Genomic DNA, 50,810 nt, shown 5'->3' on the forward strand with positions numbered 1-50,810 from the left:
CGACGACGCCATCATGACTGAGCACGGCATCAAGCCGATCGACCTGGTGGCCGTTAACCTCTACCCGTTCGAAGCCACCATCAACAAGCCAGGCTGCGACCTGCCGACCGCCATCGAAAACATCGATATCGGCGGCCCGACCATGGTTCGCTCGGCAGCAAAAAACCACAAAGACGTGGCCATCGTGGTTAACGCCAGCGACTACGCCCAGGTGCTCGAAAGCCTGAAAGCCGGCGGCCTGACTTACGCCCAGCGTTTCGACCTGATGCTCAAGGCGTTCGAACACACCGCCGCCTACGACGGCATGATCGCCAACTACATGGGCACCGTGAACCAGGCGGCTGAGACCCTCAGCACAGAAGGCCGCAGCCAGTTCCCGCGCACCTTCAACAGCCAGTTCATCAAGGCCCAGGAAATGCGTTACGGCGAGAACCCGCACCAGAGCGCGGCGTTCTACGTGGAAGCCAAGCCGGCCGAAGTCGGCATCGCTACTGCGACCCAGCTGCAAGGCAAAGAGCTGTCCTACAACAACGTGGCCGACACCGACGCCGCGCTGGAATGTGTGAAGAGCTTCGTCAAGCCGGCCTGCGTGATCGTCAAGCATGCCAACCCATGTGGCGTGGCCGTAAGCCCGGACGCTGAAGGCGGCATTCGCCAGGCGTACGAACTGGCCTACGCCACCGACACCGAGTCCGCGTTCGGCGGCATCATCGCCTTCAACCGCGAGCTGGATGCACAAACCGCCAAGGCTATCGTCGAGCGTCAGTTCGTCGAAGTGATCATCGCCCCTTCCGTGAGCATCGAGGCCCGCGCCATTGTTGCCGCCAAAGCCAACGTGCGCCTGCTGGCCTGCGGTGAGTGGTCGGCTGACCGCGCCGCTGCCTGGGACTACAAGCGCGTCAACGGCGGCTTGCTGGTACAGAGCCGCGACATCGGCATGATCGGCAACGAACACCTGAAGGTTGTGACCAAACGCGCGCCAACCGAGCAGGAAATCAACGACCTGATCTTCGCCTGGAAAGTCGCCAAATACGTTAAATCCAACGCCATCGTCTACGCCAAGAACCGCCAGACCATCGGTGTCGGCGCCGGCCAGATGAGCCGTGTGAACTCGGCACGTATCGCCGCGATCAAGGCTGAGCACGCCGGTTTGCAGGTAGTCGGTTCGGTAATGGCTTCCGATGCATTCTTCCCGTTCCGTGATGGCCTGGACAATGCCGCGAAAGCCGGTGTGACCGCCGTGATCCAGCCAGGCGGTTCGATGCGTGATGCAGAAGTGATTGCCGCTGCTGATGAAGCCGGCATTGCCATGGTTTTCACCGGCATGCGCCACTTCCGCCACTGATCCAACATTGCCTGGTGGGCACTGGCTTCTGTGGGAGCTGGCTTGCCTGCGATAGCATCACCTCGGGTCATCTGATACACCGAGGCGCCAGCATCGCAGGCAAGCCAGCTCCCACAGAAAAGCAGCCCACAGTGCTCCCAAGAATTTTGCGTCATCCGAGGTTTTTGAAATGAATGTTTTGATCATTGGCAGCGGTGGCCGTGAACACGCCCTGGCCTGGAAAGTTGCCCAGGACCCGCGCGTCCAGAAAGTATTCGTCGCCCCCGGCAACGCCGGCACCGCCATTGAAGCCAAGTGCGAAAACGTCGCCATCGACGTATTGGCCCTTGAGCAGTTGGCCGACTTCGCCGAAAAGAATGTGTCCCTGACCATCGTCGGCCCGGAAGTGCCACTGGTTGCCGGCGTTGTGGACCTGTTCCGCAGCCGTGGCCTGGATTGCTTCGGCCCGACCGCCGGCGCTGCCCAGCTGGAAGGCTCCAAGGCGTTCACCAAGGATTTCCTGGCGCGCCACAAAATCCCGACCGCCGACTACCAGAACTTCACCGAGATCGAGCCGGCACTGGCTTACCTGCGTGAAAAAGGTGCGCCGATCGTGATCAAGGCCGATGGCCTGGCCGCCGGTAAAGGCGTGATCGTTGCCATGACCCTGCAGGAAGCCGAAGACGCCGTGCGCGACATGCTCGCCGGCAACGCATTTGGTGACGCAGGTTCGCGCGTGGTCATCGAGGAGTTCCTCGACGGTGAAGAAGCCAGCTTTATCGTGATGGTCGACGGCAAAAACGTCTTGCCAATGGCCACCAGCCAAGACCACAAACGCGTCGGCGATGCTGACACTGGCCCGAACACCGGCGGCATGGGTGCTTACTCCCCTGCCCCCGTGGTTACCGCCGACGTGCACAAGCGTGTGATGGACCTGGTGATCTGGCCGACCGTGCGCGGCATGGCCGACGAAGGCAATGTGTACACCGGCTTCCTGTACGCCGGCCTGATGATCGACAAAGCTGGCAACCCGAAAGTCATTGAGTTCAACTGCCGCTTCGGTGACCCGGAAACCCAACCGGTGATGCTGCGTCTGCAGTCGAGCCTGGTGTTGCTGGTCGAGGCCGCGCTGGCCCAAGCGCTGGACAAGGTTGAAGCGCAGTGGGACCCACGTCCGAGCGTCGGCATTGTGCTGGCGGCCGGTGGTTACCCTGGCGACTATGCCAAGGGCGATCTAATTGAAGGCCTAGACGCAGCTGCTAAACTCGAAGGTAAGGTGTTCCATGCGGGCACCGCGCTCAAGGATGGCAAAGTTGTAACCGCAGGTGGCCGCGTATTGTGCGCCACCGCGATGGGTGCCAGTGTCGACGCTGCGCAACAACAGGCATACAAGCTGGCCGCGAAAATCGACTGGAAAGGTTGCTTCTACCGCACGGACATCGGCTACCGCGCCATTGCCCGTGAACGTGGCGAGAACCCGTAAACAGCTACCCTCCAGTAGCTATCCGTTCGGTTAGGCAAGGGCCTCTGGCCCTTGCCGTACCCAGGCCGCCCCGCGCATAGTTAACCCGTGCATCAACCTACGAAGGGATTTCGCCGTGCGCTGGCTCAGGATCGCCATAGGTTTCACAGTCAGTCTGCTGACACTGCTCTGCTTGTTCCCGGCCCAGGCCGCCGCGCAAGGCAGTGGGTGGGCCGTATTGCTTGATGAACAGGCCGACCTGCAACTGAGCGACATCCGCTCCGCCCGCTACACCAATCAATTTAGCCCCATCGAACTGGACCGGATTACCGCCGCCGAGCCGGACGGTGCGTTGTGGGTACGCTTCAAGCTGCAACCCGGCAAGCACGAGCAAGTGCTGCGGGTATTCGCCCCGGACCTGTCCCACCTGAACCTCTATGTACTGGACGGCGACACGCTGGTGGAACAACAAAGCACCGGCACCCGCCAGCCCCAGTCGGAACGCCCACTGCCCAGCAGCGATTTCATGCTGCCCATGCCTCAAAGCCAGAAGCCGCTCGAGGTGTACCTGCGCCTTGTCTCGGAACACGAACTGCGCCCCTACATCACCCTGGAGCCGGCTGTACTGGCCGCCGCCGACCAGAACCAGACGCTGATCTACGGCCTGTTGTTCGGCTGCCTGCTGATGCTGATCCTGCACAACCTCACGCGATTTGCCTACCACCGCTCGCGCAGCAGCCTGTGGCTGGCAGCGTGTGAGGTGTTGCTGATGCTGAGCCTGGCGCTGTTACTCAACCTGGTGGGGCCATGGCTGCCGAACTGGCACGCGATCCAGACCCCAGGTGCCTACCTCGCCCTGCTGCTGACCGCGCCGTGCGGGCTGATGTTTGCCTACCGTTTCTTTATGCCGCTGGGCCCGCACGCACTGAACAAGCTGTTGATGGCTGACATCCTGCTGATTGTGCTGTGCGGCCTGCTGCTGTTGTTCGTCAACACCTTGCCGCTGAACATCATCACCTATGCACTGGTGGCCCTGGCCGGCTTAAGCATGCTGTTTGTCTCAGCCTATCACTGGCAGAAAGGCTACCGGCCGGCACGTTTGTTCGTGGCGGCCATGGTGGTGTTCAACATCGGCACATTGATCATCCTCCCGGCCCTGCTCGGCCTGACGATGGTTGCGCCGCAAGGCCTGATCGTCACCCTGCTGGGGTTTATCTGCCTCAGCGGCTTATTGATGAGCCTGGCCCTGGGCGAACGCCAACGCGCGATTGTCGAGGCCCGCTTCAGCCTCAGCCGCGACCTGGCCGCCAGCAACGCCGAGATCGCCGCCAAGGCCGAGTTCCTGGCGAAGATCAGTCACGAAATTCGCACCCCCATGAACGGCGTGCTGGGCATGACCGAGCTGCTGCTGGGCACGCCGCTGTCGGTGAAGCAGCGTGACTACGTGCAGACCATCCACAGCGCCGGCAATGAACTGCTGACCCTGATCAACGAGATCCTCGACATCTCCAAGCTGGAGTCCGGGCAGATCGAGTTGGACGACGTGCAGTTCGACCTTAATGCGCTGATCGAAGACTGCCTGAGTATCTTCCGCGCCAAGGCCGAGCAGCAGAACGTCGAACTGATCAGCTTTATCCAGCCCCAAGTGCCGCGCGTCATCAGTGGCGACCCGACGCGGCTGCGCCAGGCACTGTTGAGCCTGCTGGAAAACGCGCTGCAAAAAACCGATGAAGGTGAGGTGCTGATCGTCGTCGCCCTCGACGAACGCAGCACCAAGCCACGCCTGCGCATTGCCGTGCAAGACAGCGGTGTGCCGATGGAAGCCGCCGAACGCGACGCGTTGCTGCACAGCGAATTGCACAGCAAGAACTTCCTCTCGGCCACGCGCTTGAGCGGCCACTTAGGTCTGGTCATTGCCCGCCAACTGATCCTGCTGATGAACGGCGAGTTCGGCATCAAGAGCGGCAGCCACCAAGGTAGCACCCTGTGGCTGACCCTGCCGCTGGACCCGGAACGCCTGGAGCACCCGACCTCCGACCTCGACGGCCCGCTCAAAGGCGCACGGGTGCTGGTGGTGGACGACAACGACACGTGCCGCAAAGTGCTGGTGCAGCAGTGCACGGCCTGGGGCCTGAACGTCAGCGCCGTGCCGTCCGGCAAAGAAGCCTTGGCGTTGCTGCGTACCAAGGCGCACCTGCGCGATTACTTCGACGTGGTGCTTTTGGACCAGAACATGCCCGGCATGACCGGTATGCAACTGGCGGCGAAGATCAAGGAAGACCCGAGCCTGAACCACGACATCCTGCTGATCATGCTCACCGGCATCAGCAATGCGCCGAGCAAGATCATCGCGCGCAACTGCGGGATCAAGCGCATCCTCGCCAAGCCGGTGGCCGGCTATACGCTCAAGACCACCCTGGCCGACGAACTGACCCAACGCAGCAAAGGCGTGGTGCAGCCGCGACCTGCCCTCAGCACCCCGCCTGCGGTGACCGTGCCTGCCGACTTCCGCATCCTGGTGGCCGAGGACAACAGCATCTCCACCAAAGTGATTCGCGGCATGCTCGGCAAGCTCAACCTCAACCCGGATACCGCCAGCAATGGCGAAGAAGCGCTCGAAGCCATGAAGGCCCAGCGTTACGATTTGGTGTTGATGGACTGTGAGATGTCAATCCTCGATGGTTTTTCCGCCACTCAGCAACTGCGCGCCTGGGAGGTCAGCCACCAGCGTATTCGCACGCCGGTGGTCGCGCTTACGGCGCACATTCTGTCGGAACATAAAGAGCGCGCACGCCAGGCTGGGATGGATGGGCATATGGCCAAGCCGGTGGAGTTGTCGCAGTTGCGTGAGCTGGTGGAGTTCTGGGTGGCGCAGCGACAACAGCGCCCTGAGCACGCACCTTCCTGACCCGAAATACAATCCAACTGTGGGAGCGTGCTTGCTCGCGAATGCGCTGTGTCAGTTAAAGATGCATTGGCTGACACAGCGCATTCGCGAGCAAGCACGCTCCCACATTTGATCTGTGCCGCCTGATAGACTCTCCGAACTTCCCCCGCCGCGAGCCGCCCCCCATGCTCCACGTGTTATTCAGCGTTTACCTGAAGATGCTGGTGCTCTACAGCCCATTCTTTGTGCTGTCCTGCTTTATCAGCCTGACCCGTGGTTACTCCAGCAAGGAACGCCGACGCCTGGCCTGGAAAGTGGCGCTGGCAACGCTGGTCTCAAGCATATTGCTCTACCTCTTCGGCCGAGTGATTTTCAGCGTATTCGGCATCACCGTGGACGCCTTCCGCATCGGCGCTGGCAGTGTGCTGTTCATCTCCGCCCTGGGCATGGCGCAGGGCAAGTCGGCGGTGCAGACCGACAACGTGCAGCAGGACGTCACCATCGTGCCGCTGACCATCCCGCTCACGGTCGGCCCCGGCACCATTGGTGCGCTGCTGGTGATGGGCGTCAGTCAGCCGCACTGGGACGACAAGATCACCGCCATCCTCAGCATCGCCCTGGCCAGCCTCACGGTGGGTGTGGTGCTGTACTTGTCCAACCGTATCGAACGCATTCTGGGTGACCAGGGCTTGCAGATTGTCAGCCGGTTGATGGGGTTGTTCGTGTGTGCCCTCGCCGCACAAATCATCTTTACCGGGGTGCGCGGCTACCTGGTGCCTTAAATTCGATATTGAGCGATCGCCAATTGCACTTTATCGCCCGCGCTCTCGCGCATGAGCTGGAGAGTCTTTTCGTTGACGACCGAGGTATTCAGCACCAGGCAAGTCTGCCCGCTGAAAGCCTCAAACGCGGCGCTGTCCCACTCCAGAAACGGCAGCCCCAGCTGTTTGCTCACGCCGTGAGAGCTGTAGGTCACCAGCACCATCGTCACTTCACCCCCGGCTTCGGCACAGGACGCCAGGCCGAAATCCCCGCCCTGGTGCACCGTGCTGTTGCGCTTGAACAGCTCGAATGAAGCGGGTTGCCGCTTCAGCGCCTCCAGCGCGTCGGCCGCCAATTTTGGCAAGGCGGCGAGCAATGGCCCGGCCAGCGACGTCGATGCCAGCATCGTCGCAATCATACTCAGCGCCGCCAGTTGCACCGTCAGGCCCTTGCCGGAGCTCGACACCCGCTTGAAGCGGCTGCGCACCGGCAGCCAGCCCAGGCTGACCATCACCTTGATAAATTCGTCGTACCAGATCTCGGTACCGCGCTGTACCTTCAACACATCACTGACATAGCTGCTCGCCAGCAGGTAACTCTTGCGAACGTACTCACGGTTCAGGGCGGACATGCCCTCGATAAACGAGATCACCCCGTTGTTCACCACGGCCGCGTTGCAATCATCCTCCACGGTGCCCTGCGGTACAGAGGGCGTCTTTCCCGGTGCGCCTGGCAGCTTGTAGGCGGCAATCAATTTGCGCCTTTTCGCACTGATGATCCGTTTGTGATGTCGCTCCATTTTCAGTTCTCCACAAGCACCCCACATGGGGTTTTCCCCCACACTAGTCCAGTGGCGGGCGGGCTTTCCAGGCGACAAACATCGCTTGGCCCACCCGTGGAAAAAGCGCCCCCCAGCAATAACGAGGCGTACCCGCAGGCCTTCCGGATTTCATCGGTAAAAAAAGAAAAAGCTCCGAGTAGCAGCAGGTTTTCACCTAGCATTACTCGGAGCTTTCTTGCTTGCGCCAGGCTGTTTTCAGGTGGCGGGTTTGTTGCCATACCAGCGTGGCGTGTACACCCACTCACCGCCACCGGCGCGCGGAAACACGCACGTGGTGGAGGAACCGATCAGCACCATGGTGCGCATGTCGACCTGCTCGGGCGTCAACTGCCCGAGCGTGGTGACGCGCAGGGTCTGGCCCGGGCGACCGATATCACGCCCCAAGACCACTGGTGTCTGTGGCGTGCGATACAACGCGACGATTTCCAGCGCGCGCCCCAATTGCCAAGGGCGAGAACGCGAGATCGGGTTATAGAACGCCAGCGCCAGGTCGGCCTGGGACGCAAGGTCCAAGCGCTTTTCGATGATCGACCACGGCTTGAGGTTGTCCGACAGCGACATCACGCAGAAGTCATGACCCAAGGGTGCACCCGCCTGGGCGGCGGTGGCCAGGGAAGCCGAGACACCCGGCAGAATCTCCAGGTCGACCTGATGCCACGCCGGGTCACTCGACTCGTGCAAGGCCTCGATCACGGCGGAGGCCATGGCGAACACGCCGGGGTCACCCGACGACACCACCACCACAGAGCGACCCTGCGCGGCCAGTTCAAACGCGTGCCGCGCGCGCTGCATCTCTTCGCGGTTATCGGTGCAGTGTTGCACCTGATCGTCGCGGAACGGGCCGGCCATGCGCACATAGGTTTCATAGCCCAGCACGTCGGTGCAGCGCGCCAGTTCAGCCTTGACGGCCGGCACCATCAACTCGGCGGCGCCTGGGCCCAGGCCGATCACAGCCAGGCGGCCACGCGGGCGCCCCACGAGCGCCAGGTCCAAGGGCTGCTCGGCGACGCTGATGACGATATCGGCATCTGGCTTGATGCTGGAGAAACGCAGCGGCACATCCAATTCCAATGCAGCTTCATGCAGCGAAGCGTCGGCCATCTGCGTGTCGCTGGCCAACAGACAGGCCAAAGATTGCGCCGCAATGCCCGCGCCGTGTAGGGCCACACGCACACGCTCAGCCAATTGCGCGCCGGGTTTGCAGGTGACACAGACGTTCTTCGGGTAAATCAGCAACTCGTTGGCGGCAGGCACACGCTCAGCGCTGCTTACATGAATCGCCAGGCGTGCCTGCTGATCCTGAGGCAAATTGGCCTGGTCCAGCCAGGGCGCCACGCCTTCGATGCGCACGCTTTCGCCAGCTAACAGGTCGCAGACAAAACGCTTGCCCAGCGCCAGGTCGGCCAGTTTATACCCCGCCGGCGGGTTGAGCAGGCAGGTGCCGAAACGCAGCTCGCCACTGGTGGTGATCGCGGCAGACACGCCCAACGCGGCGCCAATGTCGCGCGCCATTACGTTCACGCCACCGAGGCCGCCGAGCAAGGGCACCACGGCGCTGCCGTCTTCGGCCACAGCCAGCACGGCGGGTTCCTCACCCTTTTCCAGCAGCAGCGGCGCCAGGGTGCGGATCACGATGCCGGCGGCGCACAGAACGATCAGCGGCGTGCCGTGTTGATACAGCTGGCGCAGGGTCGCGCCGAACTCACTGTAGGTCTGGTCGGCGCCTTCAACCCGCCCGGCCAAACCATGAATCAGCGCGCCGGGGTAAACCTGCGCAATCTTGCGCGCCGTGGCCAGGCTGCCCTGGCCCAGAATGACAATCGCGGGGCGCATCAACCTTGCCACCTTTCACCGGGCACGATGATCAGCGAGAAGTACGGTGAAGACGCCGGGTCGACCTGATCCAGCGGCACGATTTTCTGGTTGGCCATGGTCGCGCGCTCCACATACAGCGCGCGCTCGGCCATGCCGAGCTCTTCCAGCACCTGGCGTACCTTGGGGAAGTTGCGACCGAGCTTCATGATCACCGCCGCATCAGCATCCGCCAGGCGGCGCTTGAGGTCGTCGTGGGGCAGTACACCCGAGAGCACCGACAAGCTCTGATTGCGATACACCAACGGCGCGCCAAGCACCGAGGCGCCGCCCAGCATTGAGCACACGCCGGGAATGACGTGTGCTTCATAGCGCTCAGCCAGGCGGTCGTGCAGGTACATGTAGGAGCCGTAAAAGAACGGGTCGCCTTCGCAGATCACCGCCACATCGCGGCCGGCGTCCAGGTGTGCGGCCACCTCGAGACTGGCGTTGTCGTAGAAGTCGCTGATCACTTGCTCGTAGGACAGCGGCGCCGGCAGCACTTCGGTGGTCACCGGGTACACCAGCGGCATCAGGGTCTGCTGCGCGACCAAGTGGTCTTCGATGATGCCAAAGGCGTTGCCCTTTTTGCCCTTGGCCACGAAGTAGGCCACCACCGGCGATTCGCGCAGCAGGCGCAAGGCCTTGAGGGTGATCAGCTCGGGGTCACCGGGGCCCACGCCCAGGCCAATCAAACGTCCACGTGCCGGCATTATTCGACCTCCGTGGCCAAGGCGTTAACTGCGGCGGCGGCCATGGCACTGCCGCCGAGGCGGCCTTGCATGATCACGAACGGCACGCCACGGCTGTCCGCCGCCAGCATCGCCTTGGATTCGGCCGCGCCGACAAAGCCGACCGGGAAGCCAAGAATCAACGCAGGCTTCGGCGCGCCGGCGTCGAGCATTTCCAGCAGGTAGAACAATGCGGTCGGCGCGTTGCCGATCACCACCACGCTGCCTTCCAGGTGCGGGCGCCACAGCTCCAAGGCCGCGGCGGAGCGTGTGTTACCCAGCGCTCGCGCCAACTCAGGCACGCTGTCGTCGCGCAGGGTGCAGATCACTTCGTTGTTGGCCGGCAGGCGCGCGCGGGTTACGCCTTCGGAGACCATTCGCGCGTCACACAGAATCGGCGCGCCAGCGGCCAGCGCATCGCGCCCGGCTTTGCCTGCGCCTTCGGAGAACTGCAGGCCGTCGATGGCCTCGACCATGCCGCAGGCATGAATCACCCGCACCGCGAGTTTTTCCAGGTCGGCCGGGATGCGGTCCAGCTTGGCTTCCGCGCGAATAATGGCGAAGGAGTTGCGATAGATCTCCTGACCGTCGCGGATGTAATCAATCATCGGTGTTGCTCCGTGAGCGTGCGCGTAACAAGGCGCCCGCCGCTTCAATGGAAAGAGTGCGCGCGTGCAGCCGGCCGAAACCGGGCTGGGCTGCCTCGCGAAAATAGACGTCGTAGTGGCCGGGGCTCACCGCCAGCAGGGTGACCGGCGCGGTGTGTGCGGCGGCGCAGGAGCGTGGGCAGCCGGACAGGTGCACCTCAACGCCGGGTTGCAGCGCGGCCAGTTGCACGGCGTCAGCCTTGGTGTCGGCCAGGCCTTTGCCGCAGCCGCGCGAGCCGGTGCAGGCGATCATGCGCGCCAAGGGCTGGTCGACTGAGCAGAGGAACCCCAACTGCGCCAAGCGTTCGGTCACAGCGACAGGCCGTTCGATATTAGGCAGCAACACGCCTTGCCAGGGCGTGAAACGCAACGTCCCATCGCCGTACTCGCTGGCCAGTTGCGCGACGCCTTTGAGCATCAGCGGATCCAGGCGGCCCAATGGTGCAGCTGCCGCGACGTAGAACTGATTTTTCTGCGGCTGTGGATAACTGCCCAGGTGCAGCAAAGCGCCACTGGCCGGGCGCTGGAAGCCCTCCACCGGCAGCAACGGCAGGCTGAGGCGGCTCAATACGTTATCCACAACCAGATGGCGCATGCGCGTTTGATCTGGCGTCGCCAGGTCGAGAAACGCTTCCAGCACCGCCACCACCAGTGCATGGCCCTGGTCCAACGGTACCGCCGCCACCGGCGCATCCAGCCCCGGGCAGCCGCCCAGGCCGAATGCCAACAGCGTCTGGCCATTGCGTAAAAACGCTGACAGCCACACGTCATGGTGATGCTCAAGCATCGCCAGGGCTTCACCGCCATCCAGCTGTATCGCGAACTTGGCCGACAGCTCGTGGAACCGTGCATGGTTTTGCAGGGTGGCAAGGATCTGCGCGGCCAGCGGGCGGGTGTCGAACAGCATTTGTGGGTCGATACCGGCGCTAGGGCTGAGCATCAGGTTGCGCACATCGTCGCCAGCGGCGTTGTTCGGGCCAAGGCCTGCGGCCAGCAGCGCGGCAATCAAGGCGCCCTGCTCGGCGCCAATCCCGCGAATCTGCAGATTGGCGCGGTTGGTGGCCTCGATCACCCCGCCCGCATAGGCTTGAGCTGCATCTGCCACCGCGTTGGCTTGTGCGGCGCTGATCGAACCACCGGCCAATTTAATCCGACAAATACCGCCATCCAACGCCTGGACGATACGCAGCAACCCCGGACAAGCCGAGGGGCGCAAGGTATTCACAGCGGGCGTTGGGTTCACGGGGCTACCGGTTGACAGGTAAAGGCGCGGTATTATGCCTGCTTTGTCCGGTGGCATGAAAAGCCTGCCCGTCGGATGTCGTTCAAGGAATTGATATGTCGCCCTGGCTGACGGTAGTAGGCATCGGTGAAGACGGCTTCAAGGGGCTGGGCAGAAACGCCCGGCACGCCTTGTTGCGCGCCTCCCGGATTATAGGCGGCCAGCGTCAGTTGGACCTGTTGCCGGTGTGTATTCGTGGCGAGCGTCAGTTGTGGCCTAGCCCGTTTTCCCTGGCGCCGGTGCTGACGCGGCGCGGCGAGCCTGTGTGCGTGCTGGCCAGCGGCGACCCGATGTTCTATGGCGTGGGCGCCAGTTTGGCGCGGCAGGTGGCGGCTGAAGAGTTGCTGATTTTGCCGGCGCCGTCGTCGGTGTCGCTGGCAGCGGCGCGATTGGGCTGGCCGTTGCAGGAAGTGGTGACATTGTCAGTGGTCGCGCGGCCGCTGGCGGCGCTGAATGCGCATTTGGCCAGTGGCGTGCGGCTGCTGGTGTTGAGCAATGACGGGCGCAGCCCTGCGGCGATTGCCGCGCTATTGGTTGATTCAGGGTTTGGACCCAGCCGGTTGACGGTGTTTGAACACTTAGGCGGCGCGGATGAACAGCGTATCGACGGACTGGCCCAGTCATGGGAGCACACCTCGGTCGCCGATTTGAACGTGGTCGCCATCGACTGCGTGGCCGACGTCAACACGCCACGCCTGTCGCGCCTCGCCGGTCTGCCCGATTCGGCCTTCAAACACGACGGCCAACTGACCAAGCGCGATGTGCGCGCCATGACCCTCGCGCGCCTGGCGCCGATGCCCGGCGAATTGCTCTGGGATGTGGGCGCGGGCAGCGGCTCTATCGGCATCGAATGGATGCGCACTCACCCGAGCTGCCGTGCGTTGGCGATTGAAGCCGATGCGGGTCGCCAAAGCCTGATCGAACAGAACCGCGACGCCCTCGGCGTGCCCGGTTTGCACCTGATTCGTGGCAAGGCTCCGGACCTATTACACGGTTTGGAAGCGCCCGACGCGATCTTCATCGGCGGCGGCGTCACCCGCGAAGGCGTGCTCGACACCTGCTGGCAGCAACTGCGGCCCGGCGGCCGCTTGGTGGCGAATGCCGTGACCCTGCAAAGCGAAATGACCCTGATGGCCTGGCGCGCGGAGCACGGCGGCGAGCTGACTCGCATTCATGTGGCGCAGGCCCAGCCGTTGGGTGAGTTCGACACCTGGCGCCAGGCGCTGCCGATCACCTTGCTGGAAGTGATCAAGCCGCTATGAAACGCATCTTGTTGTTGGGCGGCGTGACGGAGGCTCTGGCGATTGCCCGTACTTTGGGCCCGGAGCACATCTATAGCCTGGCGGGCGTGGGCCGCGTACCGACGGACCTCACATGCCAGGTGCGTGTTGGCGGTTATGGTGGCGTTGAGGGCCTCGTGCAGTTTGTCCGTGAGGAACACATCAGCCTGATTCTCGACGCCACCCATCCCTATGCAGCTCAGATCAGCCGGAATGCTGCCGAGGCTGCAACGTTGTCCGGCATCCCTTGCTGGGCGTTGCGCCGCCCGGCGTGGCAACCGCATGCGGGCGATGACTGGCGTGAGGTCAGTGATTGGGCCGAGCTGGCTGAAGCGTTGAAACCCTTCAAGCGGCCGTTGTTTACGCTGGGGCGCGAGCCATTGCAGCATCTCGACGAGATCCCCGCCGATCAGTTCTGGACGCTGCGCGCACTGGATGTGTACCCCGGCAATGCGCGCTGTGAAGTCATCGGTGCGCGTGGGCCGTTTCTGATCGAGGATGAGCGCGCGTTGTTTGAACGGCGTGGGATTGATGTGCTGATCAGCAAGAACAGCGGCAGTGCGGCCACTGAACCGAAGCTGGAAGTGGCGCGGGAGCTGGGAATGCCGGTGCTTGTATTGAAGCGTCCAGTGTTGGCTGCGGTAGATCGAGAGTTCACCGACGTGGCTGCGGTGCTACAGGCAGTCAACACGCTCTAAACTCCACCTTTCCAATGTGGCAGCGGGCTTGCCTGCGATGCAGACGGCTCGGTCTTCCAGTTAGGCCAAGGTGATGCCATCGCAGGCAAGCCAGCGCCCACAGGGTTCAACGCCACGCCGGATGTCGCGACCCGTCTGAAAGATTGGCAATCCGTGGTTCCCGACTATCATGAAGGCAACCACTGCGACACCAAACCACACCTGCGCTTTTTACTTATCCCTACCGATCAGGCTAAATACCCCCCTGATCATTTAACCCTACGGATTGTCCGCCATGGCCCGTCAACGCTTTGCAATTGTGTGGATCGCCTGCTTTGCAGTGCTGTTCAACGCCTTTGCCATGCCGATGGCCAGTGCGATGCAACAGTCCAGCGACCCCGTGCAGCAATTGCTGTGGGGCAGTTTCTGTTCATCCAATGGCGCCAGCCTGAAGACCATCGCCCTGGGCAAGCTGGACATTCCGGCGCCGCAGCAAGACGACCACTCCACCATGCAGCACTGCTGGTGTTGCTCGGGCTCACCGCCGCTGGTGGCCTTGCCGGGGCATGTGCCGCAGTTGTATGTCACACGGTTTGCGCCGGTGCAGAGCCTGCCGGCGCCGTCACTGCAAGCCCCAACCCCGCGCCAGCAATGGCCGAGCCTCAACCCGCGCGCCTCTCCGACGGTCTGATTTCTTCGCAAGTGAACTGCGTTTAGAACCGTTCTGGAGAACTGCCATGCTCAAATCTTCCCTGCTTCTGGCTGCGTTGCTGCTGCCGGTGTGTGTTGCTGCCAATGCCGATGACTACAAGGCCGGCGACTTGCTGGTCAGCGATCCCTGGTCTCAGGAATTGCCGCCCAATGCGCCGACCGTCGCGGCGTATTTTGTGATTCATAACACCGGGGAAACGCCGGACCGCTTACTTAGCGTCGAGACGCCTGTGGCGGACAAGGCCGAACTGCATGAGCATGTGATGCAGGGCGACCTGATGAAGATGCAACAAGTGCCCAGTGTTGCCGTACCGGCCAAGGGTGATTTGACCTTCGCACCGATGGCTTATCACGTGATGCTGCTGGGCCTCAAAGACCGCAGCCTGCTGGCCGATGGCAAGCAATTCCCACTGACCCTGACGTTCGAAAAAGCCGGCAAGGTTGAAGTGGAAGTCTCGGTTCAAAAAATGCCGCCGATGGCGGGCCACGAGCCTATGCACGCTCAATAGGCCAACCTCGATGGGCGCCCCTCGCGCCAGGTTATCCGCGCAGCGCCGCAAGCCCATGGGCTTGATGCGCGGCAGTTGGATCAGCCTGTTCGCCATGCTGATGATTTTTATCGGTCCGCTGATTTCCCAAGCGATGCCGATGGATCATCACGCCGGTATGTCGATGGAAATGTCCATGGACATGCCCAGTTGCCATGGCGACGCACCGCAACACAGCCCCCCCCCTGACGAGCACCACGTGCTTTGGGAAAAGTGCGGCTATTGCAGCCTGCTCTTCAGTTGCCCGGCCCTGCCCGGCAGCGTGTCCTACGCCACCCTCGGTACCCCGCCGCCAGCCAACGCCCTCACCCCCCCCCCCCGCCTGGGCCATGCCCGGCAGAGCATCTTCCCCGGCGCCCCCAGTCGCCCCCCCCCATCACCTCGTAAACCCTTTACCCCCCCCCCACACCGGCCGACTTTAGACAGACAGCCGCAGGCTGCTGGCCGTGTTGTTTACGATTGATTGATGGAATTTTTCATGTCCAGGTTTTCTGCTGACACCCGTTTGGGATCTACCTCTGTTCTGGCCGTGCTGTGTGGCGCCTTGCTGGCGCCCCACGCACAGGCTGAGGATCACGAATTGAGCCCCACGGTAATCACCGCGATTGCCGCCAGCTCGCCGCTGACCGTAATCACCAACCCCAAAGACCCGCGCCAACCGGTGCCCGCCAGCGATGGCGGCGACTACCTCAAGACCATCCCCGGCTTTGCCCTGGTGCGCAACGGCGGCACCAATGGCGACCCGGTGCTGCGCGGCATGTTCGGCTCGCGCCTGAATATCCTCACCAACGGCGGCATGATGCTCGGCGCCTGCCCCGGCCGGATGGATGCGCCCACCTCGTATATCTCGCCGGAGACCTACGACAAGCTGACCGTGATCAAAGGCCCGCAAACCGTGCTCTGGGGCCCGGGCGCCTCGGCCGGCACCATCCTGTTCGAGCGTGAGCCGGAGCAGTTCGGCGAACTGGGCACACGGGTCAACGCCAGCGTGCTGGCCGGTTCCAACGGGCGCTTCGACAAAGTCATCGATGCCGCCGCCGGCGGGCCGCTGGGCTATGTGCGGGTGATCGGTAACCAAGCGCATGCCGATGACTACAAGGATGGCAACAACGACACCGTCGCCTCGCGCTACGACAAATGGAACGGCGACGTCGCGGTCGGTTTCACACCCGACGCCGACACCCTGCTGGAACTCACCGTCGGCCGTGGCGATGGTGAAGCGCGCTACGCCGGGCGTGGCATGGACGGTTCGCAGTTCTTGCGCGAAAGCCTGGGCCTGCGTTTCGAGAAGTCCAATATCGGCGAGGTGCTGGATAAGGTCGAGGCCCAGGTCTACTACAACTACGCCGACCATGTGATGGACAACTACAGCCTGCGCACGCCGTCGGGCACCGGGATGATGGCCGGGCCCATGGCCTCCAACGTCGACCGCCGCACCCTCGGCGCGCGGATCAAGGCCACTTGGCGCTGGGCCGATGTGCAGTTGATCAGCGGCCTGGATGCGCAGACCAACGAGCACCGCCAACGCAGCAGCATGGGCATCGACACCTACAAGAATCTGCCGCGCAACAAAGACGCCAACTTCCACAACTACGGGGTGTTCGGCGAACTGACCTGGTACGCCGCCGACCGCGATCGTCTGATCACCGGTGCGCGCCTGGACCGTGCCTCGGCCAAGGATTTTCGCCAGCGCACGGGCTCAGGAATGATGTCGCGCCCCAACCCGACCGCCGACAACACCCGCGCCGACACCCTGCCGTCAGGCTTTTTGCGTTATGAGCATGACTTGGCCGACAGCCCGACCACCGTCTACGCCGGGCTGGGCCACGCCGAACGCTTCCCGGATTACTGGGAGCTGTTTTCGCCAAAAACCGGCGCGAGCGGTTCGGTGAATGCCTTCGATGGCGTGAAGCCGGAAAAGACCACCCAACTCGACTTCGGCGCGCAGTACAAAACCGCCGATGTGGAAGCCTGGGCCTCGGCTTATATCGGCCAGGTACGCGACTTTATCCTGTTCGATTACAAGCCCGGCATGATGGGCACCACCTCCCAGGCGCGTAACGTCGATGCACGGATCATGGGCGGCGAACTGGGTGCAGCCTACAAGCTGACGCGCAACTGGAAGGCCGACGCCAGCCTCGCCTACGCCTGGGGCAAGAACAGCAGCGACGGCAAAGCGCTGCCGCAAATGCCACCGCTGGACGCCCGTTTCGGCCTGACCTACAGCGAAGACGACTGGAGCGCCGGTGCCTTGTGGCGCGTAGTCGCGGCGCAAAACCGCATCGACCAAAACAAGGGCAACGTGGTCGGTAAAGACTTCGACAAGAGCGGCGGCTTTGGCGTGTTCTCGCTGAACGCGGCGTACCGCATCAACAAAAACTTCAAGGTCAGCACCGGCGTCGACAACCTCTTCGGCAAGGCCTACGCCGAGCACCTGAACCTGGCCGGTAACGCAGGCTTCGGCTACCCGGTCAACGACCCGCAAGCCATCAAGGAACCGGGGCGCACGCTCTGGACCAAGGTGGACATGAGCTTCTAACCGCATCGCGGGCAAGTCGAATCGTCGCACCGCCGCTCCCACAGTTGAAATACATTCCCCTGTGGGAGCGGCGGTGCGACTTGCCCGCGATGGCTGCATAACTGACAAAAATTTTTAAAGCCTTTGCGGAGCACCTGATGACCACTCAAAAGATTTCCTTCTACAACCTGGCCTGGCGTTGGCACTTCTACGCAGGGCTATTCGTCGCCCCTTTCATGGTGCTGCTGGCCCTCACCGGCATCATCTACCTGTTCAAACCCCAGCTCGACCCGCTGATGTATGGCGACCTGCTCAAGGTGCAAAGCGCCGAGCACGCATTGAGTGCCGACGAACAATTGCAACGCGCCCAGGCGGCCTTTCCCCAAGGCAAGATCAGCAAATATCTGCCGCCTGCCGACGCTACCAGCAGCGCGCAATTCGTGATGCATCACGACGGGCGCGAAGTGACGGTATTCGTCGATCCGTATCGCGGCACCGTGCTTGGCGAACAGGATTCCAAATACAACCTGCAAGCCATCGCCCGCGCGTTGCACGGTGAGCTGATGATCGGCACCGTCGGCGATCGCCTGGTGGAACTCGCCGCCGGTTGGGGCGTGATGCTGGTGGTGTCCGGCCTGTACCTGTGGTGGCCGCGCGGCAAGTCGTCGGCCGGGGTCTTGTGGCCGCGATTTAACACACGTGGCCGGGTGTTCTGGCGCGATATGCACGCGGTCGCCGGCTTCTGGGGCGCGGCCTTTTTACTGGTGATGCTGCTCAGCGGCATGACCTGGACCGGCTTCTGGGGCAAGCAATACGCCGAGCTGTGGAATACCTTCCCGGCGGCGATGTGGAACAACGTGCCGCAGTCCGATCAGCAGGCCCGCGTGCTCAATACCGCCAGCCAGCAAACCGTGCCCTGGGCCATGGAAAACACGCCGATGCCCATGTCCGGCGACCACGCCGAACACATGAACCACGGCGCCATGCACTCTGGCCCGGCCGCCCCCACCGTGCGCCTGCAACACGTGGTCGACCTGGCCAACGCACGTAAGGTCGAGCCCGGCTACAGCATCACCTTCCCCACCACCGCCGAAGGCGTGTTCACCATCGCGGTATTCGCCAACGACCCACGCAATGACGCCACCCTGCACGTGGACCAATACACCGGCAAGGTTCTCGCCGATGTGCGCTGGGAACACTACAACACCGTCGCCCGTGCTACTGAGACCGGTGTGATGCTGCATGAAGGCAAGATGTTCGGCTGGGTCAATCAACTGATCGTGTTGATGATTTGCTTGATGATTCTGCTCAGCGCCGTCAGTGGCGTGGTGATCTGGTGGAAGCGTCGGCCCGTGGGAGGTTTGGGTGTTCCGCCGCTGCGCCATGACCTGCCGAAGTGGAAAACCGCGATGGTGATCATGCTCGGGCTGGCGATTATCTTCCCGCTGGTGGGCGCGTCGTTGATCGTGGTGTGGGTATTGGATCGTCTGGTGTTGGCGCGTTTTTTCAACCCACGTGAATCTGCCTCAGGTTCTGCATGAAGCAGGCGAGATGCCCACGGCAGAGCCCTTCTGTAGCCTTGCGCGACTTTCGTCGCGCAGCCAATAAGTGTTAACTTATAACACTTTGTGCGTTATCGTTGCTCGCCGCGCCCTGCGGCGAGCACACCCCTCATAAAGCGATTGATCGACTGATGAACAAGTACCTAGCGTGTGGCGTGTGCCTGCTCGCCCTGCACAACAGCGCCCACGCCCTGACCCTGCCCGCCAGCCCCGTGACTGCACCCGCCGTGGATGACGAGCGCGTCGACCTGAACACCCCGACCACTGCCGGCTCGCGCCTGAACCTCACGGCCCTGCAGACGCCCGGCAGTGTCGAGAGCCAGACCGGCGCGAAAATCCGCGAACGCGGCGACGCCAGTGTGCAGGACGCCATCTCCCGTGCCACCGGCATCAGCCGCATCGGCACACCAGGCGATGGCGGCACGTCGTTGCAGGCACGTGGTTTTACCGGGCAGAGTTCGGTCATGCAGCTGTACGACGGCAACCGCATGTACACCGGCATGGGCACCTCGACCTTCCCGGTGGACACCTGGGCGGTGGAGCGCGTGGATGTCCTGCGCGGCCCGGCTTCGGTGCTGTATGGCGAAGGCGCCACGGGTGCGGTGGTCAATACGCTCTCGAAAAAGCCCTTCACCGGCGACATCGAAAACCATATCCGCCTGGGCTACGGCTCGTATGACCACCAGCAGCAAGCCCTGGACAGCGGCGGCTCGCTGACCGACACCCTGAGCTACCGCCTGAACCTCAACCGCCTGCGCAGCAACGGTTTCATCGACCGTGGCGACTCCAGCAGTGACTTCGTCAGCGCCGCCTTGCGCTGGCAACCGGCTGACAACCTGAGCTTCACCCTGGCCAGCGACTACGGCGACCAGCGCCCACAGAATTATTTCGGCACACCGCTGCTCAACGGCCAATTGCACAAGAGCCTGCGCGACAAGAACTACAACGTCAGCAACGACACCCTGCACTACAACGATCAGTGGACGCGGCTGACCAGCGAGTGGCAACTCAACGACAACATCAGCGCCACCAACGAGCTGTACTACCTGAAAAACCAGCGCCGTTGGCGGAACGCCGAGAACTACAACTTCACCAACGGCCAACTGACCCGCAGCGCTAACTTCGGCATCAAGCACAATCAGGAACAGGTGGGCGACCGCCAGACTTTCACCTTCAAGCACAGGCTGTTTGGCCTCGACAGCCAGACCGTGGCCGGTGTGGAATACAACCGCATCCGCTTGCGCCTTGCCAGCAACTCGCCCTTTGACGACGTGCTTAAAAACGGCCAGCCGATCGACCTGTACCACCCGGCGCCAGCTGCGTTTCAAAGCCAAGACCCGTTTAAACCGGTGTTCGCCACCACCACTAAAACAGTCGCCGGCTTTGCCGAAAACCGCTTGCAGCTCACCGACCAACTGGCGCTGATCACCGGTATTCGCCGCGACTACGCACACATCGACCGCGATGATTTGCGCGATGGCAGCCAGTCCGACAAAACCCTCACCGGCAACAACTGGAAGGCCGGCTTGGTCTACGCGATCACCGCAGACACCTCGGTCTACGGCCAGTACGCCACCAGCACCGATGGCGTCGGCGGCCTGATCTCCTTGAGCCCGGGCCAGCAGCAGTTCGACCTGTCCACGGCCAAGCAAACCGAAATGGGCATCAAGCAGGCGTTCTGGGACCACCGTGGCGAATGGACGTTGGCGGCCTACCACATCGTTAAAAAGAAACTGCTCACCGACGTCCCGGGCGACCCGGACCTCAAGCAGCAGGTTGGCCAGCAATCCTCCAACGGTCTGGAAGCCAGCCTCGACCTGCAACTGCCCAACGCCTGGCAGCTGCAAGCCAATGCCGCCATCGTGCGTGCGCAGTACGACGATTTCAAACAGGACGTCGCCGGCGTGCAGGTATCGCGCGACGGCAACCGCCCAGTGGACGTACCGCGCCGCACCGCCAACCTGTGGCTGAGCCAGGCCGTGACTGACAACATCCGCGCCGGCGCTGGCGTGCGCTACGTCGATGCGCGTTACGCCGACATGGCCAACCAGAACAAGCTGCCGAGCTACACCGTGGTCGATGCCAGCGTCTCCTGGAAGGCGCTGCACAACACCACCCTGGGCCTGCAACTGAGCAACCTGTTTGACCGTACCTACGCCGTCAGCCAATACAACGATGGCCAACAGTGGATCCTCGGTGAACCGCGCTCGTTTTTCGTCACGGCGGACTACACCTTTTAACCGAGACACCCCATTCCAATTGTGTTGAACAAGAGAACATTGATGACCTCACTCACCCTCACCGAGCTGGCCTGGACACCACCGGGTCACGACCACTGCGTGCACCGGTTCCAGCTGCGTGACGCCAGCCTGTTGGTCGGTGCGGGGGAGTTTGTCGGGCTGATCGGGCCCAATGGCAGCGGCAAGACCAGCCTGTTGCGCTGTGCTTATCGCTTCAGCAAACCGGAACACGGCGACGTGCAACTCGAACACCAGAATGTGTGGAAGCAAAGCGCCAAATGGTGCGCGCAACGCATCGCCGTGGTGCTGCAGGAGTTCCCCGACGCTTTCGGCTTGCGCGTGGATGAAGTGGTCGCCATGGGCCGCACGCCCCACAAGGGTTTGTTCGACAACGACACGCTGCACGACCAGCAGCTTGTTCGCAGCGCGCTAGCCTCGGTGGGCATGCAGGACTTCGAAGACCATGCCTTCGCTACCCTGTCCGGCGGTGAGAAACAACGCGTGATCCTGGCCCGTGCCCTCGCCCAGCAACCGCAACTGCTGATCCTCGACGAACCGACCAACCACCTCGACCCGCGCTATCAGCTGGAACTGCTGCGGCTGGTCAAGCGTTTGAACATCGCCACCCTGGCCAGCATCCACGACCTGAACTTGGCCGCCGCCTTCTGTGATCGCCTGTACGTGATCAACCACGGGCGCATCGTTGCCAGCGGCACACCCCACGAGGTACTGACCGTCGCGTTGCTGCGCGATGTGTTTGCCGTCGAAGCCCTGATCGACACTCACCCCTTGTCCGGCTACCCCCGAATCACCTGGATAACCCAACCATGATCCTGCGCGCCCTGCTGTCTCTCGCCCTGTTGCTGGGCACTGCTCAAGCGTTTGCCCAAGCGACCCATTACCCCGTGACCGTCAAAAGCTGCAACCGCGACGTCACCTTTCAGAAAGCACCGCAGCACGCGGTCAGTCATGACATCAACATGACCCAGATGATGCTCGCGCTGGGACTCAAGCCAAACATGGCCGGCTACAGCGGCGTGACCGGCTGGAAGTCGGTGACGCCCGAAATGGCCGAGATCCTCGACGGCCTGCCGGAACTGGCGAGCAAGTACCCGTCGGTGGAAACCCTGCTCAATGCCAACGTGGATTTTTTCTTTGCTGGCTGGGATTACGGCATGCGCGTGGGCGGCGACCTCACGCCGCAAACCCTGCAACCTTTGGGCATCAACGTGTACGAGCTGACAGAATCGTGCGCATTTGTAATGAAGCGCCCAGCCGCCACGCTGGATGACACCTATAACGACTTGCGCAATCTGGGCAAGATCTTCGATGTGCAGGACCGGGCCAATGCGCTGATTGCACAGATGCAGGCGCAAGTGGCCGAGGTGCAAAAAGACCTGCCCGCCGATACGCCGCGCGTGTTCCTGTATGACAGCGGTGAAGACCGCGCCATGACCTCCGGGCGCCTGGGCATGCCGCAAGCACTGATCAGCGCCGCTGGCGGGCGCAACATCCTCGATGATATCGACGCCAGCTGGACACGCGTCAATTGGGAAACCGTGGTGGAACGCAACCCGCAGGTGATCGTGATCGTCGACTACAGCGAAATCACCGCCGCACAGAAAGAACAATTCTTGCTGGATAACCCGGCTCTGCAATCGGTGGACGCGATCAAGAACCAGCGTTTTATCGTGATCCCGTATGTGCAGGCCACGCCGGGTATCGACAATGTGCTGGCGGTGGAAACCCTGGCCAAGGGGTTTCACGGCGAATGATCAACCGTCGCTACGCCCTGTTGTTGTGTGCCCTTGGCGCGCTGTTGCTGGTCTCTTGCGTGATCTCACTGGGATTCGGTTCGGCGCGGGTGCCGGTGGACGTGGTGTGGCGGATTTTGCTGAACAAGGCCTTCGGCTTCGGTGAGGTGAACTGGAGCACCGGTCAGGAGCATATCGTATGGTTGATCCGTGTGCCGCGCATGCTGCTCGGCGCGCTGGTGGGCGCCGGGCTGGCGTTGATCGGCGCAGTATTGCAGGCCGTCACGCGTAACCCCCTGGCCGACCCGCACCTGCTTGGCGTGACCTCCGGCGCCACGCTGGGCGCGGTGATCGTGGTGTTGCATGTGGGGGAAGTCATCGGCCTGCTGACCCTGCCTATCGCGGCGTTTATCGGCGCGATGCTGAGCATGCTGGTAGTACTGGCGGTGGCCAGCCGCAATGGCCGGCTGGAAAGCGATCGCCTGTTGCTGTGCGGCGTGGCCGTGTCGTTCGTAATGATGGCGGCAGCCAACCTGCTGCTGTTTCTGGGCGACCACCGCGCCGCCTCGGCGGTGATGTTCTGGATGCTCGGCGGCCTGGGTCTTGCTCGCTGGGAACTGCTGGCGATCCCCGCCGCGACAGTGCTGCTGGGATTATTGCTGCTGCTGGGCATGGCGCGGCCGTTGAATGCGTTGATGGCCGGCGAGCAAACCGCCGTGACCCTGGGCCTGAACGCGCGCAACGTGCGGCTCAAGGTGTTTCTGATCGCCTCCTTGATGACCGGCGTGCTGGTCTCCATCAGCGGCTCCATCGGCTTTGTCGGCCTGATGGTGCCGCACATCGCCCGACGTCTGGTGGGCGCCGAGCACCGTCGATTGCTGCCGGTGTGCGTGCTGCTGGGCAGTGTGTTCCTGGTGTGGGTCGACGTCGCGGCACGCACCCTGATCGCCCCCGAAGACCTGCCCATAGGCGTGGCGACGGCGGCGATTGGCGGGCTGTTTTTTATCGGTTTGATGCGCAAGCGTTGAGGTCAGAGTTCATCGCGCGTGTACCAGAACTCATCGACTTCGGGCTCTACCTGCACCTCGCTGGCTTCCCACTCTTCACCCAGCACGCCGGGACGTGTCCAGAAAGCATCGGCAACCAACACTGAGAGATTGCCGTGACTGCTCAATCGACTGATCAGCACCCTCGGGTCTGGTGCTTCGCCAGAGCCGAGCAGTACGGTTTCAGCCGGGGTATGGGTCGGGCGATACTTGAGCAGGGCACCGCCCCGGCAGGAAAGGTAACAACTTTCGGCGTCGGGACGATTGCTCTTGACCACCGACACGTAGTCGCTCAGGTCGTCCTTGGAGACGAAGTTGTTTATCAGTTTTTTGTCTATCGGCTCCAGGCTGGACGTCGAGGAAATTGCCTTGTAGAACGCCTGCACTGCAGCGACTTTGTAAGTCTTCAGTACATTGCTTTCAGGCACGTCAAAGCCTGCACCGCCAAGCGAGAAAAACAGCGCCAGCGTACGGGTACTGCCTGCGCCCTGATCTTCCACCGGATCGATCGCGACATACCCTGGTGTTCCCCCTGGCGCCAGTACCGCGCCCAGGTATTGCTTATCCTTGAACGGTGCCACCAAGCCCTGGGCATAGCGCGCCGCATCATCGGGATAAAAAAACAGCGGCCCGCAAAACGAATGAAAATGCGGGTCGTCGGCAAAAGCATGCGCCGGTCTTTTGGGCATCCAATTAACCCCGACCCGCTCTTTCCTGCCCCAGACTTCACTGGTCACCCGAACCGACAGCTCACCCGCGCCTGCCAGACGGCGCACATACTCAAGCACCTTGAGGGAGCCCTGGAGCAATTGCGTGCGTTCCAGATGCGCGGTGCTCGTCCATTTGAACAGTGGGGCCGTTTTGGGAAACACGTACTTGAGCAGCGCGCCATCACCACACAATAGATACAGCGGCGGAACACTGCCGTTACGCGCCCCCGTGAGGAGGGTCAGTGCGTTGGCAATGTCCTGCGGCGCAAAAAAATGATTAGCCATTTCATCGTTGGCCGCAGCGATAGGAACAGTCGATGCACACAGATACAAGCCCTCCAGCACGTACCCCTGCGGAAACAAGCCATCGACAAAGACTTGCTTAAAATCGCCATAGTTTTCTCTGCGAAGCGCCAAGGTCGTCATGTAAAGCGGCTTACTCAGCGACTTGAGTACGTAACCGAAAGCCACCTCAGCCAGCGGCTTGGATGCGCGCTGCGCGTAGCGTACGGCATCGAGCGCCCGGGTAAACATCGGGCTGCAGGGTGGGTCGAATGATGCAAAGCGAATGGTCCAGTCATCAGGCCTCAGGGAATACGCACCAAACGTGCGCGTTATGGTCCTGGGCCTACCCCATACAGGGTCGCCCTCTACCACGCGCAATTCGCCGGCGTTCGCCGTCTGCGTGACAAACTGGTTTGGCGTGAGCGTCCCGTTGCGCAGTTGCTGTTCGACGCTGTTGTCGCCGTAATCACCCTTAACCTTGTTCAGTGGCGCCAGACGATTTTTGAGCAACTCTTCCTCGGCCGAGCCCGACAGCTCGTAACTGAGGACCGAGCCATTTGGACCGAACACATATTCACGCTTGATGTGCACCTCCCGGTGCAACAGATTCGACAGGACCGCGCTCGGTATCATGGTTGTATAGATGGCTTTTTCAGTGGCTGATAGCAGCAGCGGTACTTCTTGGGTCACAACGGACCGATAGCGCGCAACAATCGTGCTGCCCCCCGGATAAAGCCCCATCTCAAAGGCCCGGTCAGGGATTATCCAGTGCAGTGCCAACCCCCGGGGCGCAAGCACCCGCGCAAGCGTCGAGGCGAACAGCCCATTGAGCAGCTTGAGGATCACCCCACCATACGCCGCGCGATAGCCGGTGTTCACCAAAGCCGCCGCGTGACGGGCCGCATCATCGGGGTTGGCAAAAGCGGGGCTTAAACGCCGCGGCATCAAGGTTTCGTAGCCGGTCCAGGTCTCGGCGACGACACCTTTTTTATCCCAGCACTGGCTGGTACGCACCACATGGAGCATTCCCTTCAGCACCCACCCTTTGAGGAAGTCCCGGGGGCTTTTCTTACCGGCGTTCAACTGCGCCTGCGCCTGGGTCAATAACGTATCTGCCGTGCCGCCGGCTTTTACATCAATCGGTGTAGGCATATACCGCAACAACGCGCCATCAAGGGTCGAGAAGTAAATTGGCAGGGCGTTAACATCCTTAGCGCCAGCAGAGAGAGCGGCGTACAGCACACTCGGCGTGACAAAATACAGCGTCAGCCACGCGAGCGGCGCACTCAGCCCTGTAGGTGACCATTGCTGTGAGCGAAACAGCCCATGCACCTCAAACCCATCGGGCAACGAGTAGCCGCCCTCGTCCTTGGCCTTAAACACGAAGTAGAGGTTGAATAGCCTGTTATCACTGACGACGCCCACCACCTCGCTTGCAATGTACTGCTCCTGATCCTTGTGCTTGAGGATGAATGCATAGCAGGCTGCCTCGACGAAATTGCGCCCGTGCACCCGCCCATGAAGGTTGCGGGCCGCTTCATCGGCACTGGCGAATACCGCCCCGAAGGTCACGTAGTCGGGTGGCCCGGATGGCGGAGCGGAGCTGAAGTTGGACGTCCAGTTGCTGTAGACCACCGAGCGCGGCCCCCATAACGGGTTGCCCTGGATGATCTTGAAGTCGCCCGCCTCGGCCAGTCGCCGCACCCAATCGTCAGGCCGGATCAGCCCTTTTTCGAGGCGCTTGCCGAGGCTATTATCGCCAGCCTCTGGGCCAATATTGGCCAGCAGCAAGTCCTCATGCGACGACGTGTTTGGGGTGTACTCCAACAAGCAGTCCTGCGCGCCTGACAGGTAGGCCACCCGCCCAGCCGGGATGATCGAGTACATCTCACGGTCATCAAACACCTGCTGATTGATCTGCGCCTCGTCCCGCGTCCAGCCACGGCGTGCGACCCAGACCGGGTCAAGCGTCGATAAGGCAGTGTGGGAGCCGTAGCGCCCGTGCAGCACATAGGGTTCCGGCGGAATCAACGGGCCTTTGTTGTCGATTGGGAAAAACAACGTGAAATCAAATGGATTGGGTGCACTTTCCATGGGTTCAGTGATGACAAAACGACCGTCCTCCCCCTTGAGCACGTACCCCCCATAGTGGCGATCACGCTGGTTGCCGATTCGCTCATGGGCATACACCGCCGCATCACGCGCCGAGAGAAACGGACGGCTCAATGTTGCCTTATAGAATGACGTCAACAGATCGGAGCGGTTATCCACCCTCCCCACGCGGCGCCACAAGCCTCCGGCCTGAACCACCGACAGATCGGTCGCTGCAATGACCCTGCGCACATAATCACGGGGGCTCAGCGTGCCCGCGACCATGGCCGCTTTGGCACCGTTATCGTCAAGTTCACCCTCGCTTTTTTGCATGACCAGCTCAGTCGTAAGCGTGGCCTCGGGCACTTTGAATTTCAGCAAAGCAACATCAGAAGCCAGCATATACACAGTCAATCCACGAACCGGGTCCTGGATGTCCAGGGTCGCCCGCGCCTGGCGGGTCGCGGCCACCACCTGTGCCGGGCTAAAGAAGGTACTGGCCAGCCATTTTTCACGTGCCGCTACTTCGTCCTTCTCGTACCAGCTATTGAAATAAATAGCCTCCAAGCGGTACTGGGAAGGCATTCGAAGTTTGCCGTTGGGACGTTTTGGAAACACTTCGTTGGGCGAAAACAGCGGCGTCAGCTTGGGCACTGCCAACGTCGCAACGTAGGCGTCCTCACGGGAGTGCTTGAGGACAAAGCCCATAGCGCCTTCGCCTGCAGCGCCAGCAAGCGAAAGCGCACGTAATACGGCCGTTTCCGGGGTTGGCAACACCGAGGTAAAAAAGGGTTGCTGCTGCACCTTTGTCACTGGCGCCCTGAGGCGCCAGTCCTTGGGCACGCGCCCGCGAACACCGCCCCATACCGGGTGGGCAATCACTACCCACAGCTCGCCAGCTGCAGCCAACTGACGGACGGGATGCTCGAAATCACTGCTGGTATCACCTGGGCCGCCACGCAGTTGTTGCCCAAGCTTTTTTTCGACAGCTGAGCCACTGCTGACATATTTGAGCAGCACATCATCTGGCCCGGAAAAATAGTGAGCCTTGGCAAACGCTCTGTTGCGAAAGCTGAAGGCCTGGTCCTCACTGGAATAGAAGTTATTGAACAGCAGCACCTGATCCGCCGTGAAATGGGGAAAGTGGCTCTGGATTTGTGCTGCATCGGCGGGATGGGAGTGATAGAACGCCTCGGCGCTGTAATCGTCGGGGGCGAGGAAGTTACCTTCACTGTCCTTGGCCAACAGGCGCTTGTGATCGAAAATATTACGCCGGTCAGGTATGGGGTGCGTGGCGTAGTAGCGACCGCCACGTTTGAGAATCACACCACCGTACTCGAGGTCACGACGCTGGCCGATAGCCTCGTGCGCCCAACGGGCCGCGTCGTCGGCGGTGATAAAGGCCGGGCTGAGGGGCGGTAACTCAGGCGGGCGGCGCGGTGAGTCGGCCAGGGTGGTGGGGGTCGTGTGCATAGGGTTCTCGCAGGCAAAAGTGTCCAAGGCACTGAAAGCGCCTTGTCTGAAGCCGCATCCTGGGACATCGAAGTCGGTCACTTGCGCTGTATATCTACCCCTGCGCCCCTTTTTGAAGCCTTCCGCGCACCCGACAACTATTGCAGCGCCAAGTTGGTGCGCGTCGCCACGCCCCTCACCGACCAGCCCCTGTGGATACGCGCGTTGAGCGCCGCAGGCACAGCCTTTGCAAAGCCCTCCGTATCTGCCCCACAAAAATACTGGTTTACGGAGATCGCACTATGAAGCGTCGTAGCTTGATCAAAGCTTTCACTTTGTCGGCATCCATTGTCGCCATGGGTTTGACCTGGACCGTCCAGGCCGCCGAGACCATCAAGGTCGGCATCCTGCACTCGTTGTCCGGGACCATGGCGATCTCCGAAACATCGCTCAAAGACATGGCGCTGATGACCATCGACGAGATCAACGCCAAGGGCGGCGTCAACGGCAAGATGCTCGAACCGGTGGTCGTCGACCCGGCCTCCAACTGGCCGCTATTCGCTGAAAAAAGCCGCCAGTTGCTGACCCAGGACAAGGTCGCCGTGGTGTTCGGCTGCTGGACCTCGGTGTCGCGTAAATCGGTATTGCCGGTGTTTGAAGAACTCAACGGTTTGCTGTTCTATCCGGTGCAATACGAAGGCGAAGAAATGTCGCCAAACGTGTTCTATACCGGTGCGGCACCGAACCAGCAGGCGATCCCGGCGGTGGAATATTTGATGAGCGAAGAAGGCGGCGGCGCCAAGCGCTTCTTCCTGCTCGGCACCGATTACGTGTACCCACGCACCACCAACAAGATCCTGCGCTCGTTCCTGCACTCAAAAGGCGTAGCGGATAAAGATATCGAAGAGGTTTACACCCCGTTCGGCCACGCGGATTACCAGACCATCGTCGCCAACATCAAAAAGTTCTCGGCCGGCGGCAAGACGGCGGTGATCTCCACTGTGAATGGTGACTCCAACGTGCCGTTCTACAAAGAACTGGCCAACCAGGGCCTGAAGGCGACCGACGTACCGGTGGTGGCCTTCTCGGTGGGTGAAGAAGAACTGCGCGGCATCGACACCAAGCCGCTGGTGGGCAACCTGGCAGCCTGGAACTACTTCCAGTCGGTGGAGAACCCGGTGAACAAGAAATTCGTCGCCGACTGGAAGGCTTACGCCAAGGCCCACAACCTGCCGGGCGCGGATAAAGCCGTGACCAACGACCCAATGGAAGCCACTTACGTGGGCATCCACATGTGGGCGCAAGCGGCGGAGAAAGCCAAATCCACTGACGTCGACAAAGTGCGTGAAGCGCTGGCTGGGCAGACCTTTGCCGCGCCGTCGGGCTTCACCCTGACCATGGATAAAACCAACCACCACTTGCACAAGCCGGTGATGATCGGCGAGATCCAGGCCGATGGGCAATTCTCGGTGGTGTGGCAGACCCAGGAGCCGATTCGGGCGCAGCCGTGGAGCCCGTACATTCCGGGCAATGACAAGAAGCCGGACTATGCCGTGAAGAGCAACTAAGCCGCACCACAGATCAAATGTGGGAGCGGGCTTGCTCGCGAATGCAGTGTGTCAGTCAATGCATCTGTTACTGATCGACCGCATTCGCGAGCACGCCCGCGCCCACAGTTTTGACCGCGTACGATCAGGACAATTTTTATGTCTACTGCCCTCCAACGTTTCATCTTCGCCGTGCTGCTGTTGCTGCCTTTCGCAGCACAGGCAGGCGACGCCGAAGACTTCCTCGCTGCCAACCCGATGCAACAAGCCAAGCTGCTCCAGGGCTGGGCCGCCCAGCCCGACCCGGCGCGCATCGAGCTGGTGGACGCGCTGCAACAAGGCCAGATCACGCTCAACGGCGAAACCAAAACCGTACGCCTGAACAACCGCCTGCGCGGCCTGATCGATAACGTACAAGCCAGCCAGCAACTGCTCGCCGCTGACCCGAAAGTGCGCCTGGCTGCCGCACAAACCCTGCAAAAAAGCGCACAGCCTGCGCAGCTCAAATTCCTCGACCAGCAAGTCGCCGCCGAAACCAACGAGGACGTGCACACGGCCCTCAGCTTGGCCTTGGCCAACCTGCAACTGGTCGACACCGACCCGGTGGTGCGCCTGGCTGCCGTGCGTTTGCTTGGCGGCACCGGCGACCCGCTGGCCCGCACGCGTCTTGAGGCGTTACTCGCGCCCGGTGTCGAAACCGACGCCGCCGTGCACACCGCCGCCGAGACCAGCCTGGCCCAGGTCAAACGCAAATTGCTGTTCGGCGAGATCCTCGGCCAGGCCTTCAGTGGTATGTCTTTAGGCTCGATTCTGCTGCTCGCCGCCTTAGGCCTGGCGATCACCTTCGGCCTGCTCGGCGTGATCAACATGGCCCACGGCGAGATGCTGATGCTTGGCGCCTATTCCACTTACGTGGTGCAGCTGCTGATGCAGCGCTACGTGCCTGCGGCCATCGAGTTCTACCCATTGATTGCGTTGCCAGTAGCGTTCTTCGTCACCGCCGCCATCGGCATGGCCCTGGAGCGCACGGTGATCCGTCATCTCTACGGTCGCCCGCTTGAAACCCTGCTCGCCACCTGGGGCATCAGCTTGATGCTGATCCAGTTGGTACGCCTGGTGTTCGGCGCGCAGAACGTCGAAGTCTCCAACCCCGAATGGCTGTCAGGTGGCATTCAAGTGCTGCCCAACCTGGTGCTGCCGTACAACCGCATCGTGATCATCGCCTTCGCGTTGTGCGTGGTGGTGCTGACCTGGCTGTTGCTGAACAAAACCCGCCTGGGCCTCAACGTGCGCGCCGTCACTCAGAACCGCAACATGGCCGCCTGCTGCGGCGTGCCCACCGGGCGCGTGGACATGCTCGCCTTTGGCCTCGGTTCCGGCATCGCCGGGCTTGGCGGCGTGGCGCTGAGCCAGATCGGCAACGTCGGCCCGGACCTGGGCCAGAGCTACATCATCGACTCGTTCCTGGTGGTGGTGCTCGGCGGTGTCGGCCAGTTGGCCGGTAGCGTGATGGCCGCGTTTGGTTTGGGTATCGCCAACAAGATTCTGGAGCCGCAGATCGGCGCCGTGCTCGGCAAGATCCTGATCCTCGCGCTGATCATTCTGTTTATCCAGAAACGCCCGCAAGGACTCTTCGCACTGAAAGGACGGGTGATCGACTGATGAACCAGCCATTAATGCTCACGGCCACGCAAAAGGCCGGCCCCAAGCTGACGATAGCGGTCGGCGCGGTGATTCTGACCCTGCTGCTGGCGCTGCCATTGTGTTCGCTGCTGCCTGCGGATAACCCGCTGCAGGTGTCGGCCTACACCCTGACGCTGGTGGGCAAGATCCTTTGCTACGCCATCGTTGCCCTCGCGCTGGACTTGGTATGGGGCTACGCCGGTATGTTGTCCCTCGGCCACGGTTTGTTCTTTGCCCTCGGCGGCTATGCGATGGGCATGTACTTGATGCGCCAGGCCTCCGGTGATGAGCTGCCGGCGTTCATGACCTTCTTGTCGTGGACCGAGCTGCCTTGGTATTGGACAGGTACCGAACACTTCCTCTGGGCCATGTGCCTGGTGGTGCTGGCGCCCGGTTTACTGGCGCTGGTGTTCGGCTTCTTCGCCTTCCGCTCGCGGATCAAGGGCGTGTACTTCTCGATCATGACCCAGGCCTTGACCTTCGCCGGGATGCTGCTGTTTTTCCGCAACGAGACCGGGTTTGGCGGCAATAACGGTTTCACCAATTTCCGCAGCATCCTGGGCTTTGGCATTACCGAGCCGGGCACGCGGGCGGTGCTGTTTTTTGCCACGGTCGTGTTACTGGTCGCGAGCCTGTACACCGGCTGGCGCCTGGCGCAGAGCAAGTTCGGCCGAGTGCTGACCGCCCTGCGCGATGCCGAGAACCGTCTGATGTTCTGCGGCTATGACCCGCGTGGTTTCAAGCTATTTGTGTGGGTGTTGAGCGCGGTGTTGTGTGGTTTGGCCGGGGCGTTGTATGTGCCGCAAGTGGGCATCATCAACCCCAGCGAGATGTCGCCAACCAACTCCATCGAAGCCGCCGTATGGGTGGCCTTGGGCGGGCGCGGCACCTTGATTGGCCCGTTGCTGGGCGCCGGTGTGGTGAACGGCATGAAGAGCTGGTTCACCGTGGCCTTTCCGGAATACTGGCTGTTCTTCCTCGGGGCGCTGTTCATCATCGTGACCCTGTACCTGCCCAAGGGCGTTATCGGCTTGCTGAAGAAGTGAGGAATGTCATGCTCGAACCTATTTTCGATGCGGGCAGCAGCCGCGATGCGATCGGCATCGGACAGGCCGCCGGCAAGGGCCTCAACACCCGTCACGGCACCATTCTGACGCTGGAAGACATCAGCGTCAGCTTCGATGGTTTTAAAGCGCTCAACGACTTGAACCTGTATATCGGCGTCGGCGAATTGCGCTGCATCATCGGCCCCAACGGCGCGGGCAAGACCACGCTGATGGACGTGATCACCGGCAAGACTCGCCCCAGCCACGGCAATGCCTGGTTCGGTGAAACCCTGGATTTGACAGGCATGAGCGAAGTGCAGATCGCCCAGGCTGGCATCGGCCGTAAGTTCCAGAAACCCACGGTGTTCGAAGCCCTGAGCGTGTTCGAAAACCTGGAACTGGCGCAAAAAACCGACAAGTCCGTGTGGGCCAGCCTGCGCGCACGCCTGAGCGGTGAACAAAAAGACCGTATCGACGAAGTGCTCGACACCATCCGCCTGACCGCCTCGGTACAGCGCCCGGCAGGGCTATTGTCCCATGGGCAAAAACAGTTCCTGGAAATCGGCATGCTGCTGATGCAAGACCCGCAGCTGCTGTTGTTGGACGAACCGGTGGCCGGTATGACCGACGCTGAAACCGAATTCACCGCCGAACTGTTCAAGCGCCTGGCGGGCAAACACTCGCTGATGGTGGTGGAGCACGACATGGGCTTTGTCGGCTCGATTGCCGATCACGTGACCGTGTTGCACCAGGGCAGCGTGCTGGCCGAAGGGTCGCTGGAACAGGTGCAGGAAAATGAGCGAGTGATTGAGGTTTACCTCGGTCGCTAAGGAGAAGTGAACATGCTGCAAGTCGACAAGCTGCACCAGTACTACGGCGGTAGCCACATTCTGCGCGGGCTGTCCTTCGACGTGAAGATCGGCGAAGTCACCTGCCTGCTCGGCCGTAACGGCGTGGGCAAGACCACGCTGCTCAAGTGCCTGATGGGTTTGCTGCCCGCCAAAGAAGGTGCGGTGAATTGGGAAGGCAAGGCCATCACCGGTTTCAAGCCGCACCAGCGCGTGCACGCCGGCATCGCCTACGTGCCCCAGGGCCGGGAGATTTTTGGCCGGTTGACGGTGGAAGAAAACCTGCTGATGGGCCTGTCGCGTTTCCCCGGCTCAGAGGCCAAGGAAGTGCCCGCCTTCATCTACGAACTGTTCCCGGTGTTGCTGCAAATGAAGCATCGACGCGGCGGCGATCTGTCCGGCGGCCAGCAACAGCAGTTGGCGATTGGTCGCGCCCTGGCCAGCCGCCCGCGCCTGTTGATTCTCGATGAGCCCACCGAAGGCATCCAGCCGTCGGTAATCAAGGAAATCGGCGCAGTGATCAAGAAACTCGCGGCACGTGGCGATATGGCGATCCTGTTGGTGGAGCAGTTCTACGACTTCGCCGCCGAATTGGCGGACCAGTACCTGGTGATGTCACGCGGTGAAATCGTCCAGCAAGGCCGAGGTGAAAATATGCAAAGTGAGGGTGTGCGCGGCTTGGTTACCATCTAACCTGTAGCGTCCTAACGATAAGCACTCGAACATGAATCTGCCCGTTTCCCCTGCCCTGTTCACCCCCAGCTGGCACGCCGAGCTGGAACTTGGCTACGCGCGTTTCGGCGACACCACGCGCCCGGTGATGCGCCGCCACCTCGGCCCGCTGCGCGTGCAAAAGCACCTGTACGCGGAGGGCCCCGAGGTGTGCCAGCACATTATCGTGCACCCGCCCGGCGGGATTGCCGGTGGCGACCGCCTGGACATCAGCGCCCATGTGGCAACAGGTGCCTGGGCGCAATTGACCAGCCCCGGGGCGGCCAAGTGGTACCGCGCCAGCGGCCCGGCGTATCAAAAGCTCGAACTGAGTGTAGAAGCGGGCGCCACGCTGGAATGGCTGCCCCAGGAAACCATCGTGTTCAGCGCCGCCCAGGCCGAACTCACTGCGCGCATTGACCTGCAAGGCGATGCGCGGCTGTTCTACTGGGACGTGGTCGCCCTTGGTCGCCCCGCCAGTGGCGAGCGTTTTGACCTCGGCCACTTTCAGTCGCAGCTGGATATTCGCCGCGACGGCCAGTTGCTCTGGCATGAGCGCCAGCGCATTGTAGGCGCCGACGGTTTGCTCGACTCGCCGATCGGGCTGGACGGGCAACCGGTGTTTGCCACGCTGCTGCTGACGGGCGATATCGCGCCTGAATTATTGGAAACTTGCCGTGCCTTGCCCCACACGGTGCGCGGTGACCTGACCCAATTGCCCGGGCTGCTGGTCGCCCGTTGCCTGGCCAGCGAAGCACTGCTGGCGCGGGCCTGGTTGATGGATTTATGGAAACTGTTACGCCCGGCCGTGCTAGGGCGGGAAGCCGTAGCCCCACGAATCTGGAGCACATGAAGATCAAAATGTGGGAGTGGGCTTACTCGCTCCCACAGTTGACCTCTGTTGTATTTAAGAATGCTGTTTATGAAGGACCTTGAACCATGGACTTGACCCCACGGGAAAAAGACAAACTGCTGATCTTCACCGCTGGCCTTGTCGCCGAACGCCGCCTGGCGCGGGGTGTGAAACTCAATTACCCGGAAACCATCGCCTATATTTCAGCCGCCTTGATGGAAGGCGCCCGCGATGGCCGCACCGTCGCCGACCTGATGCACTACGGCACCACTCTGCTCAGCCGCGAGCAAGTGATGGAAGGCATCCCGGAAATGATCCCGGATATTCAGGTGGAAGCCACCTTCCCCGACGGCACCAAGCTGGTCACCGTCCACCAGCCCATCGCGTGAGGCCCGGCCATGATTCGTGATGCAACCTGGCAAGACCTGCCGGCCATTCAAGCCATCTACAACGACGCGGTGTTGAACACCACGGCGATCTGGAACGAACAACCGGTCGACCTGGCCAACCGTCAGGCCTGGTTCAGTGCGCGCCAGGCCCAGGCCTATCCGATCCTGGTGGCGGTGGAAAACGATGAAGTCACCGGCTATGCCTCGTTCGGCGACTGGCGCCCCTTCGAAGGCTTCCGTTACAGCGTTGAACACTCGGTGTACGTGCGCAATGACCAGCGCGGCAAAGGCCTCGGCCCGCGCCTGATGCAAGCGCTGGTCGAACGGGCCCGCACCTGCGGCAAGCATGTGATGGTCGCGGCCATCGAAAGCGGCAACCAGGCGTCTATTCGCCTGCATGAACGCCTGGGTTTCATCACTACCGGGCAAATGCCACAAGTGGGTATCAAGTTCGGCCGCTGGCTGGACCTGACCTTTATGCAACTGGCATTGAACCCGGGCGCCGAACCGCCCAAGGAGTGAGATCAATGAGCGCTGCACAACTGCGTCGAGTGAATGCTGAAAGTTTTGCCCATTACCGCCTGGGCTTGATCGAGCTGTTGCTGGACGCGGTGCAGCACGGCGCTTCGGTCGGTTTCATGGCTGACTTCGATCAAACCCAGGCCCGCGATTACCTGAGGGGCGTACAAGCCAGCGTTGAAGACGCCAGCCTGCTGCTGTGGGTCGTGGTGCGCGACGAACAAGTGATCGCCAGCGTGCAATTGGCGCTGTGCCAGAAAGCCAACGGCCTGAACCGCGCCGAAGTGCAAAAGCTGTTGGTACACAGCAGCGCTCGCCGCCATGGCCTGGGCCAGCAACTGATGAATGCTTTGGAGCTCGCCGCGCGCCAGCACAAGCGCGGCCTGTTGCACCTGGACACCGAAGCCGGCTCCGGCGCCGAAGCCTTCTACCAGTCGCTGCGCTACACCAAAATCGGTGAATTGCCCGATTACTGCCAAAGCCCGGACGGGCGCTACAGCCCGACCGCCATCTACTTCAAGACCCTGGGGCACCCTGCATGATTCCTGGTGAATATCAGATCCAGCCTGGCGATATCGAACTGAACGTGGGCCGGCGCACCGTCACACTGAGCGTGGCCAACAGCGGCGACCGGCCGATCCAGGTGGGCTCGCATTACCACTTTTTCGAGACCAATGACGCGCTGACGTTTGACCGCTCGGCGAGCCGTGGCATGCGCTTGAATATTCCGGCAGGGACGGCGGTGCGGTTTGAGCCGGGGCAAAGTCGTGAAATCGAGTTGGTGGATTTGAGCGGTGGGCGACGGGTGTTTGGGTTTGCCGGGCGGATCATGGGTGACCTCGACTGATCATTCCCACGCTACGCGTGGGAATGCCGCCATGGACGCTCCGCGTCCGCTCTTAACGTCGTGACGCAGAGCGTCACAGGATGTATTCCCACGCAGAGCGTGGGAACGATCGAGGACACACACATGAAGATTTCCAGACAAGCCTACGCCGACATGTACGGCCCCACCGTTGGCGACAAAGTTCGCCTGGCCGACACCGAGCTGTTCGTTGAAGTGGAGCAGGACTTCACTGTCTACGGCGAAGAAGTAAAATTCGGCGGCGGCAAGGTGATCCGCGATGGCCAGGGCCAGAGCCAATTGCTCGCCCATGAGGTCGTGGACACCTTGATCACCAACGCGCTGATCATTGACCACTGGGGCATCGTCAAAGCCGATGTCGGTTTGAAGAACGGGCGCATTCACGCCATCGGCAAAGCCGGCAACCCGGATATCCAACCGGGCGTGACCATGGCCATCGGCGCCAGCACCGAAGTGATTGCCGGTGAAGGCATGATCCTCACCGCTGGCGGCATCGACGCCCATGTGCATTTCATTTGCCCGCAGCAAATCGAGGAGGCGCTGACCAGCGGCGTCACCACCATGATCGGCGGCGGCACCGGACCTGCCACCGGCACCAATGCCACCACCTGTACCTCAGGCCCGTGGCACTTGGCGCGGATGCTTCAAGCCAGCGATTCGTTCCCGATGAACATCGGCTTTACCGGCAAGGGCAACGCCAGCCTGCCGGCGCCGTTGATCGAACAAGTCATGGCCGGAGCCATCGGTTTGAAGCTGCATGAAGACTGGGGCACCACACCCGCCAGTATCGACAATTGCCTGAACGTGGCCGACCAGTATGACGTGCAGGTGGCGATCCACAGCGACACCCTCAATGAGTCGGGCTTTGTCGAAACGACGTTAGCCGCGCTCAAGGGCCGCACCATCCACACCTACCACACCGAAGGCGCCGGTGGCGGTCACGCGCCGGATATCATCAAGGCCTGCGGTTTCCCTAACGTGTTGCCCAGCTCCACCAACCCGACCCGGCCGTTCACCCGCAACACCATCGACGAGCACCTGGACATGTTGATGGTCTGCCACCACCTGGACCCCAGCATTGCCGAAGACGTAGCCTTCGCCGAAAGCCGCATCCGCCGCGAAACGATTGCCGCCGAAGACATCCTGCACGACCTTGGCGCGTTCTCGATGATCAGCTCCGACAGCCAGGCCATGGGCCGCGTCGGCGAAGTGATCACGCGCACCTGGCAGACCGCCGACAAGATGAAGAAACAGCGCGGCGCGCTGCCCGGTGATGGCCCCGGCAATGACAACTTTCGCGCCAAGCGCTACATCGCCAAGTACACCATCAACCCGGCGATCACCCACGGCATCAGCCATATTGTCGGCTCGATCGAGGTGGGCAAGTGGGCCGACCTGGTGCTGTGGCGCCCGGCATTTTTTGGCATCAAGCCGACGTTGATCCTCAAGGGCGGCGCGATTGCTTCAAGCCTGATGGGCGATGCCAACGCCTCGATCCCGACACCGCAGCCGGTGCACTACCGCCCCATGTTCGCCAGCTTCGGCAGTTCGTTGCACGCCACCAGCCTGACCTTTATCAGCCAGGCGGCCCAGGCAGCCGGGTTGCCCGAAGCCTTGGGCCTGAAGAAGCAAATCGCGGTGGTCAAAGGGTGTCGCGACGTGCAGAAAACCGACCTGATCCACAACGATTACCTGCCGGATATCGAAGTGGACCCACAGACCTATCAGGTCAAGGCCGACGGCGTGTTGCTGTGGTGTGAGCCTGCGGATGTGCTGCCGATGGCCCAGCGATATTTTCTGTTCTAAAGAGCGCAACGATGCACGCGACGCCGGGCTGGGGTGGTGTCCGTCATAGTGGGTCGTCCTTGGTTGAGCGTAAACGTTCATCCTATCGAACGACCCAGCTTGCAAAGCCTACACAGTTACTCGATTTAAACGTGTTCACGAAAGGGTGAACGCCGCGTTCGTCGCTGCGCAGGATTAAACAGCCACAGGCCTTTAGTTCAAGTGGCCAGCGGTAAAGCAGCGTTAGGCAAACTGCGTTTTTATCATGGCTTCAGTGTATTGATAATCTATTCGCAGCTCGACGCCCGCCGGTATGTTTTCGGTTGCAAATACCGCCGTCAGTATAAAGTTCTTTCTTTTGGTTGTTGCTCCAGGCCCCACGCCCAGCAACATATCCGCCTCAATGGGGAAGGCCACGCCCTCCACGTTATAACCCCCTGCGGCCTGACGTACCGGTTGGCCATTTGCGTCATATTCAAAATTGGTGTTGATTCTGGAGAGGATGTTGTCTCCCGACAGGTGAACCCGCGGCTCGCCAAGCTCGAAGCCCCCAAGGGCCGGTGGCGGACTGACGAGCATGGTATAGGTTTGACCTGAGGGGCCGAAAAACCCGGAGGGAAGCACTGTCCCGCCGTAAACGCCGACGATTTCCCCTTTGGCGATAAGCCTGTTGGCCACCACCATGTTCTGCCCTATCAGCGACTTTTCTTCGGGCACCTTCATATCCTGCGCAGTGAACGAACGCCGCTGCAATTTCTCTTCATAACGTGCGCCCACCTCCTCATACCCTTCGAACTTAATGAAAGGTTTGATTTGATCTGAGGTGTATTTAACCCCTGACGCCAGCTCAACACTTTTTTGCAGCTTTCGAATACGTATCGGTCGGCCTTGATAATCCCTGAGCGGGTATTTTCCGTTGTTCGCGCGGTTATAACTCCCGATTCGATTAGGCGCGCTCGTAAAATGAACCTCCTGCCTCATGAGACTGAGTTCGTCCGCCGTGTAGGGAAGCATCGGCATAGACTCGGGTGCATCTTCATACTCACTGCCGGAACTCTCTGACTTCATCCCTCCCGGCGTGCGTTGACGCTTCCAGACCCCGATAATATCGGGCTTGGCGATCACCCCACTACTGACCAAAACATACGGGTTATCCGGCGCCTGCACCCACAACACGTAATGCTCGCCGTCCCCATCAGGCATGCTCGCAACAAAGTATTGTCTACCTTCAAACTCGATGGCTCGCGCCTCTGAGAGCAGTAACTCACGCGGTGCGCCCGCGCGTCGCTCAACCAATGCTTCAAGGTTTTCCCCTGAAACCCGCGCCTGCGCGATTTCCTGGCGAGTCAATGTTTCGATCAACGTCAGCTCGTCAACAGCAGACAGCGATTGCGCCTGCTCAGCATTAACGTCATAGACCGCTTTGGATAACTTGCCGGACTCAAAATCGCGCTGCAACTGCGCCAGTTGTTTTTGGTAGGGCTCGTTCTGCGCTTCAAAAGCGTTGCGGTGTTTGTTCGTCACGTAGTCTTTCCAGAAATCTCTGGCCACCAGCGCGTCAAACTCTTGCACAGAATTATCCCGACTGATCACGCGCTGGTAAGCATCCTCCAGCATTGCTGGGGTGACATTGCCCAAACCGGTGAATCGCGTGTGTTGAGGCTGCCCCGGCAAATCGAGCCGGTCCTTGAGGCCGTGGCGATAAGCCAACCTGATCTCCACCTCTTCAAGCAGCGCAAGCGCCTGTACCTTTTGGACGGGCGTCAAGCCTTGCTGGTTGTTGATCGCGGTTCTGCGCTGATCGATATCCCTTAGCGCGATCGCCTCCACTTCATCCAGGCGGAACAAGCCTCTGGCGAGCGTGGTCAACGCCACGCCCTGGTTCACGCCCTGCGTCAGCGCCAGAGCCTTGGCTTTGTGCACCATCAACAGAATTTCCAGATTACTGAAGGTCAAGGCCGCCCGATCACAACAGGCGCGCTTGCCTGCCCACTCAAACATATCCTTGCGCAATTGCTCCGACTCGGCGCTGTTTTCAGTGATGCCATCGATCACCTCCCAGACTCGACGCTGAAGTTCTTCACGCTCAGCCACCCCCACATCCAGATCGTTGAGTAGGTTGAAAAAACCCTCCCCATCTGGTTGCCCGTGTAAGCTGGCCCATTGGGTGCTTCGCGTTGCAACCTGATCCGCAGGCAGCCCGGTAGTCCAGCGTAAGAACGGCGCCTGCGGGGGCGCGCCAGGCATAACACCGGTCTCCAGCGCGGTAACGCCCAAGCGGTTCGGCCTGCCCGGGGTCACCAGCCCTGCACCTTCAAGTCGCGTGTTGTAGGCCCTGACCTGATCCAGGGTCTGCGCGGTGAATGGATTTCCAGAGACCGTCGTCACGCTATTAACCCGTACCGCCTGCGCTAACTGTTCGTTAGACGGCGCAATGACGGCGTCTGGAATAGTCGTGAGGGCGTTATGACTCAGCGCTACCTGATTCAACAACGGTTGCTCGAGCAAACCGACGGGCCAGGTATCAATGCCCGCGTTTATCAGGCTGAGAGAGCGCATGTCGGTGATCCGGCTAAAGTCCGGCGTGATACCGAGCGAGTTATTGTGCAGCCACAACGCTCGCAGCGTGACCCGCTCCGATAGAATCCGCGCCGTGTCGGCCGTCAGGCGGATCTGGTTGTCATTCAACGTCAAACGGGTCAGGCCATGCATTTCCCCCAGCGCCGGTGGCAGTTCCGTCAGTCGGTTATTGGCCATCTCCAACCAACGCAAGTGCCGGTAGCGCGCCAGGAACCCTTCGGGCGAAACGCTGAGCCCCATGTTGTTTAATTTCAGTGAGCCAACATGGCTGAAATCCACATCAAGGTCGGGCAGGCTGGGCAGGTTCAAGTCACTGAGATCCAGTTCCAGGCCGATAGGCGTCCCATCTTTGGCCAACATTTGCGGGGTTTCCCGGCGCCAGCACGCGAGAATACGGTTCTGGGCCTGGTAACGATGGTCCATGGCCCCAGCGTTGGCTTGTCGTTGGTTGGCCCGCACGTAGCGTTGTCGCTCTCCCCCGCCAGAGAACGTCCAGGCGTCCAACTGCCGCTCCACGGTATTGAATTCCAATTCAAGCCTGGCCAGTTCCGCATCGGCTCCCGCGCCCCAACTCCAGATCAACGCCCTGGCTTCTTGCGTACGCTTGTTCGGGTACAGGCGCCGCATCTTTTCAAGCTTGGGGTTGCCACTGTCAAACGCACCCTTACGAGCGTTTTTCACCAAGTCCGGAAGGGCCTGATTGAGGCGTCGCCAGTAGTCATCGAAGTGTTGCCAGTAATCAGCAGGGAATGGGTTGCCTTCAAGCAGCGTGACGCCATTGAGTCGCGCAGTCGCGCCGAGCTGCTCATCCGCAGGGTTAAGATATTGCTCGGGCACCTCACGCAAAAGGTTGTCGCTCAAGTCAACGAAATTTAGATCCGTGTGTGCATCCAGTCCCGTTGGCCACTGCTCAAGCTGTGTATTTCTCAAATTCAGGTTTCTCAACCGTGCCATGCTGCTGAAGTCCGGGCAAATCCTCAACGCGTTATTGGCCAGGTAGAGCTCTTCAAGGTTGCCCAGAGACCCCAGCACCCTGGCGCTTTGTGGGGTTAGCCGAAGGTGGTTGGAGTGCAGACTCAACGACGTCAGGTGGATCATGTCACCGACAACGCGGGGTAATTCGGTGAGCCTGCTGCGGCTAATGCTCAAACCGTTGACGTGGGTGAATTTGCGAAGGAAAGCATCCGCGCTGTCAGACCACCTGACATCGTGAAGCTCCAGCGCCTCGACATGACTGAAGTCGGCGCTCAATATCGGCAATTCCAGCCCCCCCATTATCAACTGCAGAGGGCCGCTAGCCTCACGACGCCAATGGCTCATGATTGTCCTGGCGATGTAAGGCGCTGTATCAAAGGCGCCCACCCGTCCCGATTGCGGTGTATTCGCTTTAACCCAAGCAGCCAACTCCATCTGCACCGTATTGAATTCGGCTTCGCGAAGTTTCAGCCCACGTTCCACATGTGTACCAAATGACTGGATAACGTCATTGATTCCCTGTTCATCCAAGGTGCGGTACAGCGTGCGGACCCGCGCTTTTATCGACGCCTCTGAAGGCCCCAAAACGCGGCCTAACAACTGTCGAAAACCACGCCCCCCGCCCAGCAGGCGCAGTGTCGGGTCAACCGCTGGCCTGCGCACCGGATGCTCCAGCAACACCGTGCGCAGCGGCTCACGAGGCAGAGGCGCTTGCTGGATCGCGGCCTTCAACTGCTGTGCATCGGTAAACCCGAGGCCTTGACGCTCTGTCGTCGACAACGCCTCCCACGTCGCGGTGTAGAAATCTCGGGGTAATTGCGCCTTGAATAGACCATTGTCCATTTGCACCAACACCTTGGTCTGCGGCCAGTCCGGCGAACCAATGGCGTCCAGCAACAGGCCCTCGGCCGAATATTGACGCAGTTCCACCCGCGTTCCCCGTGGCCACCCCGGCAACGCTTCCAGGCTGCGCAAGGCCAGGCGCTGGCTGTCGATGCTTGCCAGTGTGTCCAGGTGCAGCCCCTCATAGGCACGGGACACCCGTGTTTCCTGCTCACACCATCGTGCCTGCTCGGCTTGCGCTTCAGGCAGCAGCCCGGTGCGGCGCAAGGCTAACCGTTGTTCGGCGCCGAGCGTCTTGAGCAAATGCGCGGCCATTGATGTCGGCAGCTTGGGGTAGCTCGCCAGTATCCAGTGCAGGTCGGGATCGCGCGAGACGGTCGACGCCTTGTAGCGTTCCTCCACCAACGGACCTTTGAACATCTGCACCGTATCGCCGAGGTACTTGCGTAGTTTGCCGGCCCGTACCTCCAGAGTGTCTTCGGCCTCGCCCGGGATTTCCTTCAAGGTGGGGTCAACGCCTTGCAACGTATTCAACACCTCCTTGAGTAACTCGCCGCGCTCCAGCTGGCGTTGAGTGACAACCACCACGCGCCTGGCGGAGGTAACGGGGGCGTCATCCTCCCAAAGCGTCCTGCCATCGCTGCTCATGACACGCATGCGCGTCTCAACAGGCAACATCCCACGACGCTGCATCATCTGCATTTGCAACGCCGGGTCCGCCTGGGCGTAGACCGCCGGGTCGCTGCTGCGCATTTGCTCGACAAAGGTCGTCAGTTCCTGATGGGCCTTGAAGTGCTCAATCGTATCCTCCAGCAGCAAGGGCACCCGCTCATGCTCGACAAAGGTCTGGCGCAACGTGTCTTCCTCGACGCCGCTGGCGATGCGAGCCTGCTCCAGGGTCGGGGTGTCGAGCCCACGCTCGTTCAGGCCCAGGCGCCTCATCAGTGTCGGCTTGTCCCAAGTCAACGGCGCCTCGACTTCATGACTCCAGGCGCCGGCGTGGTTATGTTCCAGTTGCGGTTCATAAGCACCGGCCCGGCTGGGGTGCTGGATACGGTACTGGCCAGTGTCCGGCTCCTGACGGACCTGATAGTGATCACCTTCATGGGGCAACACCGTCTGCCCATTGTGCTGGTAAAGCCCCTGAGTGTCCGGCTTGGCGCCCGGAGGCAGGTCGGGAGGGGGCACCTTGTAAGGCGTAAGATCTGGCTTCCACAACACCTGCTTGCCGTTTGGCAGCGTAACCGGTTTGAGGGGGTCGATCGAACTCACCCATTTGACTGCGGGCAGCACCTTGGCCCCGGTGACCAGCATCGCCGCATTAAGGGCAACGCTGGAAAAGTGCGCCCACATCGTTTTCAGATCGCCTTGCTCATAGGCTTCGATGCCTTCATACACCTCAGTGCACATCTGCGCCGCGCCCACCGCCAGCATGATCGGCCCCAACCCAGGCACCACAAAAGCGCCAAGGTTGAACACGCTGATCACCGCGTCCGCGAAGCTTGCCAGCCGATCCATGCGGGCCTTGCGGTCTTCGTCGTCGGTGGGCACGGCCACCGCGCGGGCATCGGCCAGAATCTTGCGCACCTGGGTCTCGCGCAGCTGCTCCCACAGGTTGCCGTTGACGTACAGTTCATCCAAGGGCAAATGCACCGGCTTTGACGCCAGCGGGTAATCGCCGCCCGCCCCCTTACCGTTGGCGGGTTTGTACAAACGATTGAAATGCTGAAAAAAGAAGCCCTGCCCACCCTGAGGCACGAAACGGCTGAAAAAGCGCCGGTACGACGCACTGTGCAAGCGAGTCCTAAGGTCAGCCATGAACTCGCCGCTGGAGGCATATTCCTTGAGCGGCTGCTGCGGGTCATTAGGGATGTACACCAGCAGGCGCTCGGTCCTGTCACTGTCTTTACGAGCCGGCCCGATCAGCAGTGGCCCCGCCAGCACATTGCCAAACACCTTCAGCACGGCGAACGTCACCGGTTTGCCATCAAGGGTGGCACTGCCTGGGTCAGTGATGACTTGCTTGATCATGCGGTACGCATCGACGCTGATGCCCCATTGGGGCTGCTTAGCCGCCACTTCGGCACTTAGCGCCAACAGTTGGCGCTGGTGCTCTTGCAGTTGCTGATGCAACGCCGTGCGTTCGATGACAACTTGGGGCTGGACGATGGCCTTGATGTGCTCTTGATACAATTTCCCCAGGTCCAGGTTGCGGCACAGTTGTGCAAACTCGTGGGGGGCGATGGGCAAGGCCTGTGAATTGACCGCCGAAAATGTCGGGATGATTTCGCCGTCATACGCATTCCAAGTGGTGATGATCTGGCAATCGTTGCAGGCACCGGCTCGCGCTTCGTCGGGCGCGAAATTGGCCAGGGCAGCCTCAAGCAGCGAAACACCCCGGTACTCATAGCGTAGCGACGGGTCGCTTCGCTGCTCGAAAACAAACGCACCGAGCAGGTCATCGCGACCTTTAAACCCATATTTGCGCGCGAAGTAAACGTTCTTCACGTCCAGGTCCAGATTGAACTGTTTTTTGATCGCGTCTTTAAGCGGTTGCTCGGCAAAAGCGAGCACATCCTTGATATCGCCCAAGGTGTTTTCGACCTGGTTCAAGGTCTCACGGTAGCGGGTGTGGCTCTGAGCCAGTGCGGTCTTTTCCTGGGCCGTGGCGGTCAGGTACCAACTGGGCAGTTCCATTTCATGGCTGGCGAGTTCTTCCTGACGCGAGCTGCTGGCCTGGGTGAACCAGGTGGGCACGCGGTCTTTGAGGAAGTCGTAGTGAACACCGCGCAGGTCAACATTGAAGCTGCCTTCGGCGGTGGAGGTGACGGGTTGTTCTGACATAGTAGGGCTATCCATGACGGGCTGTGAAAAAACCAACCTATCGGATCGCCCTACCTGAAACGCCCTAGATAATTACGCGAATTAGAAATGCTCACGCGGATTGAACGCCGCTTTTTGCGCCAGTTCCTGCCACAAGGCCTTGACCTCCTCATCGCTGCTCTTGGGCATGACCACCTTAAGCTGCACAAACAGATAGCCGCGTTCCCCAGCCTTGTTCGACAAGCCATGGCCCTTGGCGCGCATGCGCTGACCGTTCTGGCTGCCGGCCGGCACCTTGAGGTTGATCTTGCCGGTGAGGGTCGGCACTGCCACTTCCGCGCCCAACGCCAATTCCCAAGGTGCCAGGGGCAGATTGATGATCAGGTTTTCGCCGTCCACTTCAAACTTGGGGTGCGGCGCAAACTTGATGATCAGGTACAGGTCGCCATTCGCCCCGCCGCCAATGCCCGGTGCACCCTGACCCTTGAGGCGGATGCGCTCACCGTCGGCCACGCCGGCGGGGATCTTCACGTTAAGGCTCTTGGTGGTGTTGCTGACGTGCCGGCCCGACGCGTCGTATTGCGGCACCTGGAAGTTTATCTGCTTGGACTCGGTAGACAGCGTCTCTTCAAGGTGCACCGTCAGTTGCATCTCGACGTCCTGGCCCTTGCGCCCCGCAGGGCGACGCTGGCCGCCACCGAAGGCATCGCCACGGTTGCCGAAGATCGAGCTGAAGAAGTCAGAGAAGTCTTCAGTGCCACCGCCACCGCCGCCATAACCGCCACGGCTCTGCCAGCCCGGCGGCCCCTGGAACGGCTGGCCGTGCTGGCCGTATTTGCGCAGCTCATCGTATTCCGCGCGCTTGTCCGCGCTTTTAAGCGCTTCATAGGCTTCGGACGCGTCCTTGAATTTTTCTTCGGCGTCTTTTTCCTTGCTCACGTCCGGGTGATATTTGCGCGCGAGCTTGCGGTAGGCGGCCTTGATTTCCTTGTCATCGGCCGTCGGCTCGACACCCAGGATCTTGTAGTAGTCTTTGAAATCCATCAGCGGTTCACCATCCTTAATCGAGATCGCACAGCCTGGGGCACAACGTGCGTTGCTTTGCACCTGTTGAGTGTTATGGCCTGAGGGTGCGTCAAAGTGTTATCGGCGCTAACCGTATGCAACAGATGTGGGGGCAAATCCCGCACTTTCAAGCACGATTTAACGGATGGTCGGCCTACGCATCCGCCTTCGACTGGCATACACTGCGCGGCCGTTTTTCAACCGGAACCTGATAGACATGAAAAACCCATCCCCAGCCCGTGCCTGCGGTATCGACTTCGGCACGTCCAACTCCACCGTCGGCTGGATCCGCCCCGGCGAGGAGACGCTTATCGCGCTGGAGGACGACAAGATCACGTTGCCGTCGGTGGTGTTCTTCAACTTCGAGGAGCGCCGCCCGGTCTACGGGCGCCTGGCCCTGCACGAATACCTGGAAAACTACGAAGGCCGGCTGATGCGCTCGCTCAAGAGCCTGCTGGGTTCCAAGCTGATCAAGCACGACACCAGCGTACTCGGCACGGCCATGCCGTTCACCGACTTGCTGGCGCTGTTTATCGGCCAACTCAAGAGCCGCGCCGAGACCACCGCTGGCCGTGAGTTCGAAGAAGTGGTGCTGGGCCGCCCGGTGTTCTTTGTCGATGACGACCCGATGGCCGACCAAGAAGCAGAAAACACCCTGGTCGACGTGGCGCGCAAAATCGGCTTCAAGGACATCTCGTTCCAGTACGAGCCGATCGCGGCCGCCTTCGACTACGAGTCCACCATTGAAAAAGAAGAGCTTGTGCTGATCGTCGACATCGGCGGGGGTACGTCCGACTTTTCCCTGGTGCGCCTGTCACCGGACCGTCGTCACAACGACAACCGCCAAAGCGACATCCTCGCTACCGGCGGTGTGCACATCGGCGGTACCGACTTCGACAAGCAGCTCAGCCTGCAAGGCATGATGCCGTTGTTCGGCTACGGCAGCCGCATGAAAAGCGGCGCCTACATGCCCACCAGCCACCACATGAACCTGGCCACCTGGCACACCATCAACTCGGTGTATTCGCAAAAATCCCAGCTGGCCCTGGGCAGCATGCGCTACGACATCGAAGACACCGGCGGCATCGACCGCCTGTTCAAGCTGATCGAGCAACGCGCCGGGCACTGGCTGGCCATGGAAGTGGAAGAAACCAAGATCCAGCTGACCCACGAAGACAGCCGCCATGTGCTGCTCGACCGGGTTGAGCCGGGGTTGAGTGTGGAACTGAGCCGGGCACTGTTCGAGTCGGCCATTGATGGGCTGCTGGAGCGCGTGCGCAACAGCGTCACGCAGTTGCTGACCGATGCATCGGTGGACGTGGCGCAAGTGGACACGGTGTTCTTTACCGGCGGCTCCAGCGGCATTCCGGCACTGCGCCACAGCATTTCGGCGATGTTGCCGAACGCGCGGCATGTGGAAGGGAATATCTTCGGCAGTATCGGCAGCGGTTTGGCGATTGAGGCCAGCAAGCGTTACGGCAACTGACCGGTCCCGATCTCACTGAAACAGAAAATCAACGGTGGGAGCGGGGTTGCTCGCCCCCACCTTTACGCCTGCAAGCCTAGCGGTGATAAATCGCCCACAGCCCCATCAGCGTCAGGCACCACATGATCGCGCCCGGCACGATCACCAGGTAGTTCCACAGGTTAAAGCGCGCGTTGCTCTGCCCCTCGGGATCACCGGCCGCAAAATTGATCAGCCCCTGGGCCTGTTGAAGGATATAGGCGCACAAGGGCACCGCCAGGATCGCCAGGGGTTTGTAGGCAAACCAGGTCTCGATGCGGTTAGCCGCCATTTCGAAAACCCTGGCACCTACCGTCACCACCACGAACACGGTTGCCCACTGTTCGAAGTCAAAGTCGAACTTTCGGCCGCTGCGCGCAACGCGATCGTCGGCACGGCGATACAGCTGGTGCATAAAGAAAATAAAGAAAATGGCGCGGGCCAGAGGCCAGATATCCAACTGGTGGGCTTTCTTGTACACGCTCCAGTTCTTATACGACCAGATATAGGTATAAAGCCCAAAACTGAGGAAGCTGAGTACCAACAGCTTGGTTTTGGAAATGACGTAAAACTCTGAAGACGTCTTTCCCGTCTCGGTCAGCTCCGCCGTTGGCGGAGCGTAGATATTGTCGCTCACTGCTGATTTCCCCCTAATTCCCTTTAAAGTTCTGGTTATTGCGTCAAACCATTCCCGCCAGCTTCAGCTCACTCTTCAAGTACGCATAGTAGATCGGCCCCGCCACTACACCCGGCAGACCGAATGCGGCTTCAAACACCAGCATCGCCAGCAGCAACTCCCACGATTTGGCACTGATCTGCCCGCCCACAATCCGCGCGTTGAGGAAGTACTCGACCTTGTGGATCACGATCAAATACCCCAGCGCCGCCACCGCCACCCAGATCGAAATCGACAGTGCGACGATGGTGATCAGGGTGTTGGACATCAGGTTGCCGATCACCGGCAGCAGGCCGAGCAGGAAGGTCAGCACGATCAGGGTTTTGCTCAGCGGCAGGTGAATCCCGCACAGCGGCAGCACCACGGCGAGGAAGATCGCGGTGAACAGGGTGTTGAGCGCGGCAATTTTGATCTGAGCAAAAACGATGTTGCGAAAGGCCTGGACCAGCAGGTGCAGGCGGTCGAACAGCGCGGCGGCCAGCGGTTTGCGCTTGGTCAGGTCGGGCACACGTTGCAGCGCGATAATCGCGCCGAGCACCATGCCGATCAGCAGGGTGACGAACATGTGCGCGGCGTCTTTGCCGACCAATTGCAGTTCGCTCAGGTGCTTGCTCAGCCAGTCGCCGATGGCCACGCGGAATTCAGCGGCGCTGGCGGGCAGGTAGGCGTCGAGAAACGGCGGCAACTGGCCGCGCGCGCGGTCGACCACGCCCATGAATTTGTCCAGGGACGCCCCGGGATTTTCCGCTTCATGGAGCAGGAAGCTGATGGCGCCGGCGAAAATAAGGGTCAGCACGCTGACGATCAAAGTGCCGAGTAATGCCACGGCGAGCCAACGCGCACGGCGGCCTTCGATCAGCCGCTGCAACTGCGGGGTGAGCATGTTGACCAGCTCATAGACCAGCAGCCCGGCCAACAGGCTGGGCAGCAGCTTGAGCGGCAAGACCAGCAGTAATCCACCGAAAATGATGATGCAACTGACCAGCAACAACACGTGACGCTGAGAAAACGTTGGCATACAGCCTCAAAACGAACGGCGTTAAAGGAAGGGCAGTCTGCCAGCCTTGAGGGAATCAAGCGAGAGGTCCGGTTGTGAATGCGATCAAGTGTGGGAGCCAGGCTTGCCCGCGATACAGGCGCCTCGGTTTATCAGACCTACCGAGGTGATGCTATCGCAGGCAAGCCAGCTTGTATGGTTAGACTTGTTGGGGTGGTGGGACTAAAAGCCAGCATCTGACTCTAGCCAGTACAGACCGTGGGAGACTTCGCCCCACCCCTTCACCAAAGCGCCGATAAGGAATGCATCGGCTATGACCGACGATAGAAGCAAGCCAGCGCAATGGTGAAGCCCCGACAAGCCTGCAAACCCTAACCCGGAGCGTTTTTCATGGCAATGACTGTCTCGCAATCAATCATCGGTGTGGATGTCGCTAAAGC

The 50,810-nt window shown here is 61.1% G+C and carries 36 protein-coding genes and 1 pseudogene (1 of these 37 running past the window's edge); 27 read left to right on the plus strand and 10 right to left on the minus strand.

What is annotated here, in order from left to right:
* From purH to E0F99_RS10300, 4 genes are all read left to right on the plus strand, one after another.
* Positions 1-1,345: the 3' portion of a bifunctional phosphoribosylaminoimidazolecarboxamide formyltransferase/IMP cyclohydrolase gene (purH, locus tag E0F99_RS10285; protein ID WP_083355472.1), read on the plus strand. Its footprint begins 263 nt before the window's first position; only the last 1,345 of its 1,608 coding nucleotides appear in the window; the start codon falls outside the window, past its left edge; its stop codon occupies positions 1,343-1,345.
* Positions 1,346-1,514: 169 nt separating this feature from the next.
* Complete coding sequence (gene purD / locus E0F99_RS10290; RefSeq protein ID WP_083355473.1) at positions 1,515-2,807, plus strand: phosphoribosylamine--glycine ligase; 1,293 nt, start codon at positions 1,515-1,517, stop codon at positions 2,805-2,807.
* Between the two features lie 115 nt (positions 2,808-2,922).
* Positions 2,923-5,694, plus strand: a complete 2,772-nt coding sequence (locus E0F99_RS10295; protein WP_083355474.1) for a hybrid sensor histidine kinase/response regulator — start codon at positions 2,923-2,925, stop codon at positions 5,692-5,694.
* 164 nt (positions 5,695-5,858) lie between these two features.
* Positions 5,859-6,455 carry a MarC family protein gene (locus tag E0F99_RS10300; RefSeq protein WP_083355475.1) on the plus strand — a complete coding sequence of 199 codons (597 nt, stop codon included), beginning with the start codon at positions 5,859-5,861 and terminating at the stop codon, positions 6,453-6,455.
* Here E0F99_RS10300 and E0F99_RS10305 read toward each other — a convergent pair.
* From E0F99_RS10305 to cobG, 5 genes are all read right to left on the minus strand, one after another.
* Complete coding sequence (locus E0F99_RS10305; protein ID WP_083355476.1) at positions 6,452-7,234, minus strand: hypothetical protein; 783 nt, start codon at positions 7,232-7,234, stop codon at positions 6,452-6,454. The genes E0F99_RS10300 and E0F99_RS10305 overlap by 4 nt on opposite strands.
* A 237-nt stretch (positions 7,235-7,471) precedes the next feature.
* Complete coding sequence (gene cobJ, locus E0F99_RS10310) at positions 7,472-9,109, minus strand: precorrin-3B C(17)-methyltransferase (RefSeq protein WP_083355477.1); 1,638 nt, start codon at positions 9,107-9,109, stop codon at positions 7,472-7,474.
* Positions 9,109-9,840 (minus strand): precorrin-2 C(20)-methyltransferase, encoded by a 732-nt coding sequence (locus E0F99_RS10315; protein ID WP_083355478.1) that lies wholly within the window; start codon positions 9,838-9,840, stop codon positions 9,109-9,111. The genes cobJ and E0F99_RS10315 overlap by 1 nt, the downstream gene beginning before the upstream one ends.
* Positions 9,840-10,466 carry a precorrin-8X methylmutase gene (locus E0F99_RS10320; RefSeq protein WP_083355479.1) on the minus strand — a complete coding sequence of 209 codons (627 nt, stop codon included), beginning with the start codon at positions 10,464-10,466 and terminating at the stop codon, positions 9,840-9,842. Before E0F99_RS10320 ends, E0F99_RS10315 begins: the two co-directional genes overlap by 1 nt.
* On the minus strand, positions 10,459-11,805 hold the full coding sequence (gene cobG / locus E0F99_RS10325; protein ID WP_083355480.1) for a precorrin-3B synthase: 1,347 nt from the start codon (positions 11,803-11,805) through the stop codon (positions 10,459-10,461). The genes E0F99_RS10320 and cobG overlap by 8 nt, the downstream gene beginning before the upstream one ends.
* A gap of 38 nt (positions 11,806-11,843) precedes the next feature.
* Between cobG and cbiE the strand changes: the two genes are divergently transcribed.
* From cbiE to E0F99_RS10380, 11 genes and pseudogenes are all read left to right on the plus strand, one after another.
* Positions 11,844-13,049 (plus strand): precorrin-6y C5,15-methyltransferase (decarboxylating) subunit CbiE, encoded by a 1,206-nt coding sequence (gene cbiE / locus E0F99_RS10330; RefSeq protein WP_083355481.1) that lies wholly within the window; start codon positions 11,844-11,846, stop codon positions 13,047-13,049.
* A complete protein-coding gene (locus tag E0F99_RS10335; RefSeq protein ID WP_083355482.1) occupies positions 13,046-13,765 on the plus strand; it encodes a cobalt-precorrin-6A reductase in 720 nt (239 codons plus the stop codon). The genes cbiE and E0F99_RS10335 overlap by 4 nt, the downstream gene beginning before the upstream one ends.
* Before the next feature lie 274 nt (positions 13,766-14,039).
* A complete protein-coding gene (locus tag E0F99_RS10340; RefSeq protein ID WP_083355483.1) occupies positions 14,040-14,435 on the plus strand; it encodes a DUF2946 domain-containing protein in 396 nt (131 codons plus the stop codon).
* Between the two features lie 46 nt (positions 14,436-14,481).
* Positions 14,482-14,964 carry a copper chaperone PCu(A)C gene (locus E0F99_RS10345; protein WP_083355484.1) on the plus strand — a complete coding sequence of 161 codons (483 nt, stop codon included), beginning with the start codon at positions 14,482-14,484 and terminating at the stop codon, positions 14,962-14,964.
* A 64-nt stretch (positions 14,965-15,028) separates the two neighbouring features.
* Positions 15,029-15,379 (plus strand): annotated as a pseudogene (locus E0F99_RS10350) (DUF2946 domain-containing protein); the annotation flags it as partial.
* Positions 15,380-15,481: 102 nt separating this feature from the next.
* Positions 15,482-17,542 carry a TonB-dependent copper receptor gene (locus E0F99_RS10355; protein ID WP_083355485.1) on the plus strand — a complete coding sequence of 687 codons (2,061 nt, stop codon included), beginning with the start codon at positions 15,482-15,484 and terminating at the stop codon, positions 17,540-17,542.
* Between the two features lie 137 nt (positions 17,543-17,679).
* Positions 17,680-19,062: a PepSY-associated TM helix domain-containing protein gene (locus E0F99_RS10360; protein WP_083355486.1), complete on the plus strand. Its 1,383-nt coding sequence runs from the start codon at positions 17,680-17,682 to the stop codon at positions 19,060-19,062.
* Between the two features lie 152 nt (positions 19,063-19,214).
* A complete protein-coding gene (locus E0F99_RS10365; RefSeq protein WP_083355487.1) occupies positions 19,215-21,323 on the plus strand; it encodes a TonB-dependent receptor in 2,109 nt (702 codons plus the stop codon).
* Between the two features lie 42 nt (positions 21,324-21,365).
* Complete coding sequence (locus tag E0F99_RS10370) at positions 21,366-22,154, plus strand: ABC transporter ATP-binding protein (RefSeq protein WP_083355488.1); 789 nt, start codon at positions 21,366-21,368, stop codon at positions 22,152-22,154.
* Positions 22,151-23,098: an ABC transporter substrate-binding protein gene (locus tag E0F99_RS10375; protein WP_083355489.1), complete on the plus strand. Its 948-nt coding sequence runs from the start codon at positions 22,151-22,153 to the stop codon at positions 23,096-23,098. Before E0F99_RS10370 ends, E0F99_RS10375 begins: the two co-directional genes overlap by 4 nt.
* Positions 23,095-24,105 (plus strand): FecCD family ABC transporter permease, encoded by a 1,011-nt coding sequence (locus E0F99_RS10380; protein ID WP_083355490.1) that lies wholly within the window; start codon positions 23,095-23,097, stop codon positions 24,103-24,105. The genes E0F99_RS10375 and E0F99_RS10380 overlap by 4 nt, the downstream gene beginning before the upstream one ends.
* A 2-nt stretch (positions 24,106-24,107) precedes the next feature.
* Here the strand turns inward: E0F99_RS10380 and E0F99_RS10385 are convergent, their stop codons facing one another.
* Positions 24,108-28,682, minus strand: coding sequence for a DUF4329 domain-containing protein (locus E0F99_RS10385; RefSeq protein WP_083355491.1), 4,575 nt, complete (start codon positions 28,680-28,682; stop codon positions 24,108-24,110).
* Between the two features lie 281 nt (positions 28,683-28,963).
* Between E0F99_RS10385 and urtA the strand changes: the two genes are divergently transcribed.
* From urtA to ureC, 11 genes are all read left to right on the plus strand, one after another.
* Positions 28,964-30,229: an urea ABC transporter substrate-binding protein gene (urtA, locus tag E0F99_RS10390; RefSeq protein WP_083355492.1), complete on the plus strand. Its 1,266-nt coding sequence runs from the start codon at positions 28,964-28,966 to the stop codon at positions 30,227-30,229.
* A 138-nt stretch (positions 30,230-30,367) separates the two neighbouring features.
* The gene (gene urtB, locus E0F99_RS10395; RefSeq protein ID WP_083355493.1) at positions 30,368-31,870 is read left to right on the plus strand and encodes an urea ABC transporter permease subunit UrtB; all 1,503 of its coding nucleotides are present in this window, start codon (positions 30,368-30,370) and stop codon (positions 31,868-31,870) included.
* Positions 31,870-32,937: an urea ABC transporter permease subunit UrtC gene (gene urtC, locus E0F99_RS10400; RefSeq protein ID WP_083355494.1), complete on the plus strand. Its 1,068-nt coding sequence runs from the start codon at positions 31,870-31,872 to the stop codon at positions 32,935-32,937. The genes urtB and urtC overlap by 1 nt, the downstream gene beginning before the upstream one ends.
* Positions 32,938-32,945: 8 nt before the next feature.
* A complete protein-coding gene (gene urtD / locus E0F99_RS10405) occupies positions 32,946-33,767 on the plus strand; it encodes an urea ABC transporter ATP-binding protein UrtD (RefSeq protein ID WP_083355495.1) in 822 nt (273 codons plus the stop codon).
* 12 nt (positions 33,768-33,779) lie between these two features.
* On the plus strand, positions 33,780-34,478 hold the full coding sequence (urtE, locus tag E0F99_RS10410; protein WP_083355496.1) for an urea ABC transporter ATP-binding subunit UrtE: 699 nt from the start codon (positions 33,780-33,782) through the stop codon (positions 34,476-34,478).
* A gap of 31 nt (positions 34,479-34,509) precedes the next feature.
* On the plus strand, positions 34,510-35,349 hold the full coding sequence (locus E0F99_RS10415) for an urease accessory protein UreD (RefSeq protein ID WP_083355497.1): 840 nt from the start codon (positions 34,510-34,512) through the stop codon (positions 35,347-35,349).
* Between the two features lie 86 nt (positions 35,350-35,435).
* The gene (ureA, locus tag E0F99_RS10420) at positions 35,436-35,738 is read left to right on the plus strand and encodes an urease subunit gamma (protein WP_003171437.1); all 303 of its coding nucleotides are present in this window, start codon (positions 35,436-35,438) and stop codon (positions 35,736-35,738) included.
* 9 nt (positions 35,739-35,747) lie between these two features.
* Positions 35,748-36,260 carry a GNAT family N-acetyltransferase gene (locus tag E0F99_RS10425; RefSeq protein WP_083355498.1) on the plus strand — a complete coding sequence of 171 codons (513 nt, stop codon included), beginning with the start codon at positions 35,748-35,750 and terminating at the stop codon, positions 36,258-36,260.
* Between the two features lie 5 nt (positions 36,261-36,265).
* Positions 36,266-36,799, plus strand: a complete 534-nt coding sequence (locus tag E0F99_RS10430; protein ID WP_083355499.1) for a GNAT family N-acetyltransferase — start codon at positions 36,266-36,268, stop codon at positions 36,797-36,799.
* On the plus strand, positions 36,796-37,104 hold the full coding sequence (locus tag E0F99_RS10435; RefSeq protein WP_083355500.1) for an urease subunit beta: 309 nt from the start codon (positions 36,796-36,798) through the stop codon (positions 37,102-37,104). The genes E0F99_RS10430 and E0F99_RS10435 overlap by 4 nt, the downstream gene beginning before the upstream one ends.
* Positions 37,105-37,227: 123 nt before the next feature.
* Positions 37,228-38,928, plus strand: coding sequence for an urease subunit alpha (ureC, locus tag E0F99_RS10440; protein WP_083355501.1), 1,701 nt, complete (start codon positions 37,228-37,230; stop codon positions 38,926-38,928).
* Positions 38,929-39,150: 222 nt separating this feature from the next.
* Here the strand turns inward: ureC and E0F99_RS10445 are convergent, their stop codons facing one another.
* The gene (locus tag E0F99_RS10445) at positions 39,151-46,149 is read right to left on the minus strand and encodes an NEL-type E3 ubiquitin ligase domain-containing protein (protein ID WP_083355502.1); all 6,999 of its coding nucleotides are present in this window, start codon (positions 46,147-46,149) and stop codon (positions 39,151-39,153) included.
* 81 nt (positions 46,150-46,230) lie between these two features.
* On the minus strand, positions 46,231-47,172 hold the full coding sequence (locus E0F99_RS10450; protein ID WP_083355503.1) for a DnaJ C-terminal domain-containing protein: 942 nt from the start codon (positions 47,170-47,172) through the stop codon (positions 46,231-46,233).
* A gap of 238 nt (positions 47,173-47,410) precedes the next feature.
* Here E0F99_RS10450 and E0F99_RS10455 point away from each other — a divergent pair, with 238 nt between their 5' ends.
* Positions 47,411-48,679, plus strand: coding sequence for an Hsp70 family protein (locus E0F99_RS10455; RefSeq protein ID WP_083355504.1), 1,269 nt, complete (start codon positions 47,411-47,413; stop codon positions 48,677-48,679).
* A gap of 76 nt (positions 48,680-48,755) precedes the next feature.
* Here E0F99_RS10455 and E0F99_RS10460 read toward each other — a convergent pair whose 3' ends face one another.
* On the minus strand, positions 48,756-49,334 hold the full coding sequence (locus E0F99_RS10460) for a hypothetical protein (RefSeq protein ID WP_083355505.1): 579 nt from the start codon (positions 49,332-49,334) through the stop codon (positions 48,756-48,758).
* Between the two features lie 43 nt (positions 49,335-49,377).
* On the minus strand, positions 49,378-50,391 hold the full coding sequence (locus E0F99_RS10465) for an AI-2E family transporter (protein WP_083355506.1): 1,014 nt from the start codon (positions 50,389-50,391) through the stop codon (positions 49,378-49,380).
* Positions 50,392-50,810 lie beyond the last annotated feature (419 nt).

The sequence above is a fragment of the Pseudomonas antarctica genome, from assembly GCF_900624995.1.
GTDB classification, from domain to species: domain Bacteria; phylum Pseudomonadota; class Gammaproteobacteria; order Pseudomonadales; family Pseudomonadaceae; genus Aquipseudomonas; species Aquipseudomonas antarctica.

Bases quoted from the DNA above. Each gene is read 5' to 3' on its own strand.
- purD (WP_083355473.1), top strand. From the start codon at position 1,515: ATGAATGTTTTGATCATTGGCAGCGGTGGCCGTGAACACGCCCTGGCC.
- E0F99_RS10300 (WP_083355475.1), top strand. From the start codon at position 5,859: ATGCTCCACGTGTTATTCAGCGTTTACCTGAAGATGCTGGTGCTCTAC.
- E0F99_RS10305 (WP_083355476.1), bottom strand. From the start codon at position 7,234: ATGGAGCGACATCACAAACGGATCATCAGTGCGAAAAGGCGCAAATTG.
- cobJ (WP_083355477.1), bottom strand. From the start codon at position 9,109: ATGCGCCCCGCGATTGTCATTCTGGGCCAGGGCAGCCTGGCCACGGCG.
- E0F99_RS10315 (WP_083355478.1), bottom strand. From the start codon at position 9,840: ATGCCGGCACGTGGACGTTTGATTGGCCTGGGCGTGGGCCCCGGTGAC.
- E0F99_RS10320 (WP_083355479.1), bottom strand. From the start codon at position 10,466: ATGATTGATTACATCCGCGACGGTCAGGAGATCTATCGCAACTCCTTC.
- cobG (WP_083355480.1), bottom strand. From the start codon at position 11,805: ATGCCACCGGACAAAGCAGGCATAATACCGCGCCTTTACCTGTCAACC.
- cbiE (WP_083355481.1), top strand. From the start codon at position 11,844: ATGTCGCCCTGGCTGACGGTAGTAGGCATCGGTGAAGACGGCTTCAAG.
- E0F99_RS10335 (WP_083355482.1), top strand. From the start codon at position 13,046: ATGAAACGCATCTTGTTGTTGGGCGGCGTGACGGAGGCTCTGGCGATT.
- E0F99_RS10340 (WP_083355483.1), top strand. From the start codon at position 14,040: ATGGCCCGTCAACGCTTTGCAATTGTGTGGATCGCCTGCTTTGCAGTG.
- E0F99_RS10345 (WP_083355484.1), top strand. From the start codon at position 14,482: ATGCTCAAATCTTCCCTGCTTCTGGCTGCGTTGCTGCTGCCGGTGTGT.
- E0F99_RS10355 (WP_083355485.1), top strand. From the start codon at position 15,482: ATGTCCAGGTTTTCTGCTGACACCCGTTTGGGATCTACCTCTGTTCTG.
- E0F99_RS10360 (WP_083355486.1), top strand. From the start codon at position 17,680: ATGACCACTCAAAAGATTTCCTTCTACAACCTGGCCTGGCGTTGGCAC.
- E0F99_RS10365 (WP_083355487.1), top strand. From the start codon at position 19,215: ATGAACAAGTACCTAGCGTGTGGCGTGTGCCTGCTCGCCCTGCACAAC.
- E0F99_RS10370 (WP_083355488.1), top strand. From the start codon at position 21,366: ATGACCTCACTCACCCTCACCGAGCTGGCCTGGACACCACCGGGTCAC.
- E0F99_RS10375 (WP_083355489.1), top strand. From the start codon at position 22,151: ATGATCCTGCGCGCCCTGCTGTCTCTCGCCCTGTTGCTGGGCACTGCT.
- E0F99_RS10380 (WP_083355490.1), top strand. From the start codon at position 23,095: ATGATCAACCGTCGCTACGCCCTGTTGTTGTGTGCCCTTGGCGCGCTG.
- E0F99_RS10385 (WP_083355491.1), bottom strand. From the start codon at position 28,682: ATGCACACGACCCCCACCACCCTGGCCGACTCACCGCGCCGCCCGCCT.
- urtA (WP_083355492.1), top strand. From the start codon at position 28,964: ATGAAGCGTCGTAGCTTGATCAAAGCTTTCACTTTGTCGGCATCCATT.
- urtB (WP_083355493.1), top strand. From the start codon at position 30,368: ATGTCTACTGCCCTCCAACGTTTCATCTTCGCCGTGCTGCTGTTGCTG.
- urtC (WP_083355494.1), top strand. From the start codon at position 31,870: ATGAACCAGCCATTAATGCTCACGGCCACGCAAAAGGCCGGCCCCAAG.
- urtD (WP_083355495.1), top strand. From the start codon at position 32,946: ATGCTCGAACCTATTTTCGATGCGGGCAGCAGCCGCGATGCGATCGGC.
- urtE (WP_083355496.1), top strand. From the start codon at position 33,780: ATGCTGCAAGTCGACAAGCTGCACCAGTACTACGGCGGTAGCCACATT.
- E0F99_RS10415 (WP_083355497.1), top strand. From the start codon at position 34,510: ATGAATCTGCCCGTTTCCCCTGCCCTGTTCACCCCCAGCTGGCACGCC.
- ureA (WP_003171437.1), top strand. From the start codon at position 35,436: ATGGACTTGACCCCACGGGAAAAAGACAAACTGCTGATCTTCACCGCT.
- E0F99_RS10425 (WP_083355498.1), top strand. From the start codon at position 35,748: ATGATTCGTGATGCAACCTGGCAAGACCTGCCGGCCATTCAAGCCATC.
- E0F99_RS10430 (WP_083355499.1), top strand. From the start codon at position 36,266: ATGAGCGCTGCACAACTGCGTCGAGTGAATGCTGAAAGTTTTGCCCAT.
- E0F99_RS10435 (WP_083355500.1), top strand. From the start codon at position 36,796: ATGATTCCTGGTGAATATCAGATCCAGCCTGGCGATATCGAACTGAAC.
- ureC (WP_083355501.1), top strand. From the start codon at position 37,228: ATGAAGATTTCCAGACAAGCCTACGCCGACATGTACGGCCCCACCGTT.
- E0F99_RS10445 (WP_083355502.1), bottom strand. From the start codon at position 46,149: ATGTCAGAACAACCCGTCACCTCCACCGCCGAAGGCAGCTTCAATGTT.
- E0F99_RS10450 (WP_083355503.1), bottom strand. From the start codon at position 47,172: ATGGATTTCAAAGACTACTACAAGATCCTGGGTGTCGAGCCGACGGCC.
- E0F99_RS10455 (WP_083355504.1), top strand. From the start codon at position 47,411: ATGAAAAACCCATCCCCAGCCCGTGCCTGCGGTATCGACTTCGGCACG.
- E0F99_RS10465 (WP_083355506.1), bottom strand. From the start codon at position 50,391: ATGCCAACGTTTTCTCAGCGTCACGTGTTGTTGCTGGTCAGTTGCATC.